58 protein-coding genes, 1 tRNA gene and 2 pseudogenes (2 of these 61 only partly in view) are annotated in these 55,883 nt (G+C 68.9%); 15 read left to right on the forward strand and 46 right to left on the reverse strand.

Translation table 11 applies throughout. The features are described from left to right. The 23 genes from QF037_RS16070 to QF037_RS16180 form a co-directional block, all read right to left on the reverse strand. A protein-coding gene (locus QF037_RS16070; RefSeq protein WP_307025812.1) for a F0F1 ATP synthase subunit gamma crosses the window boundary here: on the reverse strand, positions 1 to 454 show its start. Its footprint begins 464 nt before the window's first position; only the first 454 of its 918 coding nucleotides appear in the window; its start codon is at positions 452 to 454; its stop codon lies off the left edge, out of view. A gap of 20 nt (positions 455 to 474) precedes the next feature. Further along, a complete protein-coding gene (gene atpA, locus QF037_RS16075; RefSeq protein ID WP_307025814.1) occupies positions 475 to 2,067 on the reverse strand; it encodes a F0F1 ATP synthase subunit alpha in 1,593 nt (530 codons plus the stop codon). A 122-nt stretch (positions 2,068 to 2,189) separates the two neighbouring features. Next, a complete protein-coding gene (locus QF037_RS16080; RefSeq protein WP_307025815.1) occupies positions 2,190 to 3,005 on the reverse strand; it encodes a F0F1 ATP synthase subunit delta in 816 nt (271 codons plus the stop codon). Further along, positions 3,002 to 3,550 (reverse strand): F0F1 ATP synthase subunit B, encoded by a 549-nt coding sequence (locus tag QF037_RS16085; protein WP_307025816.1) that lies wholly within the window; start codon positions 3,548 to 3,550, stop codon positions 3,002 to 3,004. Before QF037_RS16085 ends, QF037_RS16080 begins: the two co-directional genes overlap by 4 nt. A gap of 41 nt (positions 3,551 to 3,591) precedes the next feature. After that, on the reverse strand, positions 3,592 to 3,825 hold the full coding sequence (gene atpE, locus QF037_RS16090; protein ID WP_031485821.1) for an ATP synthase F0 subunit C: 234 nt from the start codon (positions 3,823 to 3,825) through the stop codon (positions 3,592 to 3,594). A 76-nt stretch (positions 3,826 to 3,901) separates the two neighbouring features. Then, the gene (gene atpB, locus QF037_RS16095; RefSeq protein WP_307037192.1) at positions 3,902 to 4,672 is read right to left on the reverse strand and encodes a F0F1 ATP synthase subunit A; all 771 of its coding nucleotides are present in this window, start codon (positions 4,670 to 4,672) and stop codon (positions 3,902 to 3,904) included. A gap of 273 nt (positions 4,673 to 4,945) precedes the next feature. Continuing rightward, positions 4,946 to 5,377, reverse strand: a complete 432-nt coding sequence (locus QF037_RS16100; RefSeq protein ID WP_307025820.1) for a hypothetical protein — start codon at positions 5,375 to 5,377, stop codon at positions 4,946 to 4,948. 312 nt (positions 5,378 to 5,689) lie between these two features. Further along, positions 5,690 to 7,030 carry an MraY family glycosyltransferase gene (locus QF037_RS16105; RefSeq protein WP_307025822.1) on the reverse strand — a complete coding sequence of 447 codons (1,341 nt, stop codon included), beginning with the start codon at positions 7,028 to 7,030 and terminating at the stop codon, positions 5,690 to 5,692. 129 nt (positions 7,031 to 7,159) lie between these two features. Continuing rightward, on the reverse strand, positions 7,160 to 8,401 hold the full coding sequence (glyA, locus tag QF037_RS16110) for a serine hydroxymethyltransferase (protein ID WP_307025824.1): 1,242 nt from the start codon (positions 8,399 to 8,401) through the stop codon (positions 7,160 to 7,162). A gap of 69 nt (positions 8,402 to 8,470) precedes the next feature. Beyond that, positions 8,471 to 9,142 carry an arsenate reductase/protein-tyrosine-phosphatase family protein gene (locus QF037_RS16115; RefSeq protein ID WP_046262517.1) on the reverse strand — a complete coding sequence of 224 codons (672 nt, stop codon included), beginning with the start codon at positions 9,140 to 9,142 and terminating at the stop codon, positions 8,471 to 8,473. Further along, a complete protein-coding gene (locus QF037_RS16120) occupies positions 9,139 to 9,786 on the reverse strand; it encodes an L-threonylcarbamoyladenylate synthase (protein ID WP_307025827.1) in 648 nt (215 codons plus the stop codon). Before QF037_RS16120 ends, QF037_RS16115 begins: the two co-directional genes overlap by 4 nt. Before the next feature lie 50 nt (positions 9,787 to 9,836). Beyond that, a complete protein-coding gene (gene prmC / locus QF037_RS16125; protein ID WP_307025829.1) occupies positions 9,837 to 10,682 on the reverse strand; it encodes a peptide chain release factor N(5)-glutamine methyltransferase in 846 nt (281 codons plus the stop codon). Positions 10,683 to 10,724: 42 nt separating this feature from the next. Beyond that, entirely contained in the window at positions 10,725 to 11,801 is a 1,077-nt protein-coding gene (gene prfA, locus QF037_RS16130; protein WP_307025831.1) for a peptide chain release factor 1, read from the reverse strand. A gap of 102 nt (positions 11,802 to 11,903) precedes the next feature. Further along, on the reverse strand, positions 11,904 to 12,122 hold the full coding sequence (gene rpmE / locus QF037_RS16135) for a 50S ribosomal protein L31 (protein ID WP_307025833.1): 219 nt from the start codon (positions 12,120 to 12,122) through the stop codon (positions 11,904 to 11,906). Between the two features lie 160 nt (positions 12,123 to 12,282). Further along, positions 12,283 to 13,419, reverse strand: a complete 1,137-nt coding sequence (locus tag QF037_RS16140) for an LCP family protein (protein ID WP_307025835.1) — start codon at positions 13,417 to 13,419, stop codon at positions 12,283 to 12,285. A 204-nt stretch (positions 13,420 to 13,623) separates the two neighbouring features. Further along, positions 13,624 to 15,366, reverse strand: a complete 1,743-nt coding sequence (locus tag QF037_RS16145; RefSeq protein WP_307025837.1) for a trypsin-like serine protease — start codon at positions 15,364 to 15,366, stop codon at positions 13,624 to 13,626. A gap of 173 nt (positions 15,367 to 15,539) precedes the next feature. Beyond that, positions 15,540 to 17,636, reverse strand: coding sequence for a transcription termination factor Rho (gene rho, locus QF037_RS16150; RefSeq protein WP_307025839.1), 2,097 nt, complete (start codon positions 17,634 to 17,636; stop codon positions 15,540 to 15,542). A gap of 408 nt (positions 17,637 to 18,044) precedes the next feature. Next, a complete protein-coding gene (gene thrB / locus QF037_RS16155; protein WP_307025841.1) occupies positions 18,045 to 18,974 on the reverse strand; it encodes a homoserine kinase in 930 nt (309 codons plus the stop codon). Positions 18,975 to 19,213: 239 nt separating this feature from the next. Further along, positions 19,214 to 20,272, reverse strand: a complete 1,059-nt coding sequence (thrC, locus tag QF037_RS16160; protein ID WP_307025842.1) for a threonine synthase — start codon at positions 20,270 to 20,272, stop codon at positions 19,214 to 19,216. A gap of 6 nt (positions 20,273 to 20,278) precedes the next feature. Then, the gene (locus QF037_RS16165; RefSeq protein WP_307025844.1) at positions 20,279 to 21,571 is read right to left on the reverse strand and encodes a homoserine dehydrogenase; all 1,293 of its coding nucleotides are present in this window, start codon (positions 21,569 to 21,571) and stop codon (positions 20,279 to 20,281) included. A gap of 144 nt (positions 21,572 to 21,715) precedes the next feature. Continuing rightward, positions 21,716 to 23,107 (reverse strand): diaminopimelate decarboxylase, encoded by a 1,392-nt coding sequence (lysA, locus tag QF037_RS16170; RefSeq protein WP_307025846.1) that lies wholly within the window; start codon positions 23,105 to 23,107, stop codon positions 21,716 to 21,718. 17 nt (positions 23,108 to 23,124) lie between these two features. Beyond that, entirely contained in the window at positions 23,125 to 24,270 is a 1,146-nt protein-coding gene (gene nrtL, locus QF037_RS16175) for an ArgS-related anticodon-binding protein NrtL (protein ID WP_307025848.1), read from the reverse strand. Between the two features lie 122 nt (positions 24,271 to 24,392). After that, positions 24,393 to 24,833 (reverse strand): response regulator, encoded by a 441-nt coding sequence (locus QF037_RS16180; RefSeq protein WP_373463731.1) that lies wholly within the window; start codon positions 24,831 to 24,833, stop codon positions 24,393 to 24,395. A 234-nt stretch (positions 24,834 to 25,067) separates the two neighbouring features. Here QF037_RS16180 and QF037_RS16185 point away from each other — a divergent pair. Together QF037_RS16185 and QF037_RS16190 are read left to right on the forward strand one after the other, a co-directional pair. Then, positions 25,068 to 25,139: transfer RNA gene (locus QF037_RS16185), tRNA-Arg, on the forward strand. A 221-nt stretch (positions 25,140 to 25,360) separates the two neighbouring features. Continuing rightward, positions 25,361 to 26,452 (forward strand): hypothetical protein, encoded by a 1,092-nt coding sequence (locus tag QF037_RS16190; RefSeq protein WP_307025852.1) that lies wholly within the window; start codon positions 25,361 to 25,363, stop codon positions 26,450 to 26,452. Between the two features lie 40 nt (positions 26,453 to 26,492). Here the strand turns inward: QF037_RS16190 and QF037_RS16195 are convergent, their stop codons facing one another. The 18 genes from QF037_RS16195 to QF037_RS16280 all read right to left on the reverse strand — a co-directional run bounded on the left by QF037_RS16195 (position 26,493) and on the right by QF037_RS16280 (position 37,753). After that, on the reverse strand, positions 26,493 to 27,956 hold the full coding sequence (locus tag QF037_RS16195) for a tyrosine-type recombinase/integrase (RefSeq protein ID WP_307025854.1): 1,464 nt from the start codon (positions 27,954 to 27,956) through the stop codon (positions 26,493 to 26,495). Next, entirely contained in the window at positions 27,953 to 28,123 is a 171-nt protein-coding gene (locus tag QF037_RS16200; protein WP_203618518.1) for a helix-turn-helix transcriptional regulator, read from the reverse strand. The genes QF037_RS16195 and QF037_RS16200 overlap by 4 nt, the downstream gene beginning before the upstream one ends. Before the next feature lie 4 nt (positions 28,124 to 28,127). Continuing rightward, on the reverse strand, positions 28,128 to 29,303 hold the full coding sequence (locus QF037_RS16205; RefSeq protein WP_307025856.1) for an AAA family ATPase: 1,176 nt from the start codon (positions 29,301 to 29,303) through the stop codon (positions 28,128 to 28,130). Continuing rightward, a complete protein-coding gene (locus QF037_RS16210; protein WP_307025858.1) occupies positions 29,300 to 30,199 on the reverse strand; it encodes a bifunctional DNA primase/polymerase in 900 nt (299 codons plus the stop codon). Before QF037_RS16210 ends, QF037_RS16205 begins: the two co-directional genes overlap by 4 nt. A gap of 87 nt (positions 30,200 to 30,286) precedes the next feature. After that, complete coding sequence (locus QF037_RS16215) at positions 30,287 to 30,787, reverse strand: single-stranded DNA-binding protein (protein WP_307025859.1); 501 nt, start codon at positions 30,785 to 30,787, stop codon at positions 30,287 to 30,289. A gap of 5 nt (positions 30,788 to 30,792) precedes the next feature. Next, complete coding sequence (locus tag QF037_RS16220; protein WP_307025861.1) at positions 30,793 to 31,125, reverse strand: hypothetical protein; 333 nt, start codon at positions 31,123 to 31,125, stop codon at positions 30,793 to 30,795. Next, positions 31,122 to 31,724, reverse strand: a complete 603-nt coding sequence (locus QF037_RS16225) for a hypothetical protein (RefSeq protein WP_307025862.1) — start codon at positions 31,722 to 31,724, stop codon at positions 31,122 to 31,124. Before QF037_RS16225 ends, QF037_RS16220 begins: the two co-directional genes overlap by 4 nt. A 19-nt stretch (positions 31,725 to 31,743) precedes the next feature. Continuing rightward, on the reverse strand, positions 31,744 to 31,938 hold the full coding sequence (locus QF037_RS16230; RefSeq protein WP_307025864.1) for a hypothetical protein: 195 nt from the start codon (positions 31,936 to 31,938) through the stop codon (positions 31,744 to 31,746). Next, positions 31,935 to 32,210 (reverse strand): hypothetical protein, encoded by a 276-nt coding sequence (locus QF037_RS16235; protein WP_307025866.1) that lies wholly within the window; start codon positions 32,208 to 32,210, stop codon positions 31,935 to 31,937. The genes QF037_RS16230 and QF037_RS16235 overlap by 4 nt, the downstream gene beginning before the upstream one ends. 141 nt (positions 32,211 to 32,351) lie before the next feature. Continuing rightward, positions 32,352 to 34,592, reverse strand: coding sequence for a cell division protein FtsK (locus QF037_RS16240; protein WP_307025867.1), 2,241 nt, complete (start codon positions 34,590 to 34,592; stop codon positions 32,352 to 32,354). A gap of 219 nt (positions 34,593 to 34,811) precedes the next feature. Further along, positions 34,812 to 35,153, reverse strand: a complete 342-nt coding sequence (locus QF037_RS16245; protein WP_307025869.1) for a hypothetical protein — start codon at positions 35,151 to 35,153, stop codon at positions 34,812 to 34,814. Between the two features lie 50 nt (positions 35,154 to 35,203). Beyond that, positions 35,204 to 35,374: a pRL2-8 gene (locus QF037_RS16250; RefSeq protein ID WP_307025871.1), complete on the reverse strand. Its 171-nt coding sequence runs from the start codon at positions 35,372 to 35,374 to the stop codon at positions 35,204 to 35,206. 2 nt (positions 35,375 to 35,376) lie between these two features. Beyond that, positions 35,377 to 35,694, reverse strand: coding sequence for a hypothetical protein (locus QF037_RS16255; RefSeq protein ID WP_307025873.1), 318 nt, complete (start codon positions 35,692 to 35,694; stop codon positions 35,377 to 35,379). Positions 35,695 to 35,696: 2 nt separating this feature from the next. Continuing rightward, on the reverse strand, positions 35,697 to 35,897 hold the full coding sequence (locus QF037_RS16260) for a hypothetical protein (protein WP_307025875.1): 201 nt from the start codon (positions 35,895 to 35,897) through the stop codon (positions 35,697 to 35,699). Beyond that, complete coding sequence (locus tag QF037_RS16265) at positions 35,897 to 36,307, reverse strand: RRQRL motif-containing zinc-binding protein (RefSeq protein WP_307025878.1); 411 nt, start codon at positions 36,305 to 36,307, stop codon at positions 35,897 to 35,899. The genes QF037_RS16260 and QF037_RS16265 overlap by 1 nt, the downstream gene beginning before the upstream one ends. Then, the gene (locus tag QF037_RS16270; protein WP_307025880.1) at positions 36,307 to 37,320 is read right to left on the reverse strand and encodes a DUF2637 domain-containing protein; all 1,014 of its coding nucleotides are present in this window, start codon (positions 37,318 to 37,320) and stop codon (positions 36,307 to 36,309) included. Before QF037_RS16270 ends, QF037_RS16265 begins: the two co-directional genes overlap by 1 nt. Further along, positions 37,320 to 37,463 carry a hypothetical protein gene (locus QF037_RS16275; protein WP_159038130.1) on the reverse strand — a complete coding sequence of 48 codons (144 nt, stop codon included), beginning with the start codon at positions 37,461 to 37,463 and terminating at the stop codon, positions 37,320 to 37,322. Before QF037_RS16275 ends, QF037_RS16270 begins: the two co-directional genes overlap by 1 nt. Beyond that, positions 37,460 to 37,753: a hypothetical protein gene (locus QF037_RS16280; RefSeq protein ID WP_307025882.1), complete on the reverse strand. Its 294-nt coding sequence runs from the start codon at positions 37,751 to 37,753 to the stop codon at positions 37,460 to 37,462. Before QF037_RS16280 ends, QF037_RS16275 begins: the two co-directional genes overlap by 4 nt. A gap of 427 nt (positions 37,754 to 38,180) precedes the next feature. Here QF037_RS16280 and QF037_RS16285 point away from each other — a divergent pair, with 427 nt between their 5' ends. Continuing rightward, positions 38,181 to 38,576, forward strand: a complete 396-nt coding sequence (locus QF037_RS16285) for a GntR family transcriptional regulator (protein WP_307025884.1) — start codon at positions 38,181 to 38,183, stop codon at positions 38,574 to 38,576. A 216-nt stretch (positions 38,577 to 38,792) separates the two neighbouring features. Here QF037_RS16285 and QF037_RS16290 read toward each other — a convergent pair whose 3' ends face one another. Next, positions 38,793 to 39,356, reverse strand: coding sequence for a flavoprotein (locus tag QF037_RS16290; RefSeq protein WP_307025886.1), 564 nt, complete (start codon positions 39,354 to 39,356; stop codon positions 38,793 to 38,795). Further along, entirely contained in the window at positions 39,353 to 40,588 is a 1,236-nt protein-coding gene (locus tag QF037_RS16295) for a helix-turn-helix domain-containing protein (protein ID WP_307025888.1), read from the reverse strand. The genes QF037_RS16290 and QF037_RS16295 overlap by 4 nt, the downstream gene beginning before the upstream one ends. Before the next feature lie 511 nt (positions 40,589 to 41,099). On the opposite strand from QF037_RS16295, the gene QF037_RS16300 reads away from it, so the two are divergent. The 4 genes from QF037_RS16300 (at position 41,100) to QF037_RS16315 (ending at position 45,607) form a co-directional block, all read left to right on the forward strand. Next, on the forward strand, positions 41,100 to 41,918 hold the full coding sequence (locus QF037_RS16300) for a DUF4231 domain-containing protein (RefSeq protein ID WP_307025890.1): 819 nt from the start codon (positions 41,100 to 41,102) through the stop codon (positions 41,916 to 41,918). A gap of 921 nt (positions 41,919 to 42,839) precedes the next feature. Beyond that, complete coding sequence (locus QF037_RS16305; protein ID WP_307025892.1) at positions 42,840 to 43,274, forward strand: hypothetical protein; 435 nt, start codon at positions 42,840 to 42,842, stop codon at positions 43,272 to 43,274. Beyond that, entirely contained in the window at positions 43,250 to 43,411 is a 162-nt protein-coding gene (locus QF037_RS16310; RefSeq protein ID WP_307025894.1) for a hypothetical protein, read from the forward strand. The genes QF037_RS16305 and QF037_RS16310 overlap by 25 nt, the downstream gene beginning before the upstream one ends. A 417-nt stretch (positions 43,412 to 43,828) precedes the next feature. Then, positions 43,829 to 45,607 (forward strand): beta-ketoacyl-[acyl-carrier-protein] synthase family protein, encoded by a 1,779-nt coding sequence (locus QF037_RS16315; RefSeq protein ID WP_307025895.1) that lies wholly within the window; start codon positions 43,829 to 43,831, stop codon positions 45,605 to 45,607. Positions 45,608 to 45,653: 46 nt separating this feature from the next. On the opposite strand, the gene ku is transcribed toward QF037_RS16315, so the two are convergent. After that, the gene (ku, locus tag QF037_RS16320) at positions 45,654 to 46,718 is read right to left on the reverse strand and encodes a non-homologous end joining protein Ku (RefSeq protein WP_444972114.1); all 1,065 of its coding nucleotides are present in this window, start codon (positions 46,716 to 46,718) and stop codon (positions 45,654 to 45,656) included. A 69-nt stretch (positions 46,719 to 46,787) separates the two neighbouring features. Here ku and ligD point away from each other — a divergent pair, with 69 nt between their 5' ends. After that, positions 46,788 to 47,678 carry a non-homologous end-joining DNA ligase gene (ligD, locus tag QF037_RS16325; RefSeq protein ID WP_307025899.1) on the forward strand — a complete coding sequence of 297 codons (891 nt, stop codon included), beginning with the start codon at positions 46,788 to 46,790 and terminating at the stop codon, positions 47,676 to 47,678. Positions 47,679 to 47,706: 28 nt separating this feature from the next. Here the strand turns inward: ligD and QF037_RS16330 are convergent. Next, positions 47,707 to 48,511 (reverse strand): annotated as a pseudogene (locus QF037_RS16330) (nuclease-related domain-containing protein). Positions 48,512 to 48,611: 100 nt separating this feature from the next. On the opposite strand from QF037_RS16330, the gene QF037_RS16335 reads away from it, so the two are divergent. From QF037_RS16335 to QF037_RS16365, 7 genes and pseudogenes are all read left to right on the forward strand, one after another. Then, the gene (locus tag QF037_RS16335; protein ID WP_307025901.1) at positions 48,612 to 49,118 is read left to right on the forward strand and encodes a protein-tyrosine phosphatase family protein; all 507 of its coding nucleotides are present in this window, start codon (positions 48,612 to 48,614) and stop codon (positions 49,116 to 49,118) included. Positions 49,119 to 49,220: 102 nt separating this feature from the next. Further along, the gene (locus QF037_RS16340; RefSeq protein ID WP_307025903.1) at positions 49,221 to 49,910 is read left to right on the forward strand and encodes a hypothetical protein; all 690 of its coding nucleotides are present in this window, start codon (positions 49,221 to 49,223) and stop codon (positions 49,908 to 49,910) included. Then, positions 49,907 to 51,143: pseudogene (locus tag QF037_RS16345) on the forward strand (ATP-binding protein). Before QF037_RS16340 ends, QF037_RS16345 begins: the two are co-directional and overlap by 4 nt. Before the next feature lie 175 nt (positions 51,144 to 51,318). Next, a complete protein-coding gene (locus QF037_RS16350) occupies positions 51,319 to 51,849 on the forward strand; it encodes an SH3 domain-containing protein (RefSeq protein WP_307025905.1) in 531 nt (176 codons plus the stop codon). A 41-nt stretch (positions 51,850 to 51,890) separates the two neighbouring features. After that, on the forward strand, positions 51,891 to 53,252 hold the full coding sequence (locus QF037_RS16355; RefSeq protein ID WP_307025907.1) for an FtsW/RodA/SpoVE family cell cycle protein: 1,362 nt from the start codon (positions 51,891 to 51,893) through the stop codon (positions 53,250 to 53,252). Positions 53,253 to 53,272: 20 nt separating this feature from the next. Beyond that, positions 53,273 to 54,730, forward strand: a complete 1,458-nt coding sequence (locus tag QF037_RS16360; RefSeq protein ID WP_307037195.1) for a penicillin-binding transpeptidase domain-containing protein — start codon at positions 53,273 to 53,275, stop codon at positions 54,728 to 54,730. Between the two features lie 72 nt (positions 54,731 to 54,802). Further along, on the forward strand, positions 54,803 to 55,309 hold the full coding sequence (locus tag QF037_RS16365; RefSeq protein WP_307025909.1) for a DUF3291 domain-containing protein: 507 nt from the start codon (positions 54,803 to 54,805) through the stop codon (positions 55,307 to 55,309). A 161-nt stretch (positions 55,310 to 55,470) separates the two neighbouring features. Here the strand turns inward: QF037_RS16365 and QF037_RS16370 are convergent, their stop codons facing one another. Beyond that, positions 55,471 to 55,883 carry the final stretch of an ADP-ribosylglycohydrolase family protein gene (locus QF037_RS16370; protein WP_307025910.1) on the reverse strand. Its footprint extends 484 nt past the window's final position, so the window shows 413 of its 897 coding nt (coding positions 485–897); its start codon lies off the right edge, out of view; its stop codon occupies positions 55,471 to 55,473.

The following is a 55,883-nucleotide window of genomic DNA, read 5'->3' on the forward strand; positions in this document are numbered from 1 at the left end:
TCTTCGCGTCCGCGTACGTGGGCTCGTCGGTGAAGCCCGACCACGACTCCGCGACCTTGCGCTCGCGGAAGTTGTAGTGAGCCAGACCGCGGCGGCCGACGATGTACGTGTCGACCTCCTTGCCCTCGGCCTCGAGACGCTCGGTGAGCCTCTCCGCCACCTTGATGGCGTTGGCGTTGAAGGCGCCGGCGAGACCACGGTCGCTCGTGAGGAGCAGCACCGCGGACCGCACGACCGTCTCGGCCTGCGTGGTCAGCGGGTGCTTGGTGTTCGAGCCGGTTCCGACCGCCGTGACCGCTCGGGTGAGCTCGGTCGCGTACGGCGTGGAGGCCGCCACCTTGCGCTGCGCCTTGACGACACGCGAGGCGGCGATCATCTCCATCGCCTTCGTGATCTTCTTGGTCGCGGTGACGGATCGGATACGACGCTTGTAGACCCGGAGCTGGGCTCCCATGAGTCAGGTCCCTTCCGTCGTCACTTGGCCGCGGCGGCCGGCGCGTCTTCGCCGAGAAGCTTGCCGTCCGAGGTCTCGAACTGCTTCTTGAAGTCCGCGATGCCGTCGGCGATGGCGGTGAGCGTGTCGTCCGACATCTTGCCGCCCTCCTTGATGGAGGTCATGAGGCCCTGCTCCTTGCGGTGCAGGTACTCGAGAAGCTCCTTCTCGAAGCGGCGGATGTCGTTGACCGGGACGTCGTCCATCTTGCCGGTGGTACCGGCCCACACGGAGACGACCTGGTCCTCGGTCGGCATCGGCTGGTACTGAGCCTGCTTGAGCAGCTCGACCAGTCGCTGACCGCGCTCCAGCTGCGACTTCGACGCGGCGTCCAGGTCGGAACCGAAGGCGGCGAACGCCTCCAGCTCGCGGTACTGGGCGAGGTCGAGGCGCAGACGGCCCGAGACCTGCTTCATCGCCTTGTGCTGCGCGGAACCACCGACTCGGGAGACGGAGATACCGACGTTCAGCGCGGGGCGCTGACCGGCGTTGAACAGGTCCGACTCCAGGAAGCACTGGCCGTCGGTGATGGAGATGACGTTGGTCGGAATGAACGCCGACACGTCGTTCGCCTTGGTCTCGACGATCGGCAGACCCGTCATCGAACCGGCGCCCAGGTCGTCGGAGAGCTTCGCGCAGCGCTCCAGCAGACGGGAGTGCAGGTAGAAGACGTCACCCGGGTAGGCCTCACGGCCCGGCGGGCGCCGCAGCAGCAGGGACACGGCGCGGTAGGCGTCGGCCTGCTTCGAGAGGTCGTCGAAGATGATGAGGACGTGCTTGCCCTCGTACATCCACTGCTGACCGATGGCCGAACCGGTGTACGGCGCCAGGTACTTGAAGCCGGCCGGGTCGGACGCCGGGGCGGCGACGATGGTCGTGTACTCCAGCGCGCCGGCCTCGTCGAGGGCGCCACGCACGGAGGCGATGGTCGAGCCCTTCTGGCCGATGGCGACGTAGACGCAGCGGACCTGCTTCTTCGGGTCGCCGGAGCGCCAGTTGTCACGCTGGTTGATGATCGTGTCGACAGCCAGGGCGGTCTTGCCGGTCTGACGGTCACCGATGATCAGCTGACGCTGGCCACGGCCGATCGGGGTCATCGCGTCGACGGCCTTGTAGCCGGTCTCCATCGGCTCGTGCACCGACTTACGGGCCATGACGCCCGGAGCCTGCAGCTCAAGGGCGCGACGACCGCTGGTCTCGATCTCGCCGAGGCCGTCGATCGGGTTGCCGAGCGGGTCGACGACGCGGCCGAGGTAACCCTCGCCCACCGCGACGGACAGGACCTCGCCGGTGCGGGTGACCGGCTGGCCCTCCTCGACGCCGCTGAACTCGCCGAGGATGACGGTACCGATCTCGCGCTCTTCCAGGTTGAGCGCGAGTCCGAGGGTGCCGTCCTCGAACTTCAGCAGTTCGTTGGCCATGGCCGAGGGAAGACCCTCGACCTTCGCGATGCCGTCGCCGGCAAGGGTGACCGTACCGACCTCCTCGCGCGAGGCCGCGTCCGGCTTGTACGACTGGACGAAGTTCTCCAGCGCGTCCCGGATCTCCTCCGGCCGGATCGTGAGCTCCGCCATCTGGGTTCCCTGCTCTCCTTGTTGGGCCCGAAGTTTCAACTTGGGGGTCTGGGGGCGACCCCCAGGAATCCTCTGCACGGCCCAACCGGGCCGTCTGTACGTACTGCTTATGAAGTTGCTGCTCAGCCCGCCAGGCGGCGGCCGGCGTCCTCGATACGGTCCGCGAGGGAGCCGTTGATGACCTCGTCGCCGACCTGCACCCGGATCCCGCCGAGGACCTCGGGGTCCACGTCGATGTTGAGGTGCATCGTGTGGCCGTAGAGCTTCGCGAGGGCGGCGCCCAGGCGCTGCTTCTGCGTGTCGCTCAGCGGCACCGCCGAGGTGACGACGGCCACCAGCCGGTCCCGGCGCTCGGCGGCGAGCTTGGACAGGGACTCCAGTCCCGACTCCAGGCTACGTCCCCGCGGCGCGGTGACGAGACGCGTCACCAGACGCTCGGTGGTCGCGTGGGCACGGCCGCCGAGCAGAGTGCGCAGCAGCTCGCTCTTGGCCGACGCCGTCGCGGCGCGGTCGGTCAGCGCGGCGCGCAGCTCGGTGTTCGAAGAGACGATCCGGCCGAACCGGAACAGTTCGTCCTCGACGTCGTCGAGCGCGCCCGTCTGCTGCGCGGCGGTGAGGTCGGCGATGTTCGCCAGATCCTCCAGGGCGTCCGCGAGGTCACGCGACTGCGACCAGCGGGAGCGCACCATGCCGGACACCAGATCGGCGGCCTCGCCGCCCACCTGGCCACCGAGGAGGCGCCGGGCCAGTTCGGCCTTGCCCTCGCCGGCCTGCGCCGGGTCGGTGAGGACCCGACGCAGCGACACCTCGCGGTCGAGCAGCGTGGTGACGGCGGCCAGCTCCCCGGCGAGCGTGCCGACGTCCACGGACGTGTTGTCCGTCAGCGCGTCGAGACGCTCACGTGCGGCTGCCAGGGCCTCGCGGCTCGCTCCGTTCATCGCGCGGCCTCGGCCTTCTCCTCGAGCTCGTCGAGGAAGCGGTCGATCACGCGGCTCTGCCGGGCGTGGTCCTCGAGGGACTCACCGACGAGCTTGCCGGCCAGGTCGGTGGCGAGCTTGCCGACGTCCTGGCGCAGCGCGGAGGACGCGGCCTTGCGGTCGGCCTCGAGCTGCGCGTGACCGGCGGCGACGATCTCCTCGCGCTGCCGCTGGCCTTCCGCGCGCATCTCGGCGATGAGCGTGGCGCCCTGCTCCTGCGCCTCCTGGCGCAGACGCGCGGCCTCGTGCCGGGCCTCGGCGAGCTGAGCCTTGTACTGCTCAAGGACGCTCTGGGCCTCGACCTGAGCGGCCTCTGCCTTCTCGATTCCACCTTCGATCGCCTCGCGGCGCTCTTCCAGAACCTTGTTGATGTTCGGAAGCAGCTTCTTCCAGAAGAAGAAGAACACGATGGCGAAGGCGATCGTGCCGACGAGCAGCTCGGGGCCCGGAGGAATGAGCGGGTTCTGCTCTTCCTCGGCCGCCAGCTGTACCCAATTGGCGATCACATCAGTGCCTTTCGTAGAAAGGTTGGCTCGTCAGGGTTCGATCATCCGTAGACGAACGGCATGACGATGCCGATGAGGGCAAGCGCCTCACAGAAGGCGAAGCCGAGGATCTGGTTGGCACGGATCAGACCGGCAGCCTCGGGCTGACGGGCGAGGGCCTGGGTGCCGTTACCGAAGATGATGCCGACGCCGACGCCGGGGCCGATGGCGGCAAGGCCGTAACCGATGGAACCGATGTTGCCTTCGACAGCGGCGAGGGTCTCAAGGGCAGCCATGCTGATTCTTCCTTCTCTTTCATGGACCGGCGGGGGTTGACCACCGGACGTTCTGGGGGCTTGGGAGCGATACGACTCAGTGGTGCTCGGCCATCGCGCCCTGGAGGTACGAGCAGGCCAGCAGCACGAAGACGTACGCCTGGACGGCCTGCACGAAAAGCTCGAAGAGGATCATGACCATCGTCATGACGAACGAGACGCCGGCAGCCGGGATCATCCAGCTGTTCAGCAGGTACCACGAGGCGACCGTGAACATGACCAGCATCAGGTGGCCGGCGAACATGTTGGCGAAGAGTCGGACCGCGTGTGTGAACGGTCGGACCAGCAGGTTCGAGAAGAACTCGATGACCATCACGAGCGGCAGAACCGGACCCAGCGACTTGTCGTAGCCGGTGACGTTCTTGAAGAAGCCGACGAAGCCGTGACGCTTGAACGTCACCGAGACCCACATGATCCAGACGATGGCGGCCAGCACCATCGGGAAAGCGATGATCGACGACACCGGGAACTGGGCCAGCGGGATCACGGACCAGATGTTCATGATCCAGATGAAGAAGAACAGCGAGACCATGAACGGGACGTACTTCTCGCCCTCGCGCTTGCCGAGCGTCTCGTAGACGATGCCGCGGCGCACGAAGTCGTAGCCGGCCTCGCCGACCATCTGGAGCTTGCCCGGTACCACCTTGGCCTTGCCGAAGGCGGCCCAGAAGAAGCTGATGACCAGAAGCGTGGTGATGAGCGCGAGCAGCATCACCTTGTTGAACTCGAACCCGCCGACCGTAGCGATCGGCTTGAACAGGAACGAGTGCAGGCCCGGAGCCGGGAAGCCACACCCGTTGTCGGACATGATCCGACAACTCCAGTCAAAGGCGAGCTGGGTCTGGTCAGCACTCACCACGGGCTCCTTCGGCGTGACGCATGGGTACGGCTACCTCGTTGTGTCGGCGCGGCGCGCAGCCGCGGATCGGCACTGGACTGGTGTTACGGATGTGAGAGCGGCTGGGGGGCATCTCGCCTCGCGATTGAGCAGGCGTCAGCTCAGATGCCCGCGCCCGCGATGCCGCAGTTGGCACCGGACGATAGCAGGGTCTCCCGAGCGCCCTTATCCCCGCCCTACCTCTCACGACGAGTGCCCTGTCTTTTCGGGCTTGTCACCCGAATCAGGTTCGACGTAGAGGATCTTGGCCTTCATGTGGGCGCGCGTCTGCGCGGCGATCCACACGAGCGTGCCGGCGAGGAGCGTGATCGCGAAGGCACGGGGGTTGAACAAGGTGGTGTCCTTGAACATGGACAGGAAGATGAACAGCAGCAGGATCTGCGCCGCGTACAGCATCAGCCCCATCATCTGGAACAGATGCGGAAGCGTTTTGGCAGTGCGCTGCAGGACGTAGAACCCGAGCCCCATGAACAGAATCACGAGCAGTGTCGCGACTGCAGCCCCGATCGCTCCCTTGCCGCCGGCGACCACTCCACTGACGACGACAGCAACAGCTCCGGCGGCGACTGTGGGCACAGCAGCCTGGAGCAGGGTCCGGACGTCGTTGGACGGCATGGCGGCAACTCCGCTTTCACGGTGGGGGAAGGGGTGTCGTCATGGACGAGCGTAGTCCCGGGCCGAGGGTGGACCTCACACCAACGGACCGTCGCACTACGGTCCTTCGGCTCTACCCGGGGTTCTCGTGAACCGTATCACAAACTATTTGATGAGGTCTTTACCTGGCTGGTGTGCTCGGTGTCACACATGAGAGTGAGAGTGCGCGTCTGTGCAAAAACGCCGCCCGTTTGTCTGGTATTGGGGCGCTTTGCACCCCCAACCCACTCCCACGACTTGGCAATGCTCTCGTCAGATTCTTACCTTGCCGCCTCAGCGCGACGTTCCGGCTTTCCGTCTGTCCAGGAAGCGCGAACGAGCGCCAAGGGCGGTCGCCCCGTTGACGCCGGAGACCCCGACGGCGACCGGAGTGCGCTCTTCGTCCTCCTCCGACTCCACTGCCGCGGCGGCCGGTTCGGCGACCGGCGCGGATTCCGCAACGGCCCTGCGACGGCGGTAGCGCGGCGGCAGGAAGGCCTGCGCCCACCTCGGGGCACGCGGCGTGAAGCGCGGCAGCAGCAGGAGCAGCAGGCCGATCGCGGAGAGGAACACCACGCTCAGGACGATCCACATGGACGCGGAGTTCACGGAGTAAGCGAGCGCGCCGAACGCGATCAGCGCCGACCAGAAGTACATGATCAGCACCGCGCGGCTGTGCGAGTGCCCGATCTCCAGGAGCCGGTGGTGCAGATGCCCGCGGTCGGCGGCGAACGGCGACTGACCGCGCCAGGTGCGGCGCACGATCGCCAGGATCAGGTCGGCCGCCGGGATCGCGATGATGGTCAGCGGCAGCAGCAGCGGGATGTACACCGGCACCGTCTGGTGCACGGCCGCCTTCTCGGACCCGGCGAACAGCTTCAACGCGTCGGGGTCGACCTGACCGGTGATGGAGATCGCGCCCGCGGCCAGCACCAGACCGATCAGCATCGAGCCGGAGTCGCCCATGAAGATCCGCGCGGGATGCATGTTGTGCGGCAGGAAGCCCAGGCACATGCCCATCAGGATCGCCGAGAACAGCGTGGCCGGGGCGGCGGCCTCGATGCCGTACGACACCCAGACGCGGTAGGCGTAGAGGAAGAACGCCGCCGACGCGATGCACACCATGCCCGCCGCGAGGCCGTCGAGGCCGTCGACGAAGTTGACCGCGTTGATGGTGATGACGACGAGCGCCACCGTCAGCAGGGTGCCCTGCCACTGGGTCAGCGCGACATTGCCCACCGTCGGGATCGGCAGCCACAGGATCGTCAGACCCTGCATGACCATGACGCCGGCGGCGATCATCTGGCCGCCCAGCTTGATCAGGGCGTCGATCTCGAACTTGTCGTCCAGGACGCCGATCAGCCAGATCAGCGCGGCGCCGCTGAGCAGCGCTCTGGGCTCGTTCGACTTGTCGAAGACCTGGCTGAGGTTGGTGAGGTGGTCGGCCACCAGCAGGCCCGCGCACAGGCCGAAGAACATGGCGATACCGCCGAGCCGCGGAGTCGGTTCCCGGTGCACGTCACGGGCCCTGATCTCCGGCATCGCCCCGGCCACGATCGCGAACTTACGTACCGGCCCTGTCAGCAGATACGTCACCGCGGCCGTGATGCAGAGCGTCAGCAGGTATTCACGCACGGGCTTCCCCACAGGTCTCGCTGGCCATCTCAGCCCCACACCCTAGCGATGGACGCATATGGATGGGGACTTTCGGGTAGCGACGATGGTTGCACGAGTGGCTGTGCACCTCGGAACGCGTACCCCCGCTCAGGCCGGATACGGCGGAAATCCCCCGACCAGATCCCGGACTTCTTCACGTGCCTTCTGCGTCTCGGCCTCACCTCTGAGCACGCCCGCGAGCAGTACGGCGATCCGCGCCATCTGCGCCTCCCCCATGCCCTGGGTGGTCACGGCCGCCGTTCCCAGGCGCAGGCCGCGGGCGTCCGCGTGCGGCAGCGCACAGCAGTCGAGCACCATGCCGGCCGCCATGAGCCGGCCCTTCGCGGTCCGTCCGTCGACGCCGAGCGGTGCCGGATCGACGGTCACCAGATGGGTGTCGGTCCCGCCCGTGGTGACGACGAGCCCCTCGGCGGCCAGCCCCGCCGCGAGAACCCTCGCATTGGCGACCACCTGATGGGCGTACGCCGCGAAGGCCGGTGTTGCCGCCTCGCCGAACGCGACGGCCTTGGCGGCGATGGTGTGCATCTGCGCGCCGCCCTGCGTGAACGGGAAGACGGCCCGGTCGACCCGCTCGGCCAGATCGGCGCCGCACAGGATCATGCCGCCGCGGGGTCCGCGCAGCACCTTGTGCGTGGTGGCGCAGACGACGTCGGCGTACGGCACCGGACTGGGCGCCGCTCCCCCGGCGACGAGCCCGATGGGGTGGGCGGCGTCGGCGATGAGATACGCCCCGACCTCGTCGGCGACCTCGCGGAAGAAGGCGTGGTCGATGTGCCGGGGGTAGGCGATGGAGCCGCACACGATGGCCTTGGGCCGGTGCTGACGGGCGAGCGTGCGGACCTGGTCGTAGTCGATGAGCCCGGTCTCCGCGTCGACGCCGTAGGGCACGAAGTCGAACCAGCGGCCGGAGAAGTTGGCGGGCGAACCGTGGGTGAGGTGACCGCCGTAGGGCAGGCCGAGGGCGAGGACGGTGTCGCCGGGGCGCAGGAGTGCGGCGTAGGCGGCCAGCACGGCCGACGACCCCGAATGGGCCTGCACGTTGGCGTGTTCGGCGCCGAAGAGGGCCTTGGCGCGGTCCACGGCGATCCGCTCGGCGACGTCGACGATCTCGCAGCCGCCGTGGTGCCGGGCACCGGGGTATCCCTCGGCGTACTTGTTCGCCAGCGGCGACCCCATCGCGGCCAGCACGGCCGGCGAGCTGAAGTTCTCGGCGGCGATCAGCTGCAACGACGTCGACTGGCGCGCGAGCTCACCGAGCAGGATCTCGGCCAGCTCGGGATCCTGCCGCCGCAGGATGTCGGCGGTCTCGGGGGCATGGGTGACCGACATGGTGGACTCCGGGGCGTCGACGGTGACGTACGTCCAATGTAGGCCCGGGACCGGTGAGGTGCTCGGTCGTCACGTCCTGGCAGCTACTCCGGTGAGCGCAGTGACCACAGGATCCACCGCCTGATGTATCTCGTCCCCGATCGACCGGAAGAACGGGAGCGGGGCGCCGTACGGGTCGTACACCTCGTCCGCCTCTGCCGTCGGGGCCAGGAGCCACCCGCGTAGAGCCGCCGCGGCACGGACCAGGGCGCGGGCGCGGGCCACCACGCCGTCCTCCAGGGGAGGCAGCGTGGTCGGGTCTATCGCGCGGACCAGGCGGGTGAACTCCTTCAGGGTGAAGGTGCGCAGACCCGCCGAGTGGCCCATCGAGATGACCTGCTGACGGTGGTCGCGGGTGGCGGTGAGGACCAGGTCGGCCATGATGACGTGCTCGTCGAGGAGTTCGCGGCCCGTGAAGCCGGTCGCGTCCGCGCCGAAGTCGGCCAGCACGGTCTCCGCGTTGGCCTCCATGGGCGCGCCCTCATGGCCCCAGGTCCCCGCGCTCTCCACGACGAGCCCGCCCCACAGCGGGTCGCCGAGCCGGTCCGCCAGGGCATGCCGGGTCAGCCGCTCGGTGATCGGCGAGCGGCACACGTTGCCGGTGCTGACGTGGAGGATGCGGAAGGTGTCACGCGGGAGCCCTGTGAAGGTCCGCGTCTCCTCCGGGTCCCATATGCCACGCCCCGCGTCAGGGGCCGTCAATTCGCCACCTCGAGGTCGGGTACGACCTTCCTGAGCTCCTCCGCGGAGATCGCGCCCGCACGCAGCAGCAGCGGCACCTCGCGGGTGACGTCGACGATCGAGGAGGGGACGATGCCCGGGGTCGGACCGCCGTCGAGGTACACGGAGACCGAGTCGCCGAGCATCTCCTGGGCCGCGTCGCAGTCCTCCGGCGCCGGGTGGCCCGTCAGGTTCGCCGAGGACACCGCCATCGGGCCGACCTCGGTCAGCAGCTCGATGGCCACGGGGTGCAGCGGCATACGGACGGCGACCGTGCCCCTCGTGTCCCCCAGGTCCCACTGGAGCGACGGCTGGTGCTTGGCGACGAGCGTCAGCGCGCCCGGCCAGAACGCGTCGACGAGCTCCCAGGCCAGCTCGGAGAAGTCCGTGACGAGGCCGTGCAGGGTGTTCGGGGAGCCGATGAGGACGGGCGTGGGCATGTTGCGGCCCCGGCCCTTGGCCTCCAGCAGGTCGTGCACCGCTTCCGAGGAGAACGCGTCGGCACCGATGCCGTACACCGTGTCGGTCGGGAGGACCACGAGCTCGCCACGGCGGACGGCGGACGCGGCTTCGCGCAGACCGGTCGAGCGGTCGGTCGCGTCGTTGGTGTCGTATCGCCGTGCCATTTAGCGGGCCTCCTCGTACACGTACTGCTCTGAAGACTGGGGGGTGGGGCTCACGGCATCGCCTTGCGGGCCGTGGCGAACCGGGGACGGTTGTTGAGGTCCGGGTGGTCGGCCGCGTCGGCCCAGCCGCGCTCCTCGGTGAAGATCCACGGCACCTGGCCGCCCTGGGTGTCGGCGTGCTCGATGACGACGACGCCGCCCGGGCGCAGGAGCCGGTGTGCGGTCCGTTCCAGACCGCGGATGAGTTCGAGGCCGTCCTCCCCTGAGAACAGGGCGAGTTCGGGATCGTAGTCCCGCGCCTCGGGAGCGACGTACTCCCACTCGGTCAGCGGGATGTAGGGCGGGTTGGAGATGACCAGATCGACGTGGCCGTCGAGGTCCGGGAAGGCGTCCAGGGCGTTGCCCTGACGCAGGTCGACCCTGGACCCCTCCGTGTTCTTGCGCGTCCACCGGAGGGCGTCCTCGGACAGCTCCACGGCATGCACCCGGGAGCGCGGGACCTCCTGGGCGAGGGCGAGCGCGATGGCGCCGGAGCCGGTGCACAGATCGACGATGCACGGCTCCACGACGTCCATGGCGCGTACGGCGTCTATCGCCCACCCGACCACGGACTCGGTCTCGGGCCGGGGCACGAAGACCCCGGGACCGACCTGGAGTTCCAGGTAGCGGAAGAAGGCCCGTCCGGTGATGTGCTGGAGCGGCTCACGCTGCTCACGGCGGGCGATGACCTCCCAGTACCGGGCGTCGAAGTCCGAGTCCTTCACGGAGTGCAGCGCGCCCCGCTTCACGCCGTGCACGAACGCGGCGAGCTCCTCCGCGTCGTTGCGCGGCGAGGGCACGCCGGCGTCGGCCAGCCGCTGGGTGGCCTGGGCCACCTCTGCGAGCAGCAGGTTCACGCAAGTCCTCCGTGTCGTACTCGGTCGTGCGTAGGTACCTCTTTACGCGGCCGCCAGCTTGGCCGCCGAGTCCGCGTCGACGCAGGCCTGGATCACCGCGTCGAGGTCGCCGTCCAGGACCTGGTCCAGGTTGTACGACTTGAAGCCGACGCGGTGGTCCGAGAGGCGGTTCTCCGGGAAGTTGTACGTGCGGATCTTCTCGGAGCGGTCGACGGTGCGGACCTGGCTGCGGCGGGCGTCCGCGGCTTCCCGCTCCGCTTCCTCCACGGCTGCCGCGAGCAGCCTGGAGCGCAGGATACGCATCGCCTGCTCCTTGTTCTGCAGCTGGCTCTTCTCGTTCTGGCAGGAGGCGACGACTCCGGTGGGAATGTGCGTGATGCGCACGGCGGAGTCGGTCGTGTTGACGGACTGGCCGCCGGGGCCGGAGGAGCGGTAGACGTCGATGCGGAGGTCGTTCGGGTTGATCTCGACGTCGACCTCCTCGGCCTCGGGGGTCACGAGGACACCGGCCGCGGAGGTGTGGATACGGCCCTGGGACTCGGTCGCCGGCACCCGCTGCACGCGGTGCACGCCGCCCTCGTACTTGAGCCGGGCCCAGACGCCCTGTCCGGGCTCGGTGGCACCCTGGCCGCCCTTGGTCTTCACGGCGACCTGGACGTCCTTGTAGCCGCCCAGTTCGGACTCGGTGGCGTCGATGATCTCGGTCTTCCAGCCGACCCGCTCGGCGTAGCGCAGGTACATGCGCAGCAGGTCGCCGGCGAACAGGGCTGACTCGTCGCCGCCGGCGCCGGCCTTGACCTCGAGGATGACGTCCTTGTCGTCGTTGGGGTCGCGCGGAACGAGGAGAAGGCGCAGCTTCTCCGTCAGCTCCTCGCGCTGCTTCTCCAGCTCCTTGACCTCGGCCGCGAAGTCGGGGTCGGCGGCGGCGTACTCGCGCCCGGTCTCGATGTCGTCGCCGGTCTGCTTCCAGGAGCGGTACGTGGCGACGATCGGGGTGAGCTCGGCGTAGCGCTTGTTCAGCTTGCGCGCGTTGGCCTGGTCGGAGTGGACCGACGGGTCGGCGAGCTTCTTCTCCAGGTCGGCGTGCTCACCGACGAGCTCCTCGACGGCCTCGAACATCTTGGACTCCTGATACTGCGGTGAAGGGGGGTGGCGGGCGACCAAAAACGCCGGTCCCGGCGCACTCCGAGGAGTGCGGCGTGGACCGGCGCTGGTGGCTCGCTACTTCTTGGCAGCAGCCTTGCCGAAGCGGGCCTCGAAGCGGGCCACACGGCCACCGGTGTCGAGGATCTTCTGCTTGCCCGTGTAGAACGGGTGGCACTCGGAGCAGACCTCGGCGCGGATGGCGCCGCTCTGGATCGTGCTACGGGTGGTGAACGACGCGCCACAGGTGCAGCTGACCTGCGTCTCGACGTACTCGGGGTGGATCTCGCGCTTCAAGGTGTCTCCTAGTTTCGGGAGGGCACCGGGTCGCCGTCCGCGGGTTGCGGGGGCGTGAACCGGGGCCGACGTACCAGTCTGCCAGCACTGGCCGCATCCCCCAAAACCGGGAGGCGTGGCGATCTATTCCCAGCGGCCCGGCGGGGGGTCGTGCACGGGCCTACGAGGAGGTGACGACGCCCTTGGCCTTGCCGGTGGCGGTGCCCTTGGTGGCGCTCTTCGGGATCGCCCGGTCGTTCTCCAGGGCCTTCCAGACCAGCTTCGCCTTGTCCTCGTCCACCAGCACCCGGTTGCCGTCCTGCGGGTCGTACTGGACCGGCATGGTGACCATGGTCATGTTCTTGGAGCTGATGCCCTTGAGGCCGTTCGCGAAGGACATGAGCTTGTTGACCGAGCCGAGGCCGGTGTCGGTCGTCACGGCGTTGGTCGCGGTGTCGGCGAGGTTGTAGAGCTTCTTCGGGCTGTCGAAGAGGCCGACGGTCTTGATCTGGTTGATCAGGGCCTTGATGAACGCCTGCTGGAGCTGGATGCGCCCGAGGTCGGAGCCGTCGCCGACGCCGTGCCGGGTGCGGACCAGGCCGAGTGCCTGCTTGCCGGTGAGCGTGTGCGTGCCGGCCTTCAGGTCGAGGTGGCTGTCGGGGTCGGTGATGTTCTTCGTGGTGGTGACCTCGACGCCGCCGAGCTCGTCGATGAGCTTCTGGAAGCCGGAGAAGTCGACCTCCAGATAGTGGTCCATGCGGATGTCGGTGAGCGACTCGACGGTCTTCACGGCGCAGGAGGCGCCGCCTGTGGAGTACGCGGAGTTGAACATCGCGTTGGTCGCGGCGTCGTGCTCGGTGCCGTCGGAGTCGGTGCACTCGGGGCGGTCGACGAGGGTGTCGCGGGGGATGGAGACCACGCTGGCCTTCTTGTGGCCCTCGTAGACGTGCACGATCATCGCAGTGTCGGAGCGGGCGCTGCCGTCGTCGGCGCCGCCGCCCAGCTTCTTGTTGGAGCCGGACCGGGTGTCGGAGCCGAGCACGAGGATGTTCTCGGAGCCGTTGTCGACCTTCGTGGGCCGGTCGGTGCCGAGTGCCTGGTCGATGTCGACGCTCTTGATGTTGCCGTTGAGCTTGAAGTACAGATAGCCGGCGCCCGTGCCGCCCAGCACGACGATGCCCGCGGCGGTCCAGGTCGCTATCAGCAGGCCCTTGCGCTGGCCGCGGGAATTGCGGCGGCGGCCCTTGGCGCGGTGGCGCGGGCCCGTGGTGCCGGACTCCCCGGGTATGCCGGGTTCCGGCGTGCTCTCGGCAGACATGTGCTCCTCATTCTCGTCCGGTCGGTTACCCCCTGTTTTCAGGGTCAGACGTGGTCGTTACGACCCGAACATCACCATGGTCGCTCCGTCCGGTCAGACGGGTAAACCGGAGAAAGGGTTGCACAACGCACTGTGCCCACCCCGTGGAAGGGTGGGCACAGTGCGTAGTCGTTGAACGCGGGTGGACCGCGCTCACCTGCTATTTCATCCGAAGATGTCGTACTGCTTGAAATCGGTACCGACCGAGATCCTTGTGGCGAAGATCTCGCTGGTGGCCTTGCCGGTGCCCTTGTACAGGTACAGGGTGCCGCCGGGCGTACGGGCCAGGAAGTCGGCCTTGCCGTCGCCGGTCATGTCACCGATGGCGTCGAAGGCGTTGTACGTCGTGTTGCTCCAGGTGCGCACCTTCACGCGGGCGGAGAAGGGGCTGGAGGCCTTGCCGGTGCCCTTGTAGAGGTAGATGGCACCGGTGCTCTTGTTGCGCGCGAGCAGGTCGGCCTTGCCGTCCCCGTTGAAGTCGCCCTTGCCGCGGACCATGTTGTACGCGTTCCAGCCGGTGCCGGTGCCGATCTGCACACGGGCCGAGAAGGTGCCGTCGCCCTTGCCCGGGTAGAGCCACGCCTTGCCGGCGGAGTCCACGGAGACCAGGTCGGGCTTGTAGTCGCCGGTCAGGTCGCCCGGGGTGATGATGCGGGTGCGGGTCTTCCAGTTGTCGAAGATCTGCTTGGTCGCCCAGTCCTGGGCGGACCAGTCGTAGTGCGTCCAGTAGACGTCGCCGTTGTCGCTGCGGCGGTACACCAGGTCCTGGACGCTGTCCCGGTCGAAGTCCGTCTGGGTGACGAGGTTGACGCCGCCCCAGTCGCCGAGGCCCTGCCGGGCTCCGAAGGACGTGCCCTTGGAGTCCTTCTCATAGCCCGTCTTCGTGGACGCGTTGCGCACGAAGAGGTCGGCCTTGGCGTCGGTGTAGCTCATGTTGGCGTCGTCGACCTGGGCGTAGGCGGCACCGAGGTACGTCTTGACCTTCGAGAAGACGCTGTACGCGCCCTTCTCGACGCAGTCCACGACCCCCCAGGAGACGACACCCACGATGCGACCGTTGACCACCAGCGGGCCGCCGGAGTCACCGTTGCAGGCGGACGTCGTACCGGCGTCGCTGCCACTGGCGGGCTTGCCCGCGCAGACCATGTGGCCCTTGACGAAGTCGGTGCCGTAGTAGCCGGCGCAGGTGCTGTCCGACTGGATCGGCAGCGTGGCCGTCTTCAGGGTGTCGGAGACGTCCTGGGTGGTGGAGCTGGTGCGGCCCCAGCCGTAGACCTTGGCGCTGGTGCCGGCGGCGTACGAGGCGGTGTCCGTGGACGTCGTCATACGGATCGGCGTCGACTTGGTCGGGGTCGCCAGGGTGAGGACGGCGATGTCGTTGTCGATGGTCCGCGAGCTGTACGACGGGTGGGTCCACTGACGGACCACACCGGAGACCGCGCCGGTGGTGTTGCCCGCGTCGTCGGGCAGCTGCGTGGCACCGGTCACGATCGCGCCGTACTTGGCCCAGTCGTAGCCCTTGGCGCAGTGCGCGGCGGTGAGGATCTTCGTGGGCGAGACGACGGTGCCACCGCAGAAGAAGCCGGTGTCGGTGGTGTCGTCGTAGTACCAGAGCTGGGCCATCCACGGTGCCGAGGTGATGGTCGTGGTGGAGCCGCCGATGATCTTCGCGTCGACGGTGCCGCTGCTCGAACTCAGCGACGACTTGCTGGTGTTCTCCCCCGCGGTGTCGTCACCGGCGACCGCGCCGGCCACGCGCTTCTCCAGCTCGGCCTGCGACACCGTGCTGATGGCGGGCTTGACCGTCGGCTTCGGAAGTGTGGTCGCGGCACCGGCCGACGTGGTCAGCAGCGCGGCGGCGACAGCGGCTGCCACACCGGCCGCGCCGATGGGCAGGGCGATCCGCATCCGACGTCTGTGGCGACCGGCTCCGGACATGGCTGTACCCACTCAAGTCCCCCCTCGGGATCAGAAGTTCAAGGGTCGAAAAAGTGACCGAAGAGCGCGATCGTACACCGAGCCACAGACAGCGAAGAGGGCCACCCTTGCAACAAGGGTGGCCCTCTTAACGAAGACTTACGTCAGTCGCCGTTACCGGGGGTCGGCGTCGTCTTCTGGATCTGCATCAGGAACTCGGCGTTCGACTTCGTCTGCTTCATCTTGTCGAGGAGCAGTTCGACCGCCTGCTGCTGGTCGAGCGCGTGCAGCACCCGGCGCAGCTTCCAGACGATCCCGAGCTCGTCGGGAGCGAGCAGGATCTCTTCCTTACGGGTACCGGACGCGTCCACGTCCACCGCCGGGAAGATGCGCTTGTCGGCGAGCTTGCGGTCGAGCTTGAGCTCGGCGTTGCCGGTGCCCTTGAACTCCTCGAAGATGACCTCGTCCATGCGGGACCCGGTGTCCACCAGCGCGGTGGCGAGGATGGTCAGCGAGCCGCCGTCCTCGATGTTGCGGGCCGCACCGAAGAAGCGCTTCGGCGGGTACAGGGCGGTCGAGTCGACACCACCGGACAGGATGCGGCCGGAGGCGGGCGCGGCGAGGTTGTACGCACGGCCCAGACGCGTGATCGAGTCGAGCAGCACGACGACGTCGTGACCCAGCTCCACCAGACGCTTGGCGCGCTCGATGGCGAGCTCGGCGACCGTGGTGTGGTCCTCGGCCGGGCGGTCGAAGGTCGAGGAGATGACCTCGCCCTTGACCGACCGCTGCATGTCGGTGACCTCTTCCGGACGCTCGTCGACCAGGACGACCATCAGGTGGCACTCGGGGTTGTTGTGCGTGATCGCGTTGGCGATCGCCTGCATGATCATGGTCTTGCCGGTCTTCGGCGGGGCCACGATCAGACCGCGCTGGCCCTTACCGATCGGCGCGACGAGGTCGATGATGCGGGTCGTGAGGATGCCCGGGTCCGTCTCCAGACGGAGGCGGTCCTGCGGGTACAGCGGCGTCAGCTTGTTGAACTCCGGCCGCCCGCGCCCGGATTCGGGCGCCATGCCGTTGACGGAGTCCAGCCGGACCAGCGCGTTGAACTTCTCGCGACGCTCGCCGTCCTTCGGCTGACGGACCGCACCGGTGACGTGGTCGCCCTTGCGCAGGCCGTTCTTGCGGACCTGGGCGAGGGAGACGTACACGTCGTTGGGACCCGGGAGGTAGCCCGACGTACGGATGAAAGCGTAGTTGTCGAGGATGTCCAGGATGCCCGCGACGGGGATCAGGACGTCGTCGTCGGCGACCTGCGGCTCGGCGGCGCCACCCATCTCGTCACGGCCACGACGGCCACGACGGTCCCGGTAACGGCCGCGACGGCCACGGCGGCCGCCGTCGAAGTCGTCGTCGTCCTGCGGGCCGGCGTTGCGGTCCTGGCGGTCCTGACGACCGCCGCCCTGCTGCTGGCTCTGCTGCTGGCCGCGCTGGCCGCCCTGCTGGTCGCGCTGGCCGCCCTGCTGGTCGTCGCCCTTGCCGCGGCGGTCGCGGTCCCGGCCGCCCCGCTCACGGTCACCGCGCTCGGCACGGTCACCGCGGTCGGCACGGTCCCGGCGGTCGCGACGGCCCTGACGGCCATCCGCGTCACCGGCGTCGCCCTGCGTCTGCGCGGGCGTCTCGGCCTTCGGCTCGCTCTTCGCCTCGGCGACCACCGTCTCGGGGCTGCCGGCGTCGGCCGTGGCACGACGACGACGGCGCTCCGCGGGAGCGTCGTCTCCCCCACGCTCGGCTGCGCTCGCGCGGGCGGCACCCCCATCGCGGGAGGGGTCCCCAGCGGGCTGGCCGGGAATCTCGATCTGCTGCTGGGCCACGGCCTTCTCGGCGGGGGCCTCGGCCGCCTTCTCCGCCTTCTTCTCGGCGGCTTCGCCGGTACGGGCCTTGGAGGTGGCACGGCGCTTGGGCTTGGTCTCGGCGGCGTCCCCGGCGGGGGATGACGCGGCCTTGGCCGGGGCGGCACCACCGCCGGCCTGTGCCTCCTTGATGACCTCGATCAGCTGGCTCTTGCGCATACGCGCGGTGCCCCTGATGCCGAGGCCGGATGCGACCTGCTGCAGCTCGGCCAGCACCATGCCGTCGAGGCCGGTACCGCGGCGCCGCCGGGAGCCGGCACCGGTGGCAGGCGCGGAGGCGTCCGTGGAGGGCGCGGCAGCGGTCTCCTCGACACGTGCGCCCATCAGATCGGTGGTGTCGCTCACGAAGGGTCCTTCCCTGGAGCGGACGTCGGCCTGTCTGGCTCGGCGACCGTTTGTGCTGTCCGACGGCGGTCCCATCCTTGTGGACCGTGCCGGGGCGGTTGTCCGCCTGGGCGGCGGAGGAATCTGGTGATGGCGCTTCCCAGAGCAGTGACACCGACGGTCTGTGTCACATGGCTCGGTCGCACCGGTTCCGGAGCGTGCCCGGCAAGTCGCTCAGTGCCCGCGTACGAGGTACAGCCCGCGTACGTCGTACGAAGCACAGTGCGGCTTGGGAGGCTCCCGGAAGAATGTCTGTCCCGGACGGGGACGTGAAGCACCTCGCCATGGTGGGGTCGGGTGCAGACTTGAGGTTAACACTACCGGATCCAACAAACATTCCCCCTCTCCAAATCCGGCAATCGCCGGTATTCAGATGTCACTGGTGGCAGCGAGCGGCAGCACAATCGCCCCCTGACCATCGAGTTCGAGCCGGTTGGCGGCCCAGCCCTCGCCTGCCAGATGGGCCACCTTGTCCGCGCTGTCCTCATCGGCCAGCGCGAGAACGGTGGGGCCCGCTCCGGAAATCACGGCCGGAACTCCGTCCGCCCTCAATCGCTCCACGAGCGCGGCACTTTCCGGCATGGCCGGAGCCCGGTATTCCTGGTGCAGCCGGTCCTCGGTCGCGGGCAGCAGCAACTCGGGGCGCCGGGTGAGGGCCTCGACGAGCAGCGCGGCGCGGCCCGCGTTGGCGGCGGCGTCGACGTGCGGCACGGTGCGCGGCAGCAGTCCGCGCGCGGTCTCGGTGAGGACCGGCTTCCCGGGCACGAAAACCACCGGAACGACGGAACGATCGGGCTCCATCCTGATCGCCCGCGCGGCACCCGCCTCCATCCAGGAGAGCGTGAAACCGCCGAGCAGACACGCCGCGACATTGTCGGGGTGACCCTCGATCTCGGTCGCGAGCTCGAGGAGCGCGGTGTCGTCGAGCTTGGACTCGCCGCCTATGGTCACGGCACGCGCGGCGACGATGCCCGCGCAGATGGCGGCCGAGGAGGAGCCCAGGCCACGACCGTGCGGGATGCGGTTGGCGCACACGATCTCGAGGCCGCGCGGCTGTCCGCCGAGCAGGTCGAAGGCGGTGCGCAGGGACCGTACGAGAAGGTGCTTCTCGTCGCGCGGGAGGGTCTCGCTGCCCTCACCCGCGATGTCGATGTGCAGCCCGGAGTCGGCCACCCGGACGACGACGTCGTCGTAGAGCCCCAGCGACAGGCCGAGGGCGTCGAAGCCCGGGCCGAGGTTGGCGCTGGTGGCGGGGACGCGCACCCGGACGGCGGCGGCGCGGAACGCTGGACCGGCCATCGCTCGATGACTCTCCTTGAGCTGCGTGATTGTCGAAGACATTCGATACGTACCTGGAAACCCTCGGGTCGCGGAGATGACACGACTCCCGGCCATGCGCGGGGGCATATGCGGCGGGCGGGTTCAGTACAGCCTATCGAAGGAAGGTTCTGTGGCGACATAGGGCGCACAGGAGGCGCACGATGCGTGTCGTAAGCCCTCTGTGCACCCCCTTGGGGATGTCGCTCCAGGGATGTCTCTTATACGAGGCCGAGGCGCTCGGCCGCCGTCGCCGCGTCGACCGGGACGGTGACCGGCTGCGGGGCGCCGGCGACGGCCCAGTCGGGGTCCTTGAGGCCGTTGCCGGTGACGGTGCACACGATCTTCTGGCCCGGGTCGACCAGTCCCTGCTCGGCTGCCTTCAGCAGACCGGCGACGGACGCGGCGGAGGCGGGCTCCACGAAGACGCCCTCCTGCGCGGCCAACAGGCGGTAGGCGCGCAGGATCTCACGGTCCGTCACCTCGTCGATGAGGCCGCCGGACTCGTCCCGCGCCGCCAGGGCGTAGTTCCAGGAGGCCGGATTGCCGATGCGGATGGCGGTGGCGATCGTCGACGGGTCCTTGACGACCTCGCCGCGCACGATCGGGGCGCTGCCGGAGGCCTGGAAGCCCCACATGCGGGGGGTCTTCGCGGCGATGCCGTCGGCGGCGTACTCCTTGTAGCCCTTCCAGTACGCGGTGATGTTGCCCGCGTTGCCGACCGGGAGGACGTGGATGTCGGGTGCGTCGCCGAGCATGTCCACGATCTCGAAGGCGGCGGTCTTCTGGCCCTCGATACGCACCGGGTTGACCGAATTGACCAGCGCCACGGGGTAGTTGTCGCTCAGGGCGCGGGCGAGGGTGAGGCAGTCGTCGAAGTTGCCGTCGACCTGGAGGATCTTCGCACCGTGGATGAGCGCCTGACCCATCTTGCCGAGCGCGATCTTTCCCTGCGGGACCAGTACGGCGCAGACCATGCCGGCGCGCACCGCGTACGCGGCGGCGGAAGCGGAGGTGTTGCCGGTGGAGGCGCAGATGACCGCCTTCGCACCCTCCTCCTTGGCCCGGGAGATGGCCATGGTCATACCGCGGTCCTTGAAGGACCCCGTTGGGTTCGCACCCTCCACCTTGAGGTGGACCTCGCAGCCCGTGCGCTCGGAGAGCACCTGCGCGGGCACGAGGGGCGTGCCGCCCTCGCGGAGCGTCACGACCGGCGTGCTGTCGGAGACGGGCAGCCGGTCCCGGTACTCCTCGATGATTCCGCGCCACTGGTGGGTCATTGCTGGTTACTCTCCTTCAACCCGCATGATGCTGGCGACACCGCGCACGGTGTCGAGCTTGCGCAACGCCTCGACGGTCCCGCCCAGGGCGGCGTCGGACGCGCGGTGGGTCACGACGACGAGGGAAGCCTCGCCGTCCTTGCCCTGTTGGCGAACCGTATCGATGGACACCCCGTGCTCGGCGAACACAGTGGCCACCTGGGCGAGAACACCCGGTTTGTCCGCCACGTCAAGGCTGATGTGGTACCGCGTGAAGACCTCGCCCATGCCCGACACGGGAAGGGCGGCGTACGCGGACTCGCCGGGACCGGTCGCACCATTGAGCCGGTTCCGGCAGACGGCGACCAAGTCGCCGAGCACGGCCGAGGCGGTGGGAGCACCACCGGCGCCGGGGCCGTAGAACATGAGCTGACCGGCCGCGTCCGACTCGACGAAGACGGCGTTGTAGGCGCCGCGCACGGAGGCCAGCGGATGGGTCAGCGGGATCATCGCGGGATGCACGCGCGCGGTGACGGACCCGCCGTCCCCGGCCCGCTCGCAGATCGCGAGCAGCTTGATGGTGCAGCCCATGTTCTTCGCGGAGGCGAAGTCGGAGGCGGTGACCTCGGCCATCCCCTCGCGGTAGACGTCGTCGAGACGCACGCGCGTGTGGAAGGCGATACCGGCGAGGATGGCGGCCTTGGCGGCGGCGTCGAAGCCCTCGACGTCGGCGGTGGGGTCGGCCTCGGCGTACCCCAGCGCGGTGGCCTCGTCGAGGGCCTCCTGGTAACCGGCGCCGGTGGAGTCCATCTTGTCGAGGATGAAGTTGGTCGTGCCGTTGACGATGCCGAGCACGCGGTTGACCTTGTCGCCGGCGAGGGACTCGCGCAGCGGCCGGATCAGCGGGATGGCACCGGCGACGGCGGCCTCGTAGTAGAGGTCCGCGTCGTGCTCCTCGGCGGCGGCGTGCAGGGCGGCGCCGTCCTGGGCGAGGAGCGCCTTGTTGGCGGAGACGACGGAGGCGCCGTGCTCGAAGGCCGTGGTGATGAGGGAGCGCGCGGGCTCGATGCCGCCGATGACCTCCACGACGACGTCGATGTCCCCGCGTTTGACGAGGGCGGTGGCGTCGGTGGTCACGAGCTCGGCCGGGATGCCTTCGCGCACCTTGGAGGGCCGTCGCACGGCGACCCCGGCGAGCTCGACGGGGGCGCCGATGCGCGCGGCGAGGTCGTCGGCGTGCGTCGTCATGATGCGCGCCACCTCTGAGCCGACAACCCCACAGCCCAGCAGCGCCACCTTCAGCGGACGCGTACGCATCATCCGACCTCGTTTCCTCATACCGTCTACGGTTGGACCAGTCTCACTCACCGGACGGGAGTTTCTACCCTTCGTCCGGATCGTGAGACATCTATTTCATTTGTACGGGGGTGGAAGACAGGAGATCTTCCACCCGCCGACGAGGGCTCACCCGACGTCGAGACGCAGCAGGTCCTCCTCCGTCTCACGGCGGACGATGACTCGGGACTCACCATCGTTCACCGCGACGACCGGCGGCCGCAGCACATGGTTGTAGTTGCTGGCCATGGACCGGCAGTACGCACCCGTGGCAGGGACGGCGATGAGGTCACCGGGCACGATGTCGGCCGGCAGGAACGCGTCCTTCACCACAATGTCCCCGCTCTCGCAGTGCTTGCCGACGACCCGGGCGAGCATGGGCTCGGCGTCGGAGGTGCGGGAGACCAGGGCGACGGTGTACTCGGCGTCGTACAGCGCGGTCCGGATGTTGTCGGACATGCCGCCGTCGACGGAGACGTAGGTGCGAAGGCCGTCGAGGGGCTTGGTGGTGCCGACCTCGTAGAGCGTGAACGCGGTGGGGCCGACGATGGCCCGCCCCGGCTCGACGGAGATGCGCGGGGTGCGGAGCTTGGCGGACTCGCACTCACGCGTGACGATCTCGGTGAGCGCCTTGGCGATCTCGTGGGGCTCGCGGGGGTCGTCGTCGGAGGTGTAGGCGATACCGAGGCCACCACCGAGGTCGATCTCGGGAAGCTCCACGCCGTGCTCGTCACGGATGTCCTTCAGCAGCCCGACGACCCGGTGGGCGGCGACCTCGAAGCCGGACATGTCGAAGATCTGCGACCCGATGTGGGAGTGGATGCCGATGAGCTCGAGGCCGTCCAGCTGAAGAGCCCGCCGTACGGCTTCGGCGGCCTGCCCGCCGGCGAGCGGGATGCCGAACTTCTGGTCCTCGTGGGCGGTGGCGATGAACTCGTGCGTGTGTGCTTCCACGCCGACGGTGACACGGATCTGGACGCGCTGCCGCTTGCCGAGTTCCTGGGCGATGTGGGCGACGCGGACGATCTCCTGGAAGGAGTCGAGGACGATACGGCCGACGTCCGCGCGGATCGCCCTTTCGATCTCCTCCTTCGACTTGTTGTTGCCGTGGAAGGCGATGCGGTCGGCGGGCATACCGGCGGAGAGGGCGGTGGCGAGCTCGCCACCGGAGCACACGTCGAGGTTGAGCCCCTCCTCGTGCAGCCAGCGGACGACAGCGCGGGAGAGGAAGGCCTTGCCGGCGTAGAAGACGTCGGCGTCGGCACCGAAGGCGGAACGCCAGGCGCGGGCCCGCGCGCGGAAGTCGGTCTCGTCGATGACGTAGGCGGGAGTGCCGTACTCCTCGGCGAGCTGCGTGGCGGCGATGCCGCCGACGGTGAGGACACCGTCCTCGTTGCGTGTGACCGTCTGGGCCCAGACCTTCGGGTCGAGGGTGTTGAGGTCGGCGGGCGGCGCGGAGTAGTGGCCCTCGGGGAGAACATCGGCGTGACGGGGCCCGGCGGGGTGTGCGGAACGGCTCATGGTCTGTGGCTGGCTCTCTAGATGTGGTCGGGTGCGTCGATGCCGAGCAGGGTCAGGCCGCCGGCCAGCACCGTCCCGGCGGCCTCGGCGAGGGCGAGCCGGGAACGGTGGGCGACCGAGGGTTTCTCGTCGCCGAGCGGGAGGACCGTGGGAAGAAGGGCGAGGGTCGCGTCGGCGACGGTGACCAGGTGGCGGGCGAGCCGGTCCGGCGCATGCGCCGTGGCGGCGACGCCCAGGATCCGGGGGTGGTCGGCGAGGGCGGCGATGAGAACGCCGGCAGTGACTCGCGGCTCGCCGGGGTGCGGATCTCCAGGCCGTACGTCCCCGGGGTGGGGGTCGAATCCCAGGTCGGCGGCGTTGCGGCTGAGAGCCCGGGTGCGGGCGTGGGCGTAGCGGACGCGGAAGAGAGGGTTGCTCTCGCGCTGGACCAGGTGCTCGTCGGTGATCCGGGGCCGGTCGTGGGCGGCGGGATAGAGCAGGGCCCAGCGGGCGGCGTCGCGGCCGAGGGGGGTGGGGTCGGCGGGGGCGGGCACCGGGCGGACGTTGATGTCGAGGGGGTTGCGTGCGTCCGGGGTGCCGGAGGGGGCGGGGGCGGCCACCGGACACACGTCGACGTTGAAGGGGGCGGGCGCGTCGGGGGTGTCGGAGGCGTCGACGCGTGCGCCGAGGAGGTCGGTCCACTCCGGCCGGGGCGGGGCTTGCGAGGACGTACGGACGAGGGCGCCCTGGGAGACCAGGATGCGGGCGATGGCGTCCATGACGACGACGGCGCGGACCTCGTGTGGGGCGTGGAGCCGCACGATCTGTCCGGTGGGGCGGTCACTGTGCCCGTACCGGAGCCCGCGCCGCAGGATCTCCTCGACGAGCCCGGCGGGGGTGGTGTCGCGCAGGCTGATGTTGAGGAACCCGGGTCCCGTGACCACGACGTCGGTGACGCCGGGGGTGTCGAGGAGATGCGGCCGGAGGATCTCGGCGACCTTTGCCGGCGGCTGCCCGGCGGGGCGGGCGAGCTGGAGGGCGATGTTGGTGGCGTAGTCACCACAGCCGCCGGGCCCTGGGGGCGTGACGACGGCCCGTCCGGGAACGGTCACGCTCAGCTCCCCGCCGTCGACAGCGCGACGGACCGCGCGCAGCACGGTACGGGAGAGCTCGACGGGGGTCACGGGACAAGCGTAGGGGAGGAGGGGGGTGGGTAGGCGAGTCGGTTTGGGCGAAGGTCCGCGATATGGACGGGGACGGGAAACCGGACCGGGCGGGAGTGGGGCGGGCGGGGCGATCGACCGGCTCAGCCTCCGGTGCGTCCGGCCCTCTCGGTCTCGCCGGCGCCGAGGACGCGCCCGAAGACGTCGTCGCTGTCCTCCTCGACCGGGTGCGCGGCATGCCTGCGCTCGATCAACTGCCGTACGAGCCGGACGAGTTCGGCGGGCTCGAAGGGCTTGGCCAGGAAAGCGTCGACACCGACATCGAGACCGCTCTCGACCTCGTGCTGCGTGCACGCGCTGACGATGGCAAGAGGAAGATCACGGGTCCGCGGATCGGAACGCAGCCGAGCGGCGGTCCGAAGCCCATCGAGTCGGGGCATAACGACATCAAGGGTCACCACATCGGGCCGCACCTGATGCACCACATCCAGACACTCGGCACCATCAGCCGCGGTCACGACCTCGATGCCCTCCAGCTCGAGATTGACCCTGATCAACTGCCGGATGACCTTGTTGTCGTCCACAACAAGCACCCGGCCCGACGCGCCTGGCACAACTCGAGAGTAGGTCCGGACCGGCCACCGCGTCCGGGTTTTACCGACTTCTGCCCCGCCGGGGAACGAACGAGATCACCAGTCCCCACAACCGACCACCACGACCCCTCCCGGACAGGGCTACGACGCCGATAAACCCGTTCATGAACACCCCGACGGAGCTGGTAGTGTTCTACCCGTCGCCGCGAGCAACGCGACCGACACGCCCCCGTAGCTCAGGGGATAGAGCAACGGCCTCCGGAGCCGTGTGCGCAGGTTCGAATCCTGCCGGGGGCACTCGCCAGTCAGACAGCAGCAATCAAGCTCTGACCTGTGCGGATGCCGACATGAGAGAGCGGGAGTCAGTCTCACTGACTCCCGCTCTTTCTCATTGCTGCGCACTGTTTGTGTGTGAGGAGCGTGTGAGCCACACACGAACGGGGAGCTTCTTACGTCGCGCACCGGAGAGAGGCTGAGCCCTCATATTCGGGGGCGGCCGTAGCTTTGATGTTGCGAGAATGGCCGCCATGGCACGACGGCAAGCACCTGCATACGCCTGGCCCGGTCACCTCGTTCGAGGCCACACGGGACAGCGTCTCGTCTATCTGGACCTCAACCACTGGATCAATCTGGCCAAGGCCGCTACGGGACACCGGACTGGGGGGCCGCACCAGTCGGCGCTCACTGCGGTGCAAGATGCTGCTAGTTCAGGGCAGTACCTCTTCCCCCTGTCTCTCACCCACTACATGGAAATGGCAGGGATTCAGGATCCCCGCCAGCGAGCCGACGTCGCCAATGTGATGGAAGAGGTCTCGGGCTTCACCACCTTGCTCTCCCGCACACACATCATGCGGCTGGAGGTTGAGGCAGCGCTTGACCGCGCATTCGACACTGAATCACCGCATCTTGCAGATATCCATCTGCTGGGCCACGGCATCGGTCATGCCATGGGTAAGCGGGGCGGCTTGACTATCCGCTCAGCATCCGGTGATGCCACAGACGAGGCTCGCGCCGCGTGTCCAGATGGGCCAGCAGCCTTTGATCTAATGCTGGCAAATGCACGTGAACAGCTTGAGCGCGCCGTGCTGCGAGGACCCACTGACGCCGAAGTACCAGACCTCAAGGCAAACGGGTGGGACCCGACCGTCGCTAAGAGAATCGCCGAAAACCGAGCGGAATCTGAGCGGCAACTAGCTATACGTCTCGACAATGACCCGCAGTATTGGAACCGCTTGCGTGATGTAGTACAGGCCCGGTACATGTCTCTCGAAGTCATCGACATGCTCACTCAAGCACTCATCGACCGCGACAGAGACTTCGCTGAAGTAATCACGGACAGAGAGTCGATCAGGGCCTTCGCGGATTGCATGCCAAGCGCCGCCGTCCATACGACCCTCACGGAAGCGGCCCACCGCAACCGCGAGAAGTCATGGCAGCCGAACGACATCTTCGATATCGATGCACTGAGCCTCGCGGTGCCGTATTGCGACATGGTCGTAACTGAACGCTATGCATCACATGTCCTCCAAGCTGCCCACCTTCCACGAGGAATGGAAACTGAAGTAGTTCCCAAACTCAAGAACCTAGCAGAATGGCTGGATCGCCAGTGAGTGTGCGGCCACGCGACCGCACACTCACACGAAGAGGCCCCTACCCCCAGCCCATGGTCTTTTCGATCTTCTTGTTGTTTTCCTCCTCGCTGTCGTCGATAACGCCCGCATAGCGGCGGTGGATGACTTCCGGGGAGTTGCCCGCACGGCGGGCCACCTCGGCTACGGGGAGGCCGGCGCGGAGCCAGTTCGTGATGCACGTGGCCCGCAGGTGGTACGGCTTCCGGGCCAAGGGCGAGTCCACCTTGTCCGGCGGGAGCGCCAGCGGCCGGGCTTCCTGCCACACCCGCCAGTAGCTGGACGTGCCGAGCAAGTCTCCTCGCTCATTCGGGAAGAGTCGCCCGTCCTTCGCAGTGCCGAATTCCTTCAGGTGCGCCCGGAGCATGGCCACGAGCACAGGAGGAATCGGTACCGGCCGATCGGCGCCAGGCTCCCGTGATTTCAGCCCTCTTCTATCGTGGCGCTCCCCTGAGTCGGTCCAGCGCTTACCCGAGATCGGACGCGTCTCACGGAGAGTCAGGGTCCCCCATCCCGTCTCGGGAAGATGGCAGTCTGCGAACCGGAGCCCGACCACTTCCGCCGGACGCATCGCCGCGTACAGGATGCAACCGAAGAATGCGACAAGGCGCCTCCCCCGATTGCGGTGAACCGAGCCGACATACGAGACAGCTATGAGAAGTTGCCTCCCCTGCGTCTCGTTGACCAAGACCCGACGGTCCACCCTGTCACTCCCGGGGGAGGCCGGCCGTTTCACTCCCGCAAGCGGGTTGGCGTCGAGATACCCCTCCTGAATCGCGTACTCCATCGCTGTGTTGAACCCGCGACGGCGGCGCCTGTAGGTATCCGCTGCCGCCGGTTTGTCGTCCAGCCTGAACGACAGTCGATAGTGGACGTCTCGAACGACCCGGGGCTCCCCAAGGGCCGACAGAGGGAGGGCGTGAGCTGAGAGCCACGCACAGGTCTTCTCCAGCTCCTGCGGGGGCTCTTCGTCCTTGTGGTTGGGTACGACCGCCCACCGCACGGCGCGCCGGACGTCTTCCAACTCCGGCGCTCCCGGGCTCTCCCCCATCATGCCGAGAGCTGCGGTTGCGAGACTGTCCGCAAGTCCTTCGCGGGTCTTGGCGGCGGCCGTACGCCAACGGACTCCCATGTACTCGCGGGCGAAGTCCCACCACGACGGGTCTGGCCGGGTGTTCGCCTTTGCCTTCTCTGCCGCTGCTCGGAGTTCAGATTCAGGAACTCCTGTCTCCACATCGAAAGCCTCGCCCTTGCGCATGGCGCGCCACAGCTCAGATCGGCGGCTCTCGGCAAGAGCCGACGTTGCGAAGGTGGCGTGATGCACCTTCCCGGCAACCTTCCAACGGATTTGATGGGGCGCCGACTTGCTGGAAATTCTGCTGACTTTCCAGACCCGAACGGCGGTGGAGAGCGTCGGCTCTTCAGCAGCGTCCGGGCGCTCGCTCTCGCGAGCGCCCGGAACTGCACTGGTCTTGCGATGGTTCACGCGGCTTCCTCCAGAGCAGCAATCCAGCGCTCCAGTTCCGAACGACGAATGCGCACGGACCCGTTCGGGAGCTTGATGGCTTTCGGCCCTTTCCTCGTCTGCCGCCAGCGGTAGAAGGTCGACAGAGGTACGCCGATTTCCTCGATGACTTGAGAGATCGTGAGCATCTCGTCACGCGCCACGGCCGGTTCCCTCCGAGTTCTCGCCTGGGGACCGGGAGTCGGACAGGTGGGACAGTCCCGGTTCCGGCTGTCCCGCCCCTTCGTGCAGGTCAGGGGGCGCACTGGGACAGTCGGACACCTGGGACACCCCCGGCGTGCCCTCCGTCCGGGTCTCGGTGTCCGGGTAGTACCGGCCGGCTCCGTCCTTGGTGAGCTGTCCGTCTGCGGCCATGCGGGAGCAGGTGCGGCGGACGTTCTCGGCATCGAGCTGCGGCAGTGCGGCGACGATGTCCTTGGGCCGGGCGCCGGGGTGGGCGCGGACGTGTCGCAGGATGGCCGCACGAGTGTCGCCGATGGTGTGGTCGGTGACCGGGCCGTCAAGCATCTGCCAGGCGCCGGAGGCAGCTTGGAACTGAAGCGCGTACTCGGCTTCGTCGACGTCGCGGCCGGTGACGTGCAGGATGCCGTCTGCTTGCCCGCGTGCCCGCTTCAGTACGAGGGTGGCGTCTGCGGCTCCGGCGATGCCGTTGGTGCCGGACACCTCGGTCAGGAAGTCGTCTGAGCCCGCCTTGCGGACGTGGTGTACGAGCACCACGGCGATGCCGTAGTGGTCGGCGATCCGCTTGGCGTAGCCGACGGCGACATAGTCCGCATCGTAGGCGGACACGCCCTGGGGTGCTTGGCCACGCATCTTGGCGAACACGTCGATGACGACCATGCGGGCGTCCGGGTTGCGCTCCAGCCATCCGGCGATGGCGTCGCTGCCGCCCTGGGGGAAGGGCGGGCATTCGGTGACCAACGTCAGCCCGGCCGGGGCCGGTTGCCCTCCCAGCATCTTGCCCATGCGGGTCTGGAGACGGCGCGGGGTGTCTTCCAGAGCGAGGTAGAGCACCGGGCCACTGTCGACCGGCAGGGAGCCGAAGGCATGCCCGCCGGAAGCGACCGCGAGGGCGAGTCCGAGGGATAGCCAGGACTTGCCCACCTTGGGAGGTCCGGCGAGCAGGCTGACGCCCTCAGCGAGGATGCCGGGCACCGCCCATTTCGGCTCGGGGAAGTCTGCCGCCATGAGCTGATCCGCAGTCCAAGCCGTGCGGGGGCGCTCCCGCTTGGGCAGTTCGCGCGGGGCCGCCTGGGGGTCGCTGGGGACGGAGTACAGGTGCAGTGGGGGGATCGGGTTGCCGTTCATGCCGCGACCGTCCGGGGCCGGTTGGCTCCGGCCCGCAGGCCGGATGCGATGGTGCGGCGCGCCTCGCGCTCGCCCTGGCCGACGCTGAGCCCGGCCGCGACGAGCCGCTCGGTCACGTCGTGCGCGTCCAGCTCGCCCCCGGCGACCAGTTGCCCGAGTGCGACAGAGGCGATGTAGAGGGCGGTGTTGTGCTCGTGCTCGCCGGAGCCGGTGACGCGAGCCAACTCGCCGTTGAGCGCGGCGTTCAGGAACCTGCCGCGCCGGTCGCGTGCGGTCAGCGGCACCGTGACCGGGCGCTGCGGGGGCAGTGGGGCGGGGCGTAGCAGTTCCGCCAGCCAGCCCGGCAATGGAGCCACCGGAGCGTCATGGGCGACCATGTAGGGGTTTCCGGCGAAGGTGCTGCCCGCGCCGACCACGAGCCCGCCGACGGCGCGGGTGTCGACCTTCCAGCCGAGCCCGCGGGTGCTGTCTCCGGCCGTGTTGCGCAGCGCTTCGCCCTTGGGCGCGGCGAAGTACAGGTGAATGCCACCGCTCCAGGTGCGCACCGTGTACGTGTCGGCGGGAAACGGCTGGCCGTGGCGCTCGCAGAGTACGGCGAGCACGTCGGCGCCGTCCGTGACGCCGTGCTCCGCCCAATCGGCCGGCGGGGTGTCACCCGGGTGCTTGGGCCTGTCAAGGTCGATGATGACCAGCCGGGAGGGACCGGCCGCGATGCCGACGTTGTACGGGGAGTGCGTCCAGCACCGGGCGATGCGCTCACGGTCGGTGGTGGCGCGGGTCTCCCAGTCGCGAACGGAGGGGCGCTTGTCGTTGGGGATGAGGGGGAAGACGTGCCAGTCGCGCGACGCTGCGTCAAGCGCTGCGGCGAGCTGGGCAGAGCCGTCCAGTTCAGGCATGCTGGAGGTCTCCTGTTCTGTCGAAGGGACAAGGGGAAACCGGGGCGGCCGTGGTCTTGTGGTGAGAGACGGCCGCCCCGGGCGCATCTAGAACGGGGGCTCTTCGCTGTACTTCGTGTCGCCGGAAGCGGCCGGAGCGGGCGTGCCCCATCCGCCGACGGCCGGAGCCGCGGTGTTCCACGCGTCGGCGGCCGGGCCGGAGCCAGAGGCGCCGCCGTTGCGCTGGACGCGTTCGACCTTGGCCGTGGCGAACTGGAGCGAGGGGCCGATGTCGTCGACTTCCAGGCCGAGCATCGAGCGGTTCTCACGCTGCTCGTTCTGCCAGTTGTGCTGACGCAGACGGCCGGTGACGACTACGCGCATGCCCTTGGTCAAACTCTCGGCGATGTGCTGGGCGAGGTCGCGCCAAGCGGTGCAGCGCAGGAACATCGCGGTGCCGTCCTGCCACTGGCCGGTGGCCTTGTCGTAACGGCGCGGGGTGGACGCGACGGAGAACTTGACCAGGGCGGCGCCGCTCGGGGTGAACCGCAGCTCGGGGTCTGCGGCGAGGTTGCCGACGACGGTGATGGAGGTCTCTCCCACGGACATGTGGATCACTCGCTTTCGGTGTGCGTGTGGGCGTTGAGCCGCCCGGCGGCGGCGTGCAGCTTGGCGTCCAGGACGACGGGCGGGACGGCGGTGAAGGCATGCAGGGCGACGGCGGCGGCGATGATGACGTCGCACAGTTCGTCGGCCACGTCCGCCGGGGTGTGGGTGGTGCCCTTGCGGGGGTTCTGGCCGGTAACGCCGATGTACGCGGCGGCGGCTTCGCCCGCCTCCTCGGTCACCTTCATCAGCCGCATAGCCCTCTCGTGCTCTCCCGCGCCGTTCGCGGCGTTCAAGGTGGCGGCGATGCTGGCCGTGACGGTCCACAGGCCCGCGGTCATGCTGACTCCCTCTCGGCGGTGGGGAGTTCGGGCAGGCCCGCGCGTTCCAGGGCGGCGGGGTCGAAGCCGGGCAGGGCGGCGCGGGTGACGAGTGCCTGTGCGAGGGATTCGGCGTAGGCGGCGCCGCTGCGGGCCACTTCGATCTGTGTGGTGGAGCGAAGCGTTTCGACGCGCTCGATGTGGGCGTACTCCTCGCGCCGCTCGCTCGTCTGCCGCTCATACGCGACCGTCTCGCGGCGGTCGGTGCGCCAGTAGCGAGCGGCCAGGCCGTAGGCGCCGGCGGTGGCCAGCGACCACAGCAGCAGCGGCAGCGGCAGGCCGTCGGCGTATCCGGCCACCCCGGCGAAGGCGAGGGCGCCGGAGGCGGCGAACGCGGTGCCCACGAGGACGGAGTCGCCGGTGGCGTTGGCCGCAACCACGCCCGCGGCACCGGCCCCCAGGGACAGAGCGGTCATCAACACGGCGTTGCCGACACTGTGTTCGGCGCCGTTGGCGTTCCAGATGCGGGCCAGCGCGAGCACGGTCGTGGTGGCGAGGGCGGGCGCGGCCTTGGGCAGGGCTTCGGCGAGCCAGTGCCGGGCGGTGGTGGACTCGTTCACGGGAGTCTCTCCCTTGCGTTCAGTTGCCGAGCTGGGACAGGAAGCGGGCGAATGACGCCACCAGGTCGCGGACGGGCCCGTAGGCGCCGGTCCCGGCGGTGAAGAAGCCGAACAGGAACAGCACCACCGCGCCACCCGCGTTGGCGCCCCGGGTCTTGACGGCAACGACGGAGGCGATGCCGAAGAGCAGCACGGCGGAAATGGTCAGAGTCATCGCGAGCCCTCCGGACGCGGGGTGTCGGTGCCTGCGCGGTAGATGCGGGCGAAGCGGTTGTAGAGCCAGCGGCCGATGCGGATGCGCTTGCCGGTCGCGTGGCAGCGGCGGCAGTCCTTGCCACGCTTGGGCCGCCCCTTGCGGTCGGCCTTGAGCTTGTGGCCCATGCCGTGGCACTTGCGGCAGTCGCCGAACGGCGAGGCCGCACACACAGCGACGTAACACAGCGTGACGCCGATGAGCAGGGTGATAGCGAGCAGGATCAGGGGCATGAAAAGCCCTCCCAGGCGGTTTCCAGGGGTTTCCGCAGGTGGGCCGCTATCCGCTAGCGGCCTGATCAGACGGGGTATAGGGCGCTAGCGGGGCCGCTAACGTTAGCGGGGTGTGCCGCTATCGTTAGCAACCCCGGAGCCTCAGCCCGCGTTCCGGTTTCCGTCACGCTCCGCAATCGCGGCGACGATGTGGGAGCGGTCGATACCGCGCCGGTTGACGACCTTGCCCTTGACCCGGCGCCCCACCTGGATGGTGGCCACGCCGTGCGGCTTGAGCGCGGCGGCCAGTCCTTCCGGGTCCCATCCGTCGTAGACCTCGGGCCGGAGTTCGGCGAGGCGGGCGACGACGGTCTCGGACCACACCTTGGGCTCGTCGGCGGGGACGACGGCGAGGATGTCGGCGAGCAGGTCGTAGCCGCTGCCCACGATGGGCTCCGGTTCCTGACCGAGCGCGTAGCCGGACAGGGTGCCGGCGTCCTCGCGTGCCTTGCGGGCCCGCCGCGCGATGCGGTCCGCGTTCGGGGCATCCACGTAGACGCTGCGGATGATCCTGGCGTCCGAGCCGTCGCCGACGAAGTAGGCGATGCCCTTGTCGGCCCAGGCGAACATGGTCGCGCGCACGCCCCGCTTGTAGGAGGACGTGCCCAGCACCATGTCGTTCTCGGTCTGCCCCATGACCTTCATGCACAGCCGAACGCCCGCGTTCGCGGAGATGCCGGTGGGCAGCGACTTCGCGTCCGGACGCTGAGTGGCCAGCATGAGCACAATCCCGGTGGCCGGTCCGCGCTTGACCAGGTCGGTGCAGATCTCCTCGAACTCCTTGCCGTACTTGTCGTGCTCGAACCACACCTGGCACTCGTCCACGCACACGACGATGGGGTGCAGTCCCAGACTCGGCTTGGAGGCGAGTTCGCTGGTCACCTTGGACTCCGGGCACACATCCCGCGGCAGCGAGCGGATCACCTTCGCGCGCCGGCGCAGTTCACCGCGCACCTCGCGCATGTCCGCGATGGCGTACTCGATGTCCTCGTCCTCCTCGCCGGCACGGTGCCGGTAGGAGACGTGCTCTCCGACCGGGTCCAGGTCACCGGTGCCCTTGAGGTCGTAGGTGTGCAGCTCCGCGCGCGGGTCCAACGCCGCGATCAGGGCGAACAGGCGCAGCAGGAACGTCTTGCCCATGCGCGGGATCGCACCGATGATCGCCGCGATGTACATGAACGTCAGCCCCACCCAGCGGCCTCGCTGGTCGGTGGAGAAGTCGACCGGCTTGAACAGGTCGACCAGCCCCGCCTTGGCCAGCGGCCACGCGGGCTGCGTGGCCCGGTTCATGTCCTGGTCACCCACCCACAACACCAGGCGCCCGGTGTGCTCGTCCGCGACCGCTTCGGGCCACACGCACCCGAGCGGGCGGCGCAGGCCGGACGCGAGCCGCTCACGCCGCTCGATGATGTCCGTCACCGTCACGCCGTAGGGCAGGTTGCCCTCCGCCCGCCACCCCGGGCCGTCGCGGGTGATCGGGGCGGTGAACTCGAACCCGTCCCGCCCCTTGGCCTGCGCCTGGTTGATAGAGGGGATGCCGAGTGAGCCGAGCGCCCGCAGCACAATGTCCGAGGTGAGCTTGACCGCGGTGGGCAGTTCCACCGCCCGGTGGATGACCGGGTCATCCGCCTTGCGGCCGGCAAACCCGAGCGCCAGCACGACCGCTCCCACCGACAGGGCTTGCAGCCAGTCGGGGGCGAGGACGTAGATGGCGAGCGCGGAGCCGAGCCCAACGAACATCGCGAGCACGGTCACCAGGGTGCGCAGCCGGACCCGACCGTCACGCTGCCGCGACAGCTTCAGATACTCGGCCGCGTCCTCGCGCCGGACGGCGGCGAGGCGGACCGGTTCGCCCTCGCGGTCGGCCACCCACCGCATGGTGCCCCCGACGAACCGGGCGGCGCCGGTGGGTGCCTGAATCGTCAGGCGGGCGGCGTAGACCGGCGAGCGCAGCGCGTGGTAGCCGAGCGAGTGGGCGTAGTGGCGGGCCACCCATGCCGTGGCGGTGCGCAGTTCCGCGAGCGAGCGCAGCCAGACGGGTACGACCGCCCGGCGCCGCGCCCCGGCGAGCCGACCGAGGTAGCCCGGCCCGGTCGCGGTGAGCGTCGGCTGGTCGACCATCGGACGGGCAGTCGGGTCACCCGACTCGGCACCCGACCGACCGGCCTCGGAGTCGGCCGACCCATCGGTGTCGGGTCGGGTGGCCGGGTCGGCCGACTCGGCACGGGCTGAGCGTGCCTTGTCGAGGTCGACTACCTCGCCCCCGGAGTCGGGGCGGGCGTCGGCGGACATCTCGGCTTCGAGTCGGTCGAAGAGTTCGTTGTCGTCGTCGGGGTGCTTCACTGAGGGTCCTTCCACTTTTCGGGTGTGAGGGAGAGCGGGCCCGGCCGTCGCTGTAGGAGGTGAGCGGTCGGGCCCGTGTGTTGAGGGTCAGTCCTGGCTTGCCGCACGTAGCCACACGATGTGTGTGCCTTGTGCGGCGGGAGCTGATCATGCGTGCCCCGGGCCGGATTCGATCCGGTGCCCTCACGGCATCAACACCGGGGCTGCATACCGCGTCGGCTACGCGGCTTGGGCGAGGGCGTAGACCGGGCCGTAGGCGGTCACCACCACCGGCACACCGTTGAAAGTGCCGTACGCCTTGAGCGTCTGAACGGTGGCCAGCGGCATGTGTTCGACGCCAGCGATGTCGACTCCCAGCGCCGTTCGCCATGCCTCGAAGTCGGCGAACGTGGTGTGCAGGTCGACGCTGATCCCCAGCGCGACCGTGTGGCGGGTGACCACCCTGCCGATCTCGACCGGGCCGGGCAGCGCGGGGAACGCGTCCGCCAGCGCGGCGATTGCCGTGATGACCGGGCGCAGTTCACCCAGGGTGGGAACGGGTGCTTTGCGGTTGCTGCTCACTGCGAATCTCCTGAGTGTCGAGGGGCAAGGGGCGGTGTCGGCGTGTGTGGTCACCACCAGCGGGATGCCTTCTTGGGCACGAGGTAGGGGCAGCCGTTGACCATGTGGTCCACGCACTGCGGGCAGTCCTGCCGGGGACCGAGGCGGCGGTGTGCGCGTCGGTCGTGGGCGTGCTGCCAGCACTGCGGGCACTCGCCCGCAGGCGTCTCCGTGCGGGCCATGGTCACCACCAACTCGATGACTTCTTGGCGGCCTTGGCGGTGGCGAAGTCGTTCACGACGCGCTGCCGCTCGTTCTGCAGCGCGGTCAGCTCCGCGGTGAGCCGGTTCATTACCGACTGCGTCAGCGCCTCCAGCTTGCGTTCCGCGCGGGCGGGGCTCTTGCCCCGCGCCACCTTCAGCGAGCCTCCGGCGAGAGCGGCCATGATCTGACGGCGCTCGGAGCCGGTCAGCGGCCACCACTCCTGCCTGCGAACAGCCTCGATCTTGCGCTGTACGAGCAGGATGTCGCGGTCCAGACGGCCGGTGTTGGGCTTGGCCATGGTCAACCCCTCCTCGGGTAGCTGTGGCCGGCGGGCGGATAGACGGGCACGGCCTTGTCGGTGAGCAGGCCCTCCATGACGACGGACTCGAAGTCCGCGTGCAGCTCGGTGGGCGGGTCGCAGTCGAAGGCAACGTCCGCGCGGTCGAGCAGGCGTTCCGTGCGGGCGGCGTCGTCGTTGTGGGACTCGTGTCGGATACGCATCAGGCCCCCTTGCTCGGCATGCCGTGATCGGCGGGGCGGGTGGTGTCGGGGTAGGCGCACAGCAGGCAGCAGCCGAGCGAGGTCGGCAGGCAGTAGCTGTAGGTGACCCGGCAGAGCGGGCAGGTACGGCGGGCCAGCATCGCCAGCGCGAGGGCTCCCCACTTGCGCGACGTCATCGGCCGCACCGGCAGCGCGAGGTCCTCGCGGTAGAGGTAGGCCACCTGCACCCCGGCCTTGCGGCCCCGGTGGCGGCGCATCACCTGCGCCGCCACCGGCTGACCGCCAGGGCGTAACCCGCGTGCCCGTAACTGCCGTCGGGTGGCGTAGCCGTCCGGCGCGAAGCGCCAGGGGAACGTGGGCACCCCGAACCGGATGCCGGCAGGGTCGTAGCACTTGCCATACGCGGCCATCAGGCCGCCTCCGCCGACACGTCAGGCTGTTCCGAATCGGTCACGGGGGTGTCGACCGCGTGCAGCGGACGGCCCTCAGCGCGCTCGTCCTTGAGGGTGTCGCGGAGCGTGCGGGCGTTGGCCTGCGAAACGTGCACGGCGGTGCGGATGCGGTCCGCGGTCAGCTCCGCGTCCGGCCAGTCGGCGGTGACCTTGCGCGCCTCGGTCAGCAGCTCCTCGAAGGTGCGCTGCGTCTTGGCCTTGGTCTTGGCGGGCCGCTTGCGCGGTGCTTGGGGCGGCTCGCTGTTCGTCTCCTGCGGAACCTGCGCAGGCTCCGGCTCGGGGGCGACCGGCACGGCCCCGGTGGGGGCGAGTTCGCCCATGCGCAGCATCACGCGCTCGCGCCGCGGAGTCTGCGAGCGCCACTTGCGGCCGTAGCGCTCGCGCAAGTCCGCGCGGGCCAGCTGCCGTTCCTTCTCCCGCGCCAGAGCCTCGCTGTAGGAGGTGATCTCCCACAGCGTCATGCGCCGCCACAACGCGAACGTGGACGGGAAGGCGAGCAGCCAGCGGGAGAACCGGATCTTCTCCATCCGGCGGCCGGTCACCGCGCCGATGCGGACGGCGTAGATGTGCGCGCCGATCTCGGAGAACACGACCCACAGCAGCGGCATCGTGCCGTGCGCGACCTTGGCCCACATGCCCTGGCCTGCGGCGACGTTCAGCCCGCAGGTGATCAGGGTGAGGGCCCAGGGCACGAACCGCACCCAGGCCAGCGCCATGTCCATGCGGATCAGCAGCAGGTTGGCCACCGTGAACACCGGAATGGCCACGTCGATACCGACCGGCAGCATCCACGGAGCGGAGAACCCCCAGCGCAGCGCGGCAGCCGACACAGCGTCGAACGACGAGATCAGACCAAGCGCGCCGACACCGGCCGCGGCGAGCGCGCCGATTCCGGCGAGGCCCATTTCCGGGCGGGTCAGCGGCGGCACGGCCGGGTGTTCCACGGCGGTGATGGTCTCGGCGGTGGCCATCACTGCTCACCCGCCTCGGACGCCCGAAGCTGCGCGTCCATCAGCTCTGCCTGCACGTCGGTGACCTGGCCGTCGAGGATGCGCTGATAGACAGCCTCGCTCTCCAGGAACATGCGGTCCTCGAAGTTCGTGCCCTCGCTCATGCCGCCGCTCCCTTCCGGGAAGCCCGGCGCCGCCCGGCCGGGCGGGGCAGCGGGACGACGTTGAACAGCCCCGGGGCGTGCACCTCGATCACCTCGGCGGCGATGCGGGCCACGTCGTCCGGGAGCTCCGGGTTGTCGGCGAGGATGTCGCGCGCGGCGTCCAGCCGGGCCGCCTGCTCTTCGCTGGTCTCGCCCTCTTCTCCGAGCCACAGCTCAACCGGGGTGCCAAGGGCCAGTTCGATGAAGTCATTGACGGAGACGGCCTGATGACCGCCGATGTAGGCACGCATGCAGCGCTCCTGATGTCGAAGGGACAGGGAGATGCCGGGCGGTCGTGGCCTGGTGGTGAGAGGCGACCACTCGGGATGTGCAGCCCCAAGCCGCATCGGCGGCAGGGCAGCGCCCCGGAGGCAGATTCGATCTGCCGCCATCACGGCTATCCGGGGCCGCAGCGCCAGAGCTGCGAGAGATTGGGTTGCGCTGTACCTCACGCGGGACAGGTCCCGCGTGGCCGCCTACTTGGCCGAGGAGAGGCGGCATGATCCCCATTCAGTTGTCAAAGGCCAGACGCTCCCGACGGGTGCGGTAACCCCTGGAAGGGGCTCCCGTTTTCACGGGACCCGGCGGCACGCATTTAGATTGACCTAGGTCAATCTGACTGTCAAGGGGTTCGAGCGAAGAGCAGAGATTGACCTAGGTCCGGCTACTCTCGAACCCATGGAGCAGAGCCCAGATGCGCCCAAGCAGACGCCCACGGCCAAGGAGATCGCTGCGGAGTTCCGCGGAAAGATCACGAGCCCGAACCGCGAGTACGATCCGGGAGACCAGCTCCCTGCGGCTCGCAAGCTCGCCAAGGACCTTGGCGTGCAGCTCATGACCGTGCAGAGCGCATACGGCCAGCTCCGCGACGAAGGACTGGTTCTCACCCAACAGGGCCGCGGGACGTTCGTCCGCGACCCCTCGGTGCCACTCGGCACCGAGCCGGGCAGTAGCCCCGCGTACACCGCCCTCGCGGCAGAGCTCAGTACGATTCATGACGCTCTTCGCCTGCTCGGCGAGCGACTAGACCGCCTTGAACAGCTTGTCGGCGACGGGACTCCACCCGCGCCGTGAGTTCGTCCGCACGTCGCAGCAGTCGTTCGACCGTCGCGCGCGCCTCGCCCAAACTCGCTTCGATCAAGGCAAGTTCTGTGGGAGTCAGACCTCCCAACCCGCTGCTTCGCTCATTGATCCCTGACATGGCAATGAGCATGAAGCCGGAAACGAAAGAGGACCCGGACAGTCTGTCCGGGTCCTCTTTCCTTGCAGGTCACGCGTGTCGACGAGCCGTCACCGAGTGGCTTCCTCCACAGCGTCGAGCACTGCGGCCCACGGGAGTTCGCGCCCCGCCGGCGCATCCCTCGGCTCGTACAGCGGCCAGACGTCCGGGCCGTAGACAACGAGCACTCCCCCGGCCCGAAGGGCATCGAGGTGACCTTGCCACGCGGGGTGTCGAGCGTGCGCCGCGTTCACCCGCGGGAAGACGACAACCGGCAGACCGAGGGTGCCGATAGCCTCGCCAACCTGGGTCAGGGCCTGGTTGTCCATCAGGCCAGTCGCGAGTTTGGCGACCATGTTGGCCGACGCGGGAGCGACCACGTAGCAATCAACAGGCGGATGCGGCCGGGCCTCACCAGGCAGGCGCGGTTCGTCACGCACGGGTAGACCGGTGAGCTTCTCGAGTCGCTCAACCTCCCCGCTCAACCGCAGCCACTGACCTGCGATCGGCGTCAGCGTGACGGCAACCTGCCAACCGCGATCCATCGCAGGTTCGACGAGACCGGTACGCAGCACCTCTACGCCTCCGGCCGCCGATCCGACGACCCCGAGCACCCCGCGCTTGCCTGAAGTCACTGCACCGCCCTGCACCGTTGCGCCATCACGAACACCTCGGACGAACTCGAACCGCCGGTCACGGGGGACTGCTTGATCAGATCCCGCAGCGTCTCACGTACCCTCGGATTGTTGCGTACGAGCTGCGGCGACGTGCGCTCAGCCGTACGCAGCTCCGCGAACGCTTCGTCCCCCTGGCCGGCGAGCGACAGAGCGCGCGCGTAGTCGATCCGATGCGAGACGCTGCGCTCCTGCGGCATATGGTCGACGTTGATCCGGCCGTGTTCCACCACGTACGAGACGTTGTCTAGGTCCAGCTCAATGGACAGGCGATGGAGCAGAACGTTCGTCGGCCCGAATCCGGTCTGCCAGTAGTTCTCATCCGACCCGAGGTCGTTCGCAAGCTCTTCGGCACGGTCCAATAGCCCCGTGGCAGTGGGCCGGTCCTGATGCCGCGCTGCCGCGACTGCCGCACGCAGGTGGATCATCCCCAAGAGGCTGAGCGCCGCCGGATCATGCTCGGTCACCTGAGACGACAGCCAGGCGGCGGCCGTGTTGCCCAGTTCGAGGGCATCGTCGTAACGCCCGTTGGCGAGCAGGGCGTGTGTGCCGGACCGTGCCGCGGACGCCAGCACGAGTGGGTCGTCCGACTCGTCAGCGGCTCGCATCGCGCGCTCAGCAGCAAGCCATGAGATGTCCGATTCACCGATCTTCGCGAGCGTCGTTGCCGCGAGGTGGTGTGTCCGTGCCGATACAGCCCAGCAATCACCCCGGTCCTCACCGCGGCGCCCTGCTCGCTCCTCCAACTCCTGCGCCGTCTGAAGCAGAACGGGGAGCGCGGCGATGACGCTCCCGAGTCGTCCGCCCTGGTAGTCGTTCCATACCTGCTCCACACGCACGGCTGCAGGGGCAGGCGTCGGGAGCTGAGTCTCAGCGTCGGGACCGAAGAGCAGGCGCGACAGGCGACGCGGGCTCATGAGGGCGTCGCGCACGGCGGGGACGTCGTCCTGTTGCCGCTCGTCTTCCATAAGGACGGTCTGTCCGAGCAGGTCCCCGAGGGGCACGCGCAGAATGCGCGACAGCTCCGAGAGCATGTCGATCCGGGGCGGCTTCCGGCGCCCGGTCTCGATCTTCGCAAGCCAGTCAGTGCTACGACCGACCAGACCGGCCAACACCTCTTGCGTGTAGCCACGGCGCTTCCGGTAGAACGCGATGCGCTCGCCGATGCTGAGGTGATCTCCAAGACCACGCATGGGGTGCTGCCTCCTGAGACTGGTAGGGGCGAACTTCACGGTACCGAGGTGCGGGGCTTCGGGACATGTGGCCCGTACAGCGGACCACCACAAACAAAGATGAGGCAGGGCCAGTGGGCCGTCCCGGACAAACTGTCCGGGTCGCACTCTTCCCTCGGTAGGCGCCTGCTGATTTGCTCCGGCGCCCCCCCCGTGCTGACCTGCGTGGAACCAGCCACAGTGCCGCGGATCCAGCTCAACCCCTGAGTCGTGGCAGGCGCCACATCCGTGATGGTCATGCCGCCCTTCAGCATTACCCACCGTTCATCTCGCCGATGACCGGTGTGGCCGATTTCCACACTTCCCATAGGCAAGAGGAACAGACCAGCATCGAATAGATCGAACGTCAATAGAGCCCCTATTCGGTCAAGCTCCATGGAAGCATCTCAACCGCATGATTACTGCACCCAAACCCCGCATGTAACTTGTACGATTCAACCGGCTAGACCATGACCACACGGGGGAGTGGGGTATGACGCATCCTGTTCAGTCCACGAGCGGCCCCACCGAACAGCTGCTAGAACACAAAACCGCAATCCTGGAACTGCAAGCGCAGATTCGAACAAGGAAACGTCAACTGCGTAGCCTGTGGGGCACTGGATTGACCACCGCGTTCGGGATTGTCGCGATTTACATTGCAACCGTGGCCACTTGGCGAACGGTGGACATCGGTAAGGTCAACAGGATTGCCATCCCAATGACCATCGTGTGCGGAATTATCTTTTGGGTCCTCGTCCAAATGGAAGAAAACCGCAGCGAACGTAGGTCTGTTCGTCGGTTGGAACTAGAACTAGAGATAGCCGAAGAGCGCAGGATACTTCAAGCCAAGCAACTCGACTTCCCGGTTGATCACCGCCAGTTCTCCTATAAAGACTCACTACCCCGGGAACTCGACCAACTTCGCGCCGAAGGCCAGCATTACAGGCGCATCCACAACACGTTTCAGTCCATCATCATCATCGGATCACTCGGCACAACCACGGCGGCTAGTTTGGCCGATACACCTTCCTACCTGAAGTGGGTCACGGTCGGCCTGAGTTTCGCAGTTGGGGTTTCCGCAGGATTCACCGGCTACTTCAAGTACCGCGAGCGAAGCTTCTATCTCCAACAGACGGCAGATGCCATTGAACAACACGCAAACGCCTTCGAACTGGGGATTCCTCCGTATACCGGCACCGGAGAAGACAACTTGGCAAAGTTGACCAAGGAAGTCGAGAATCTTCGCGTTGAACAGCGCAAGAGGGAGCAACAACTCGACCAGCCCCACGAAGGACGAGATGGCACGGTCTAGGTCGGCAGGCTGCTACAGATCAGGGGTTCAACCTGATGCAACTCGCTACTAAGCGCTGGCTCTTGTCCCCGATTACACAATGGCGCGCTCGCAGGCTCACACACAAGCACAGGGCGGGAATGGCTGTCGAGACAGCATGGGTTCTCGTTCGACTGAGACGAAATCCGGCAGAGGCAGAATACGCTCTCGCGGAAAGCGGCCTACCCATCAGCAATGATCCAGGTCTTCACTTCGACGATTGGTCATCACTGCCGTTGGAAGAAAAGGACCGGCGCTGCGCCTGGATCAGGAAGCATGGGCGGTCCCCCTTCCAACAACTCGGGATCAGTGAGCAGTTCCTCTTGCAGGCAGGTATCAAGGTGACGGATTGGGGCTCGCCACCCGATGGGGTGGGCAGGGGCAAGTGATCAGTTGGCCTTGCAGACGGTGTCCCAGGTGTCCGACTGTCCCGTTAGAGCTCTGACCTGCACAAATAGGTGGGACAGCGAGATTCGCCAGTGTCCCACCTGTCCGACCTGAGTACAGCGCTGCAACACCCCGGGTGTTGCAGCCCCTCACGTCGTCGGCTCCCGTCGGGCCTCAGCAGCCGGAAGTGATCCTGCCCCTCCCCTGCGTGCGTGTGAGGGGCGTGTGAGGGAGACGAGATCGCGCAGCCCACACGGCTCCCGCGCAGGTCAGGGCCGTAATTGCGCATGTCATTAGCATGCTCTCCGGAGCCGTGTGCGCAGGTTCGAATCCTGCCGGGGGCACCCTGTATGAGGTGCCCAGAGACCCCGTAACCAGCAGTGATGCTGAGTGCGGGGTCTTCGCGTGTGTGCAGCCGTATGCCGCTCGAAGCGGGCGTATGTCGGGCCCTGTGGGCGAGGCGTGGACGGGATCTTGGTGCATTCCCGCAGGTGATGAGGCTCTCGCAGTCAAGCAGTGCCGAGCCAGCGCGCCAGCCGGGCCGAAGCGGTGGAGCAGAACCAGCGTGCCGACCGTGAACGGGAGCAGGAGCGCAATGATCAAGCGCAGCAGGCCAAGCGCGATCTCTATGCCCACCTGAACACCACAGCTCGCGCTTACCGGGTCGCAGCCCGAGACGCCGTCGAAGCTGCCCAACGCGGTGAAAGCGTCGACCCGGTGCTCCTCGACGCCGCCAAGGAGTCCTGGGCCGACCAGTACTCCCAGGCACAGATGGCACTGCCGAAGCATGTCCTGCAGGTCGCCTCGGCGCTCAACAGGGCGCTCGGATCGGGTACTCGGTCGTCAAGCAGTTGCCAAGCAGCGCCGATCTCGATGAGGCATACCAGCGAGCGAAGGCATGGTTCAGCGGCCCGCTGTCCGATGGCGTGTATCTCCTGCGGGTCACGCTGAGACACGACCTCGGAGTCGAGGTCGACCCTCACTTCCAGCAGACCCGCATGCAGATGCTCGCCGCTCTCAACCCCGCGCGGAACAACCTCGATCAACTGCTGTCCGCAGAACGGGCCCAGGCGGCCCAGCCTGATTGACGGACAACGCAAACGGCGACGCCCCTTGACGGGATGCCTTGGAATCAGCGAGCAGTTCCTCGTACGCGCAGGCCTCAGCGTCACGGACTGGGCGATCCACGAAACGAGATCCATGGGGCCTGAAGAGGCTTGTCCCATGCTGTCGACGCTCGGGGCGGCGGTGGTACCGCGCTGGTGATGCCGAGTGGTGATCGGCTCGTGTGCGACCGTGACCTTCCACACAGATCATCCACAGCTGCGGTCGGCAACTCAACCCTGACCGAGGCGAGTTGACGGCACGTCCGTTTCGCGGCCTGTTTGCGGAGTGCAAGAAGGCGGGCATGTTTCCCTTTCAACTATGGCCTTTCCGGCTTTCGTCCAGTTCACTCGGGACGGCCTGCCGCAAGGCAGTTCGGACCACAGGAAGCATGTACGGATATGTCCAAATCGTCCGAGAATCCCCAAGTGCCGATAAATCCCCACCCCGTTAGCGCCGCCGAGGTCATCCCGGGGGATCTCGTCGCCCTGGCGCCGGAGGATGTCGAGGCGCCTCGGTGGTACGTCGTCACGCACACGCTGCCCGAGTCGCCGGAGACGATCCGGCTGACGTTGCGGCCGCCGTTGGGCGGGGTGGACCGGGACGAGGTGCTCGGGCGGGAGCGGCCGGTGACCGTCGCCTGCCGGCGGATGGATGTCGCCGGGGTGCCCCGGCTCTCCACGCCCCCTCTCGACGACGTCGAGTTCCGGGACGAGGACCGGGTGGGGTCCCTGCGGGCCGTCGATCCGGGTGCGGTCGAGGTGACCTTCGTACGGCGGTGGGGGGCCTGGCATCGGGACCTCGACCACTGCGCCGAGTCGCCCGTGTCCGACCGTGACGTGCGGCGGTGGGCCGCCGACGCGGACCGGGAGGGGTTCGTCGTACGACATCACCCTCGGCCCGTGCGTGAGGCCGCCGCCTCCGGACCCCGGCGGGTCGTCGTCACCGGGCTCGGGGCCGTCACTCCGCTCGGTGTCGGGGTCGACGAGCTGTGGCGGGGGCTGCTCGACGGGCGGCACGGGATACGGGAGTTGGACGACGAGGAGTTCCGTGAGCTGCCGGTGCGGTTGGCCGGGACCGTGCCCGTCGATCCCGTCACGCTGCTGCCCCGCGCTGCCGCCCGGCGGATGAACCGTGCCGCCCAGTTCGCCGTGCTGGCCGCGCGGGAGGCCTGGGCGGATGCCGGGTTCGTGGACGGCGGGACGGTCGAGAGCGGACTCGACCCGGCTCGGGTGGGGGTGAGCCTCGGGGCGATTCTCGGGGACGCGTCCGTGCTCGTGGGCGGGGACCGGAAGCTGCGGGACAAGGGGCCTCGTGGGGTCTCACCGCTCACCACACCCATGACCGTGCCCTCGCAGGCCGCCTCCCAGGTCTCCCTCGACCTGCACATCACCGGCGAGGCACGGACCGTCACCAGCGCCTGCGCCTCCGGGACCGAGGCGATCGGGCAGGCCATCGACCGCATACGGTACGGCCGGGTCGACCTCGCTCTCGCGGGTGGCGCGGAGGCTGTCGTCACGCCGGCGATCATGGCCTCGTTCGCCTCCATGCGGGCGCTGTCCCAGGCGGGGCTGGCGGAGGGGTCGCCCTCGCGGCCGTTCGCCAAGGACCGGGACGGGTTCGTGAACGGGGAGGGCGCGGGGGTGCTCGTACTCGAGGCCGAGGAGCACGCCCGGGCCCGGGGTGCGCGGATCTACTGCGAGGCCGCCGGGTGGGGGCTCTCCGCCGACGCGCATCACATGGCCGCGCCCGATCCGTCCGGGAGCGGGGTCGCGCTGGCCGTGCGGCGGGCGGTGCGGGATGCGGGTGGGTACGTGGTGGACGTCGTCCATGTGAACGCGCATGCGACGGCGACCGTGGAGGGTGACCTTGCCGAGGCGGGTGCTCTGCGGGCCGTGCTGGGACGACGGTCGGTGCCGGTGACCGCGCTGAAGGGGCACCTCGGGCATCTGCAGGGGGCCGCGGGCGGGGTCGAGGCGATTGCCGCCGTGCTGACGTTGCATCACGGGGTGGTGCCGCCGACCGTGGGGTGCCGGGAGGTCGACGACGCGGTCGGGCTGGATGTGGTGCTCGGGGAGCCGCGGGAGTTGCCGGCCGACGGCGACCTGGCGCTCAGCAACTCGTTCGGGTTCGGGGGGCACAACGCGGTACTGGCCCTGCGGCGGCTCGGGCTCGCATAGTTCGGAGCGCCGGGCCGCGGTGTGGGAAGAGACAGCGGGGCTCGTCTCAGGCCGAGCGCTTGCGGGGTGTCGCCTTCTTCGCCGTCGTCTTCTTCGCCGACGCCGTGGATTTCGATGCCGTGGATCTCGACGCCGTGGACTTTGACGCCGTGGACTTCGACGCCGTCTTCTTCGTCGCCGTCGACTTCTTCGCCGAGGCCGCCGTCTTCTTCGCGGAAGCGGTCGTCTTCTTCGCAGCCGCGGTCGCAGCCGTCGACTTCTTGCCCCCCGCCTGCTTCGGCGTGGCGCGTGCCGACTTGCGCTGGGGCAGGCGGCGGACCTCCGCGGGCTCCTCGCCCCGGGACTCCTTCGCGTCGCGGACGCTCTTCTCCAGGGCGGCCATGAGGTCGAGGACCTTGCCGCCCTTCGCGGGTTCCGGAGCCTCGGGCACGGTCTCGCCGGCCGCCTTGGCGGCGACGACCTCCTCCAGGGCCTCGCGGTACTCGTCGTGGAGGTCGTCCAGGTCGATCTCGCCCAGGGTGTCCATCAGCGCGTCCGCGAGGTCCAGCTCCTTGTCGTTCACCGTGACCCTGGTGTCAGGCGCGAGTCCCTGCGGGGCCCGGACCTCGTCCGGCCACAGCAGCCCGTGCATGGCGATCGCGTCCTCCACCACCCGCAGCATGCCCAGGCGCTCCCTGCCCCGTAGCGCGAACTTGGCGATGGCGACCTTGTTGCTGCGCTTCAGCGCCTCCCGCAGCAGCGTGTACGGCTTCGCCGCCGGGGCGCCGCCCGCCGCGAGGTAGTACGCCGCGTCCATCTGGAGCGGGTCGATACGGTCGGCCGGTACGAAGGCGACGATCTCGATCGTCTTGGCCGTCGGGAGGGGGAGGTGGGCGAGATCGTCGTCGGTGATCGGGATGATCGTGCCGTCGGCGTCCTCGTAGCCCTTGCCGATCTCGGCCGAGCGGACCTCCTTCTCCTCCAGCTCGCAGACCTTGCGGTAGCGGATGCGGCCGCCGTCCTCCAGATGGATCTGACGGAAGGAGATCGAGTGGCTCTCGGTGGCGTTGACCAGCTTGATGGGGATGCTGACCAGGCCGAACGAGATGGCGCCGTTCCATATGGATCGCACGATCAGCACCTTTCCGGAACATAGAGGCCTTTAGGGTGTTATCCACCCATTCCGTGGGATTCTCATCGTATGACGCCGATCACCGAGGTGGACGGGCACCGGCTCGCGCTCAGCAATCTGGACAAGGTGCTGTATCCCGCGACCGGGTTCACCAAGGGCGAGGTGCTGCACTACTACGCGACCGCCGCCGACGTCCTGCTCCCCCATCTGCGGGACCGGCCGGTGTCCTTCCTGCGGTATCCGGACGGCCCGGACGGCCAGGTGTTCTTCGCCAAGAACGTGCCGCCGGGTACGCCCGACTGGGTCACCACGGCCGAGGTGCCCAGGTCGGAGGGGCCGGCGCGGATGGTGCTGGTCCAGGATCTGGCGAGCCTGATGTGGGCCGCGAACCTCGTCACGGAGTTCCATACGCACCAGTGGGTGATCCAGCGGCCCGACCGCGCCGACCGGATCGTCTTCGATCTCGACCCCGGCTCCCCGGCCACCGTCGTCGACTGCTGCGAGGTCGCGCTCTGGCTGCGGGAGCGGCTCGCCGAGGACGGGATCGAGGCGTACGCCAAGACGTCCGGGTCCAAGGGGCTGCATCTGCTGGCCGCCGTGCACTCCACCCCGTCCGAACGGGTGACCGAGTACGCCAAGGAACTGGCCGTCGCCGCTGAGCGGGCCCTCCCCCGCCTCGCCGTGCACCGGATGACCAAGAGCCTGCGGCCCGGAAAGGTCTTCGTCGACTGGAGCCAGAACGCGGCCCGGAAGACGACCGCCACGCCCTACACCCTGCGGGCCCGACAGGAGCCCACCGTCTCCGCTCCCGTCACCTGGGACGAGGTCGAGGAGTGCCGGTCGCCCGGGCAGCTCACCTTCCTCGCGACGGACATCGCCCCCCGCCTCCAGGACCACGGCGACCTGCTCGCCCCGCTCTTCGACAGCGCTGACGCCGCTCGGCTGCCCTCGCTTCGGTGACCGTCATCGCTTCAGGCCGTTGACGTGGTCACACCCGCGTCCAGGTGTGCCGGTCGCGTGCCATCGCGTGCAGGGCCTCCACGTCCGCCGGCTTGAGCATCCCGCCGAGCCGGGCCAGGCTCTCCACCTCCGTGTCCGCGATGATCCGGACCTCCCTCGGCGGGGCGGTGATCCGGACGTCCGTCGGGCCGACGAGGGCGAGGACGGGGTGGACCTCGGCGGTCAGGGCGTACGAGGCGCGGTCGGCGTCGGCGCGGACGCGGCGCAGCAGCGGACAGGCGTCGCGGCGGCCCAGGGTGACCATGGGGTCGGCGACCGTCACCCGTTGCTTGCGGGCGTACACCGAATGGATCGCGAAGAGGCCGCCGGGACCGATCGCCAGATGGTGGACGCGGTCGCCGCCGGGGAACGGGACCGAGTGCAGGACGTGCCAGCCCGCCCCGTCCAGCCGGTCCAGCGCCTCCCCCACCGCCTGCTCGGCCAGCAGTGCCCTGCGGCGCGGGTCCGCGCGCAGCCGGTGCGGTGGTCCCGGGTCGCGGTCGAGGGCGATCTGGGAGGGCCTCGCCGGGGCGGTTGGGCGCCAGGTCGTCGTCCGGGTGGAGGGTGAGCCGGGCGAGCTCCGCCGGTGTCGGCACCGGGGGCGGACCCACCGCCACCGGGCCCGTCAGGAAGGGCCCGAGGACTTCGAGTACGTCGTCCCTGCGGTCCTCGCTCAACAGGTTCACCCGGGCCGCCTCACGGTCGTACCAGGCGACGTTGCGCCCGTCCGTCAGGCACACGTAGAGCCGCTCCTGGCCGTGGCGCCAGGTCGGTATGACACGCAGTCCGCTCATGCGCCATCACCCCTTGACCATGGGAACAGGCGGGGTGCTCCAGGGGCAAGAAGGCGGTTACCTTTGGGAGTAGTTGGGTGGGGGAGTTGGGGAGGCATTGTTGCGTACCCGCAGGAAGCAGCCCGACGTACCGGCCCCGGACAGTCCATGGAACGAGATAGTGCCCGGCCTGTGGATGGGCGGGCACGAGTTCAGGGGGCACTCGGGGCAACCGGAATTCGCCGTCGTACGGGACGAGTTCGATCTCGTCCAGACCTTGCTGAGGCTGCCGGGGCACGGGCCCGACCCGGGAGTGGAACACCATGTCTGGCCGATTCCCGACGGGCCACTGGACGGAACCCAGCTCGCGGGCGTGATGCGCCTCGCGCAGGCCGCGAGCGACGCACTGGACGAGGGCCGCAAGGTCCTCGTCCGCTGTTATCACGGCTACAACCGCTCGGGACTGGTCATCGCACACACGCTGATCCGGAGCGGGCGCTCCGCGGAGGAGGCGATCCGGACGATCCGGGCCCGCCGCTCGCCGTGGGCGCTGCACAACGACCTGTTCGTCGACTATCTGCGGGCGGGGCTACCGACCGCGCGGCTGCTGGAGGAGCTGGCAGAGTAGGCCCACGCCCCGCCCCTCAGGTGCGCAAAAAGGACTTCCGTACGAATAAGGTGTACGGGCCGGTCACCACCCCACCGCCTGCCCGTCCCCGCCAGGAGCACAGTGCCACGCCCCGTCCGTTCCCTCGTCACCGCAGCCCTGGTGCTGGCCACCGCCGCGGGCTGCGGTGACGCGGGCGGACTGCACGGCGCGGGCCCCACCTCGACCGCGACCAGCCCGGCCCGGCTGTGGCCGAATCTGACCCCGGCCGCCAGTCCCGCCTGGAACTACGACGACGGCGAGTCCGAGGCCATGAAGGGCATCACCGCGCCGGGCGACGACGTCCGCGAGGTGGATCAGGTGGCCGTCGTGAAGGCGGAGATCGCCCAGCATCCCGACGAGTACTCCGGCGCGAAGGCGCCGTACCGCGAGACGGCCCGCCGCATGGCGTACTGCGGGAAGCAGCCGGCCGACAGCCGGTGCCCGCTGCTCAAGGCGTACTACCGCGACCTCACCGGCGACGGGCACGAGGATCTGACGCTGGGGTTCCGGCTGCTGCCGGGCCACCAGACGGCGGTGCGCGTCTACACCTTCGAGGGCGGCCGGCTGGTCCAGGTCATGGCCAACGAGGACGCCGTGAGCGGGGTCGAGCTGGCCGGGCGCTCGGTGATCATCCACGCGCCGTCCGACCTCGCGGACTACGAGTACCGCTTCCAGTGGACCTGGGATCCGGAGCAGCGCGTCATGCTGCTGACCCACGACGAGATGCTGCACATCGGCAAGAGCCCGTCCCCGTCGGTGAGCTCGCGGTGAGGGTCGCGCTCCCCCGGTGGGCCGGCACCCTCGCCGTGAAGGCCGCCGCCTTCATCACGGTGATGTGCTGTGCGCTCGCCGCGTTGCTCGGCGTCCTGGTGCATGTCTCGGTGACCAACCAGACCGTCGGCCAGGCCCGCGACCTCGCGCTCCAGCGACTCGAGGACGCGACCTCGGCCTACGAGGCCGGGGGCACCCCCGGACCCTTCGCGGGCGTCGATCCGCCGGGACTGCCGGGCTCCCTGCGGGACCTGGCCGTGGCGGGCGACCGCGGCACGATGGTCGCCACCCGGGACGGCGATCCCACGATGTGGGCTGCCGGCCCCCGCCGACGGGAACCGGGCCCTCGCGGTCCGCGTCGACTACCGCCAGCAGGCCCGCACCATCGCCGCCCTCGACCGGTCGATCCTGTGGTCCTCGGCACTGGCGATCGGGGCGACGCTGCTGGTGGGGGCGTTCGCGGTGACCCGGGTGACCCGGCGGCTGCACGCCACGGCCCGGGTGGCCCGGCGGATCAGCGCGGGTGACCTGGACGCACGGGTCGACGATCCCCGCACGAAGGATCCCTCGCGGCCCCAGGACGAGGTCGCCGCGGTCGCTTCGGCGCTGGACTCCATGGCGGCCTCGTTGCAGGGGAAGCTGCTGAGCGAGCAGCGGTTCACGGCGGACGTGGCGCATGAGCTGCGGACGCCGTTGACCGGGTTGCACGCGGCGGCGGAGCTGTTGCCTCCGGGGCGGCCGACGGAGTTGGTGCGGGACCGGGTGGGGGCGCTGCGGACGCTGACGGAGGATCTGCTGGAGATCTCGCGGCTGGACACCGGGCGGGAGCGGGTGGAGCTGGACACCGAGCCGTTGGGGGCGCTGGCCGAGCGGGTGGTGCGGGCGTCCGGGACGGACACCGAGGTCGTCGTCGTACGGGATGTTTCCGTGGAGACGGATCGGCGGCGGCTGGAGCGGGTGCTGGGGAATCTGGTGGCCAATGCGCATCGGCATGGGCGGGGGCCGGTGTCTCTGACAGTTGACGGGCCGGTTGTGATCGTTCGTGATCACGGGGACGGGTTTCCGGAGTATCTGGTCGAGCACGGGCCGCAGCGGTTTCGGACCGAGGGGGGTTCCAAGGGGCATGGGCTGGGGTTGACCATTGCGCTCGGGCAGGCGGAGGTGTTGGGGGCGCGGCTATCGTTTGCGAATGCGGCCGGTGGTGGGGCGGTTGCGACGTTGGCGCTGCGGTAGTTGGCGGTCCGACGGTTATCCGTGGCTGGTCGCGCCCACGCGGCGGAGCCGCATATCGGATACAGCCCCGCGCCCCTAGAGGGTTCTCCTATGGCCCAGCCTGAAAGGCGCCCCTCGGACACTCCTCCTAATGTGGCGGATAGTCAGCTTCGCCCCATACGTGGAGGTCTCCCCCATGTCCCTGCGTTCCCGTCTCTCCATAACCGTCATCGCCGGCGCCCTTGTCGCCGCGGCCGCCGTCACCCCCGCCGTCGCGAACGACGACTGGAACAACTCCCAAAGCGACTCCCAGAGCGACTCCCAGAGTGACTCCCACGGCGACTGGAACAACTCCCAAAGCGACTCCCAGAGTGACTCCCACGGCGACTGGAACAACTCCCAAAGCGACTCCCAGAGTGACTCCCGCGGCGAATGGAGCGAATCGCAAAGCGACTCCCGTGGCGACTGGGGTCAGCACCACCAGAGCAACCAGCGTCTCTACAAGGGCGTCGTGACGGCCAGTACGCTGCGGCTGCGCAGCAAGCCGACGACCGGGTCCCAGGTGATCCGCTACGCCTACCAGGGCGAGATCGTCTCCATCTTCTGCAAGACCGGCGGTCAGAACGTCGACGGCAACCACCTCTGGTACCTCCTCACGGACGGCACCTGGGCCTGGGGCGCCGCCCGGTACATCGACAACATCGGGCCCGCGCCACGCTGGTGCTGAGACTAGGAAGACAACCTGCACCATTTGGGTAAGTTCCGGACATGACCAAGGCCGGAACCACCGTGGCTCAAGCGGATCCCTCCGCTCCCGCTGTACGTCTCCCCCGGCGCCGTGGCATCGAACTCGCCCTCATCGTCGTCGCCGTACTGCTCTCCGTGTACGGCTACTGCGCTGTCGGCCTCGCCACCTACGGCACCGTCCCGCCCGGCGCCGCCGGCTACGGCGCCGGGCTCGGTGTGCTGGCGCTGGTCGCGCATCTCGTGGTGCGTTACCGGGCGCCGTACGCCGATCCGCTGCTTCTGCCCATCGGCGTCCTGCTCAACGGGCTCGGCCTGGTCCTCATCTACCGGCTCGACCTGGAGACGCCCGGCGACCGGGCGGCCCCCACCCAACTCGTGTGGTCCACGGTCGGCGTCGCCCTGTTCATCGTGACCGTGCTGCTGCTCCGCGACTATCGCGTGCTCCAGCGGTACGCGTACGTCTGCGTGGCGGCCGCCCTCGTGCTGCTCACCCTGCCGATCTTCTTCCCCTCCGTGAACGGGGCCCGGATCTGGATCCGGATCGCCGGATTCTCCATCCAGCCGGGCGAGTTCGCGAAGGTGCTCCTCGCGGTCTTCTTCGCGGCCTACCTCGCCGCCAACCGCAACGCGCTCGCGTACGCGGGGCGCCGGGTGTGGCGGCTCCAGCTGCCGACCGGGCGGGTGCTCGGGCCGATCGTGGCGATCTGGCTGCTGAGCGTGTGCGTGCTGGTGCTGGAACGGGACCTCGGGACCTCGCTGCTGTTCTTCGGACTGTTCGTGGTCCTGCTCTACGTCGCCACCGGGCGCACCGGCTGGATCGCCGTGGGCCTGCTGCTGGCCTCCCTCGGCGCGGTCGCCGTCGGATGGCTGGAGCCGCATGTGCACAGCAGGGTCGAGGACTGGCTGCATCCGTTCGCCTCGATCGAGGACGGCCAGGGGCCGAACCAGCTCGCGCAGTCCCTGTTCGCGTTCGCCGCCGGTGGCATGCTCGGCACCGGGCTGGGGCTCGGCCACTCGATCCTCATCGGGTTCGCGGCGAAGTCGGACTTCATCCTGGCCACGGCGGGCGAGGAGTTGGGCCTGGCCGGACTGTCGGCGATCTTCCTGCTCTACGCCCTGCTGGTGGAGCGCGGGATCCGGGCCGGGCTGGCGTTGCGCGATCCCTTCGGGCGGCTGCTCGCCGTCGGGCTCGCCTCGATCGTGGCGTTGCAGGTGTTCGTCATCGCCGGCGGGGTGACCGGGCTGATTCCGCTGACCGGGATGGCGATGCCGTTCCTGGCGCAGGGTGGCTCGTCGGTCGTCACCAACTGGGCGATCGTGGCGCTGCTGATCCGGGTGAGCGACTCGGCCCGCAGCCAGTACGACGGGGAGGTGGCCCCATGACCCGGGACAAGACCCGGCACATGACCCGCTACATCCGGCACGCGGCCTGCTTCTGTGCCCTGCTGCTCGCGGCGCTGCTCGTCAACGCCACCCGCGTCCAGGTCTTCGAGGCCCGGTCCTACGACGACAACCCCGCCAACCGCCGTTCCACCATCGCCCGTTACGGTCAGCCGCGCGGCGACATCCTGGTCGGCGGAGAGCCGGTCACCGGTTCCCAGGACACGGACGGGCGGCTGCGCTTCGAACGGACGTATCCGAAGGGCCCGTTGTACGCACCGGTCACCGGGTTCGCCTCGCAGATCTACGGCACGACGTTCCTGGAGCACACCGAGGACGGCATCCTGTCCGGGACCGACCCGATGCTCTCGGGGTTCCCGCTGTGGAACGACTTCACCCGCGCCCAGAGCCCCGGCGGGCACGTGGTCACCACGATCAACGGGGCCGCCCAGGAGGCCGCTTACGCGGGGCTCGCCGGACGGAAGGGCGCGGTGGCGGCCGTCGAGCCGTCGAGCGGGCGGATTCTGGCGCTGGTGTCGAGCCCGTCGTACGACCCCGGAGTGCTGTCGGGGAACGGCGCGGCCGTGGAGCGGTCCTGGGCGGGGCTGAACGAGGACCCGGACAAGCCGATGCTCAACCGGGCGATCCGGCAGACCTATCCGCCGGGTTCGACCTTCAAGGTGGTGACCGCGGCGGCCGCGCTGGACGCGGGGGTGGTGACGGACGTGGAGAAGCCGACCCACTCGCCGGACCCCTATCGTCTGCCGGGCACCTCGACCTCGCTGGTGAACGAGGCGACGGGCTGCGAGAACGCCTCGGTGCACGCGGCCTTCGTGTGGTCGTGCAACACGGTGTTCGCCAAGCTGGGGGTGCGGGTCGGGGTGGCGGACATGGCGGCCACGGCGGCGGGGTTCGGCTTCAACGACCAGGGGCTCGGCATCCCGTTCTCCGTCGCCGAGAGCACCTTCGACGTCTCCGTCGACAAGGCGCAGCTCGCGCTGTCGTCGATCGGGCAGTACAACACGCGGGCCACACCGCTGCAGATGGCGATGGTGTCGGCGGCTGTCGCGAACGGGGGTCAGGTGCGGCCGCCGTATCTGGTGGAGCGTACGACCCGTTCGGGCGGCGCCACCGTGGCGACGTCCGGCTCCCGGCCGGTACGGCAGGCGATGTACCCGTCGACCGCGGTACGTCTGAAGGAGCTGATGGAGGACGTGGTGCGGGAGGGCACCGGCATCAACGCCGCGATCCCCGGCGCGCGGGTCGGCGGCAAGACCGGCACTGCGCAGCACGGGATCGGCAACTCCGGGACGCCGTACGCCTGGTTCATCTCCTGGGCGCAGGGCGAGCGGGACATGGAACCGAATGTCGCGGTCGCCGTGGTGGTGGAGGACGCGGAGGCGGACCGGGGGGAGATCAGCGGGGGCGGGGACGCGGCGCCGATCGCCCGGGCGGTGATGGATGCGGTGCTCAACTCGTAGGGCGGCGGCAGCTGTTCACGTGGTGAGACGGGGTCTGTACTTCCGGCGGAGGGCCGACCTACCGTTCGGTACATGACTTCAGCCGTCGCTTACGAACTCGCCCAGGTCAATATCTCCCGCCTCAAGTTCCCGCTGGATTCACCCGAGTTGAAGGACTTCGTCGACGCGCTCGACCCGGTCAACGCCTCCGCGGAGGCAGCCGACGGCTACGTCTGGCGCCTGCAGTCCGAGGGGGGCGACGCGACCGACATCAAGGTCTTCGGCGACGACTGGCTGATCATCAATCTGACGGTGTGGCGGGACACCGACGCCCTGACGGCCTTCATGTACCAGGGGCAGCACCGCGAGATGCTGGCCCGGCGCCGCGAGTGGTTCGAGAAGGTCGAGGAGGCGATGACGGCCCTGTGGTGGGTCCCGGCCGGCCATCGCCCGACGGTCGCGGAGGCCGAGGCCCGCCTTCTGCACCTCCGGGCGAACGGCCCGACACCCTACGCCTTCACGCTGCGGACGTCGTTCCCGGCCCAGGGTGCGGAGCCGGTGTCGGTCGCGGTGCCGGAGGATCTGGGCTGCGGGGTCTAGTGCCGCGGCAGGCAACGTTTGCCCCGTCGCGACGCCCGGCACGCACTCTCGCCGCACCGGCCGAAAGCCCAAGTACGTCCAGTACGAGGGCTTCCGGCCGGCACGCCGAGAGCACGCACCGGACGCCGCTCCTTGACGGGCAAACGTTGCCTGCCGCGGCACTAGCCGGTTCCGCCGGGTACCGCCTCCCGTCGTCGCAGCCACCCCTCCGGCACGTCCTCCACGCCTGTGCGGGCGGCGACGATGCCGCCCGTGATGGCGCAGGTGGTGTCGACGTCGCCGAAGCCCTCGGCGGTGGACCAGAGGGCGGAGACGAGGTCGTCGGGGTGGCGGGCGGCGGTCCAGAGGGCGAAGGGGACGGTGTCGTCGGCGCGGATCCGCTGTCCGTTGCCGAGGAGGTCGGAGGCTTTCCAGGGTTCGGTGGAGAAGGGGACCTCCGCGGCCCGGACCAAACCTTCCTGCACCGCACTCCGGGGCGTCAGCGCCGCCACCGCGTCCAGTGTCAGCTCGTGCCCGGCAGACAGCGCCGCGGCCACCGCCACGGCGACCGCACCCGCGACCCCTTCCGGATGGG

Origin of the sequence: Streptomyces canus, from assembly GCF_030815415.1 — a bacterium.
GTDB lineage: Bacteria > Actinomycetota > Actinomycetes > Streptomycetales > Streptomycetaceae > Streptomyces > Streptomyces canus_F.

Excerpts from the sequence above, each read along its gene's own strand:
- atpA (WP_307025814.1), bottom strand. The coding sequence starts at position 2,067 with ATGGCGGAGCTCACGATCCGGCCGGAGGAGATCCGGGACGCGCTGGAG.
- QF037_RS16080 (WP_307025815.1), bottom strand. The coding sequence starts at position 3,005 with ATGAACGGAGCGAGCCGCGAGGCCCTGGCAGCCGCACGTGAGCGTCTC.
- atpE (WP_031485821.1), bottom strand. The coding sequence starts at position 3,825 with ATGGCTGCCCTTGAGACCCTCGCCGCTGTCGAAGGCAACATCGGTTCC.
- atpB (WP_307037192.1), bottom strand. The coding sequence starts at position 4,672 with ATGTCCGACAACGGGTGTGGCTTCCCGGCTCCGGGCCTGCACTCGTTC.
- QF037_RS16100 (WP_307025820.1), bottom strand. The coding sequence starts at position 5,377 with ATGCCGTCCAACGACGTCCGGACCCTGCTCCAGGCTGCTGTGCCCACA.
- glyA (WP_307025824.1), bottom strand. The coding sequence starts at position 8,401 with ATGTCGGTCACCCATGCCCCCGAGACCGCCGACATCCTGCGGCGGCAG.
- QF037_RS16120 (WP_307025827.1), bottom strand. The coding sequence starts at position 9,786 with ATGGCACGGCGATACGACACCAACGACGCGACCGACCGCTCGACCGGT.
- prfA (WP_307025831.1), bottom strand. The coding sequence starts at position 11,801 with ATGTTCGAGGCCGTCGAGGAGCTCGTCGGTGAGCACGCCGACCTGGAG.
- QF037_RS16140 (WP_307025835.1), bottom strand. The coding sequence starts at position 13,419 with ATGTCTGCCGAGAGCACGCCGGAACCCGGCATACCCGGGGAGTCCGGC.
- QF037_RS16145 (WP_307025837.1), bottom strand. The coding sequence starts at position 15,366 with ATGCGGATCGCCCTGCCCATCGGCGCGGCCGGTGTGGCAGCCGCTGTC.
- thrB (WP_307025841.1), bottom strand. The coding sequence starts at position 18,974 with ATGGCCGGTCCAGCGTTCCGCGCCGCCGCCGTCCGGGTGCGCGTCCCC.
- thrC (WP_307025842.1), bottom strand. The coding sequence starts at position 20,272 with ATGACCCACCAGTGGCGCGGAATCATCGAGGAGTACCGGGACCGGCTG.
- QF037_RS16165 (WP_307025844.1), bottom strand. The coding sequence starts at position 21,571 with ATGATGCGTACGCGTCCGCTGAAGGTGGCGCTGCTGGGCTGTGGGGTT.
- lysA (WP_307025846.1), bottom strand. The coding sequence starts at position 23,107 with ATGAGCCGTTCCGCACACCCCGCCGGGCCCCGTCACGCCGATGTTCTC.
- QF037_RS16190 (WP_307025852.1), top strand. The coding sequence starts at position 25,361 with ATGGCCGCCATGGCACGACGGCAAGCACCTGCATACGCCTGGCCCGGT.
- QF037_RS16200 (WP_203618518.1), bottom strand. The coding sequence starts at position 28,123 with ATGCTCACGATCTCTCAAGTCATCGAGGAAATCGGCGTACCTCTGTCG.
- QF037_RS16205 (WP_307025856.1), bottom strand. The coding sequence starts at position 29,303 with ATGAACGGCAACCCGATCCCCCCACTGCACCTGTACTCCGTCCCCAGC.
- QF037_RS16210 (WP_307025858.1), bottom strand. The coding sequence starts at position 30,199 with ATGCCTGAACTGGACGGCTCTGCCCAGCTCGCCGCAGCGCTTGACGCA.
- QF037_RS16215 (WP_307025859.1), bottom strand. The coding sequence starts at position 30,787 with ATGTCCGTGGGAGAGACCTCCATCACCGTCGTCGGCAACCTCGCCGCA.
- QF037_RS16220 (WP_307025861.1), bottom strand. The coding sequence starts at position 31,125 with ATGACCGCGGGCCTGTGGACCGTCACGGCCAGCATCGCCGCCACCTTG.
- QF037_RS16230 (WP_307025864.1), bottom strand. The coding sequence starts at position 31,938 with ATGACTCTGACCATTTCCGCCGTGCTGCTCTTCGGCATCGCCTCCGTC.
- QF037_RS16235 (WP_307025866.1), bottom strand. The coding sequence starts at position 32,210 with ATGCCCCTGATCCTGCTCGCTATCACCCTGCTCATCGGCGTCACGCTG.
- QF037_RS16250 (WP_307025871.1), bottom strand. The coding sequence starts at position 35,374 with ATGGCCCGCACGGAGACGCCTGCGGGCGAGTGCCCGCAGTGCTGGCAG.
- QF037_RS16255 (WP_307025873.1), bottom strand. The coding sequence starts at position 35,694 with ATGGCCAAGCCCAACACCGGCCGTCTGGACCGCGACATCCTGCTCGTA.
- QF037_RS16260 (WP_307025875.1), bottom strand. The coding sequence starts at position 35,897 with ATGCGTATCCGACACGAGTCCCACAACGACGACGCCGCCCGCACGGAA.
- QF037_RS16265 (WP_307025878.1), bottom strand. The coding sequence starts at position 36,307 with ATGGCCGCGTATGGCAAGTGCTACGACCCTGCCGGCATCCGGTTCGGG.
- QF037_RS16270 (WP_307025880.1), bottom strand. The coding sequence starts at position 37,320 with ATGGCCACCGCCGAGACCATCACCGCCGTGGAACACCCGGCCGTGCCG.
- QF037_RS16275 (WP_159038130.1), bottom strand. The coding sequence starts at position 37,463 with ATGAGCGAGGGCACGAACTTCGAGGACCGCATGTTCCTGGAGAGCGAG.
- QF037_RS16280 (WP_307025882.1), bottom strand. The coding sequence starts at position 37,753 with ATGCGTGCCTACATCGGCGGTCATCAGGCCGTCTCCGTCAATGACTTC.
- QF037_RS16285 (WP_307025884.1), top strand. The coding sequence starts at position 38,181 with ATGGAGCAGAGCCCAGATGCGCCCAAGCAGACGCCCACGGCCAAGGAG.
- QF037_RS16295 (WP_307025888.1), bottom strand. The coding sequence starts at position 40,588 with ATGCGTGGTCTTGGAGATCACCTCAGCATCGGCGAGCGCATCGCGTTC.
- QF037_RS16300 (WP_307025890.1), top strand. The coding sequence starts at position 41,100 with ATGACGCATCCTGTTCAGTCCACGAGCGGCCCCACCGAACAGCTGCTA.
- QF037_RS16315 (WP_307025895.1), top strand. The coding sequence starts at position 43,829 with ATGTCCAAATCGTCCGAGAATCCCCAAGTGCCGATAAATCCCCACCCC.
- ligD (WP_307025899.1), top strand. The coding sequence starts at position 46,788 with ATGACGCCGATCACCGAGGTGGACGGGCACCGGCTCGCGCTCAGCAAT.
- QF037_RS16350 (WP_307025905.1), top strand. The coding sequence starts at position 51,319 with ATGTCCCTGCGTTCCCGTCTCTCCATAACCGTCATCGCCGGCGCCCTT.
- QF037_RS16355 (WP_307025907.1), top strand. The coding sequence starts at position 51,891 with ATGACCAAGGCCGGAACCACCGTGGCTCAAGCGGATCCCTCCGCTCCC.
- QF037_RS16360 (WP_307037195.1), top strand. The coding sequence starts at position 53,273 with ATGACCCGCTACATCCGGCACGCGGCCTGCTTCTGTGCCCTGCTGCTC.
- QF037_RS16365 (WP_307025909.1), top strand. The coding sequence starts at position 54,803 with ATGACTTCAGCCGTCGCTTACGAACTCGCCCAGGTCAATATCTCCCGC.